The organism is Pseudomonas sp. RT4P38 (genome assembly GCF_054897765.1).
In genome coordinates this window covers 5,656,139-5,711,789 of the sequence record NZ_CM142703.1, presented here as the reverse complement: position 1 = coordinate 5,711,789, position 55,651 = coordinate 5,656,139, and the positions used below count along the sequence as shown (strand labels likewise).

Here is a 55,651-nt window from a genome sequence, read left to right as displayed (position 1 = left end):
GTTCTCGCCACCGCCCAACGCATTCAGCCATTGCTGCGCTTGCGGCGTTGTCACCGCAGCAGGTTGCGGCGCATCAACAGCAGCAGCGGGGGAGGACACGACTGCGCGGCCCAAAGCCGGCATCGCCAACCGAATCTCATCAGCAATGCTGTCCGCCATCGGCCCGACCACTACCTGCAAACTCCCTCCCTTGCCCGGCCGCACAACCGCCATCGCGCCCAGCGCTTTCAACGCCGCATCGTTTGCCTTGTTGCGATCCACCATGTCCAACCGCAGCCGAGTAGTGCAGGCGCCCACGGTGATCAAATTCTGCGCACCACCCAGCGCCTTGATGTAAGCCCCGGCCCGCTCATTCTCGGCGACCACAACCTTGTCGCCCGTCGACACCTCTTCGCGCCCCGGCGTCTTTAGATTGAACCGGCGGATACAGAAATCAAACACCACGTAGTAGATCACCGCATACGCCAGGCCGACCGGTACCATCAACCAGCCGTTGGTGGATTTTCCCCAGCCGAGAATCATGTCGATCAAACCACCGGAAAACGTAAACCCGAGATGGATATTTAACAGGTTGGTGATCGCCATCGACAGGCCAGTCAGCAACGCATGCACTAGATAAAGCAGCGGCGCGAGGAACATGAAGGCGAATTCGATCGGCTCAGTCACACCGGTCAAAAATGAAGTCAGCGCCATCGACAGGAAGATCCCGCCCATGACCTTGCGGCGTTCCGGCAGGGCGTTGCGGTACATCGCCAGGCACGCGGCGGGCAGGCCGAAGATCATCATCGGGAACATGCCGGTCATGAACTGGCCGCCCTTCGGGTCACCGGCGAAGTAACGCGACAGGTCGCCGGTGACGATGGCGCCCGTGGTCGGGTCGGTGAAGTTGCCGAAAACGAACCACGCCATGTTGTTGAGGATGTGATGCAGCCCGGTGACGATCAGCAGGCGGTTGAACACGCCGAAGACGAACGCGCCGAAGCTGCCGCTCTCCATCATCAATGCGCCGAAGCTGTTGATCCCGTGCTGGATCGGTGGCCAGATCAGGCCGAAGATTACGCCGAGGCCGACGGCGGCGAACCCGGTGACAATCGGCACGAAGCGCCGGCCACCAAAGAATGCCAGGTACTCCGGCAGCTTGATGTCCTTGAAGCGGTTGTACAGCGCGCCGGCCATCAGGCCGGTGACAATGCCGGCAAGCATGCCCATGTTGATGCTCGCGTCGAGCACCTTGAGGGTGGAGATCATCACCAGGTAGCCAATCACTCCGGCGAGGCCTGCCGTGCCGTTGTTGTCCTTGGCGAAACCGACCGCGATGCCGATGGCGAAGATCATCGCCAGGTTGGCGAAGATCACCTGGCCGGCGTCGTGGATGATCGCGATGTTCAGCAGGTCGGCGTCACCCAAACGCAGCAACAGACCGGCAATCGGCAGGATCGCGATCGGCAGCATCAGCGCGCGGCCGAGGCGCTGCAGGCCTTCGATGAAGTATTGGTACATGGCGGTTCTCCCTGTGTTCTTTTTGTTTTAGAGCTGTTGTAGTTGTTCAGCTCAGAGGCCATTGCTGGTGACAGGCGTGACGCACCGCGCTGGCGCTGCTCAGTTTGAGCAGGTCCTGGCTGATGCGGCGGCATTCGGTGGCGTCGAGGTGGCGCACGCGGTCCTTGATTTCACCGATCTGCACCGGGCTGACCGACAACTCGCTGACGCCCAAGCCAATCAGGACCGCCGTGGCCAGCGGATCAGAGGCGAGTGCGCCGCAGACGCCGACCCAGCGGTTATGCACCGCAGCACCGGCGCAGGTCTGGGCGATCAATCGCAGCAATGCCGGGTGCAGGGCGTCGACCCGCGAGGCGAGGCCGGCGTGGTCGCGGTCCATGGCCAGGGTGTATTGGGACAAATCGTTGGTGCCGATGGACAGGAAGTCCGCGTGTTCGGCCAGTTGCTCGGCCAGCAGCGCGGCGGCCGGAACTTCGATCATCACGCCCAGCTCCGGGCGCTCATTCACACCGAGTTCAGTGCACAACGCGTCGAGACGCTGGCGGATGTGCAGCAGCTCATCGACTTCGGTGACCATCGGCAACAGGATCCGACACCGGGAGAGCGGGCTGACGTGCAGCAGCGCGCGCAGTTGCTGATCGAGCAATTCCGGACGCACCTGAGCCAGACGAATGCCACGCAAGCCCAGCACCGGATTAGCCTCAACCGGCAGCGGCAGGTAGTCGAGTTGCTTGTCGCCGCCGACGTCGATGGTGCGGATTATCACCGACTTGTCGCCCATGGCGTCGAGCACGGCTTGATAGGCGACGCGCTGTTCCTGTTCGTCCGGCGCGGTGTTGCGGTCGACGAATAGAAACTCGGTGCGCAGCAGGCCGACGCCGTCGGCGCCATTGGCCAGGGCATCTGCCGCTTCAGCGCTGGAGGCCACGTTGGCGGCAACTTCAATCTGCAAACCGTCGAGCGTCAGCGCCGGCGTGTGAGCCTGAGTCTGTTGCGCGGCGCGGCGCTGTTGATGATCGAGTCGCGCCTGATGCACTTCGGCCAACCGTTCGGCACTTGGCATCAGTTCGAGACGACCGCCATCAGCATCCAGCACAACCGCTTGGCCTTGCGGCTGATCCAGCAGCGTCGAACCCAGTGCAACCATGCACGGCAAGCCTTTGCCTCGCGCGAGAATGGCGACATGAGACGTTGCGCCGCCCTCGGCCATGCACAACCCGGCGACACCTTGCTGGCTCAATTGCAGCAAGTCGGACGGCGTCAGTTCATGCGCGGCGACGATCGCGCCGGCCGGTACGTCGTAGTGCCAGGTTCCGCCGAGCAAGGCGCGCAGCACGCGTTGTTTGAGGTCGCGCAAATCGTTGGCACGTTCGGCCAACAACGGGCTGCCGAGCTGCTGGAGAACCTCGCACTGCACGTCGATCGATTGACTCCAGGCGTGGGTCGCGGCCATGCCTTGATCGATGGAGGTGTTCGCAGCGTCCAGCAGCGCCGGGTCTTGGAGCAAGGCGAGGTGCGCGGCGAAGATCGCCTCTTCGTCGGTGTTTTTATGTTTCCTGGCTTGAACCAGCGTGTGGTCGATTTCGCTGCGCACGGCGGCCAGTGCGGTATCGAGGGTTTGCAGTTGTTGCTCGGGATCATGGTGGCCGGCGTCCACCGGCAGGCTGATGGCGTTCAAGCGAAATAACGGCCCGGCAACCAAGCCGGGAGCGGCGCAGACGCCGTGCAGCACGCCTGCTTCGGCTGCCCGTTTACGCTGGGAAATGGGTGTCGGTGCCGCGGCGTGGCTGTCTTCGGCCAGCGCTGTGGACAAGGCGATCAGCAACGCTTGCAGTGCCGCTTCAGCATCCGGGCCCTGGCAGCTGACTTGCACCTCGTCCTGCTCGCCGACGGCCAAACTCATCAGCCCGATCAAGCTGTCACAGGTCGCCGATTTGCCGGCAAAATGCAGTTGCGATTTGCTCTTGAACCCTTGCGCTGTCTGACGAATCAGCGCCGCCGGCCGGGCATGCAGACCGCCACGATGGGCGATGCGAATGTGGCCGACAATTTCTTCCCCCGAAATCTCCGCTTCAGCCTGCGCGCCAGGCGCGTGCCGACGAATGATGTGCAGCAAGGGCTCGCCAACTTTCACCGACTTCAGCGTGATCGGCCGCGCCTGAAAGTCCTGGCTGTTGGTCAGGATCATCAAGCTGACGAGGCTTTTGCACTGCTGCGCGACCTTGTCCAGGTCATAGCGCAACAGCGGTTGGCCGTTGCTGACCCGCGCACCTTCCTTGACCAGCATCGAGAAGCCTTCGCCCTGCAACTCGACCGTGTCGAGGCCCAGGTGCAGCAGCAATTCGGCACCGTTGTCGGCACGCAAGGTGATAGCGTGGCTGGTGCGCGCGACGTGCACCACGATGCCAGCGCACGGGGCGTGGAGGGTGTCGTTCAGCGGATCGATGGCGATCCCGTCGCCCATGGCGCCGCTGGCGAACACCGGATCCGGGACTTTGGCGAGCGTGAGCACCGGGCCGCTGAGCGGGGCGCTGAGGGTCAGCTCTTTATTATTGTTGTGCATGGGCTCGGTCTCATCAGGAAAAAATGTACGGGTCAGACTCAGTGCGTGCGCGTGACTTTGCTCAAATGCCGCGGCTGGTCCGGGTCCATGCCACGGGCGACAGCCAGGCCTGCGGCCATGACGTAGAAACTCTGGATCGCCAGGATCGGATCAAACATCGGGTGTTCGGCGCGGCTCAGGGTGAGGTCGCGTTCGACGACGTCATCCGGCGCGGCCAGCAGGACGCGAGCACCACGCTGGCGCATGTCGGCGGCGAGGCTCAGCAAACCGGCCTGCTCGGCACCGCGTGGGGCGAAGATCAGCAGTGGATAATTTTCGTCGATCAATGCCATCGGGCCGTGACGGACCTCGGCGCTGCTGAAGGCTTCAGCCTGGATCGCCGAGGTTTCCTTGAATTTCAGTGCGGCTTCCTGGGCGATGGCGAAACCGGCGCCACGGCCAATCACCATCAGGTGCTGGCAATCACGCAGGGCGTCGATGGCCACGCTCCAGTCCTGTTTCGCCGCGTCGCGCAAACCTTCCGGCAGCGCGAGGCCGGCTTCCAGTAACTCCACATCCTCTTTCCAATGTGCGATCAGACGGGCGCTGGCGCTGAGGGTTGCGATAAAACTCTTGGTCGCCGCGATGCTGTTTTCGGTGCCGGCACACAGCGGCAGGCTGAACTCACACGCGGCCTCCAGCGGCGAACTCTCGGCGTTGACCATCGAAATGCTCAGGGCGCCACGCTTGCGCAGCAGGCGCATGCTGTTCACCAGATCGGGACTTTGCCCGGACTGCGAGAAGGCGAACGCCACTTGGCCGCTGACCTTCAACGGCGCTTGCTGCATCGTCACCACCGACATCGGCAATGACGCCACCGGAATGCCCAGTTGCTGCATGGTCAGGTAGGCGAAGTAACTGGCAGCATGGTCGGAGCTGCCGCGAGCGACGGTCATCGCCACTTGCGGTGGCTGACGGCGCAGGCGCCCGGCGATCTCGATCATTTGTGGGTCGAGTTGTTGCAATTGGGCTTGCACGGCCTCGCTCGAGGACAGCGCCTCTTCAAGCATTTTTGAAGTCAATGTCTTCTCCTTCGACCATGACGGCGGTCAGTTTCAGTGAGCGATCCAGCCGCACGCAGTCGGCCCAGGCGCCGGGTTGCAGGCGCCCGCGTTCGGTGATGCCGAGGTAGTCGGCGGGGAATTGCGAAAGACGTTGCGAGGCCTCGGCGATCGGCAAGCCGATCTTCACCAGATTGCGCAGGGCCTGATCCATGGTCAGCGTGCTGCCGGCCAGAGTGCCGTCGGGCAAGCGCACGCCACCCAGGCATTTGGTCACGGTGTGGCTGCCAAGCTTGTATTCGCCGTCGGGCATGCCGGCGGCGGCGGTGGAATCGGTGACGCAATACAGGCATGGGATCGAGCGCAAGGCCACACGGATGGCGCCGGGGTGTACGTGCAGTAAGTCCGGAATCAATTCGGCGTATGTGGCGTGAGCCAGTGCCGCGCCGACGATGCCTGGCTCGCGGTGATGCAGCGGGCTCATGGCGTTGTAGAGGTGGGTGAAACTGCTGGCGCCGGCCGCAAGCGCAGCCACGCCTTCCTCGTAACTGCCGAGCGTGTGGCCGATTTGCATGCGCACGCCGCGAGCGCTGAGGGCGCGGATCAACGCATCGTGGCCGGCGATTTCCGGGGCGATGGTGATCACCCGGATCGGCGCCAACGCCAGGTATTCTTCGACTTCGGCCATCAACGCGGTGTGGGTGAAGTTCGGTTGGGCGCCGAGTTTTCCGGGGTTGATGTACGGGCCTTCGAGGTGCACGCCCAACACCCGGGCGCTGCCTTTTGGGCGCTGCTCGCAATACTCGCCGACGGCTTTGAGCACGCTTGAAATTTCTGCTGGCGGTGCGGTCATGGTGGTGGCCAGCATCGACGTCGTGCCGAAACGCACGTGGGTTTTGGTGATGGTCTCGAAGGCGGTTGCGCCTTCCATGATGTCTTTGCCGCCACCGCCGTGAACGTGCAGGTCGATAAAACCCGGCAGCAGGTAAGGCAAATCGTTGTCGGCCGGATCGCACGGTTGGCCTTCGATCGACACGACCTTGCCGTGTTCATGAATCAGCCGGCCGCGAACCCAGCCGTGGGCGGTGAGGATGTTGTCTTCGGACATGATCGGTTCTCTCGTTTAGCGGCGTGGCTGATCAGCGGCGCAGCTCTGCAACAAAGTCGTAGTAGTCGTTGCGGCAATAGGTGTCGGTGACTTCGATCGGCGTGTTGTCTTCGAGGTAGCCGACACGGGTCATCAGCAGCATGGCGGTGCCGGGGGCGATGCCCACCAGGGCGGCGAATTCGTCCGAGGCGTTGATCGCCTGAATGTGCTGCAGGGCGCGGACAATCGGCTTGCCAATGCTGTCGAGGTATTCGTAGAGGGAGTCGCCCACCGCTTGTGGTTTGGGAATGATCGAGGCGGGCAGGGTGCTCATCTCGATCGCCATCACCGTGTCGTCGGCCTTACGCAGACGCTTGAGGCGCGCGACCTTGTCGTTCGGCGAGAGGCCAAGGCGGATCAGTTCTTCGTGGGTCGGCGGCGTGATTTCCCGTTCCAGCCATTGGGAGCCGGGGACGAAGCCCTTCAGCCGCAGCATTTCGCTGAAACCCGACAGGCGCGACAGCGGTTGTTCCAGGCGTGGGGTGATAAACGTGCCGGAACCTTGGTTGCGCCGGATCAGACCTTGTTCGAACAGCACTTCCAACGCCTTGCGCGCGGTGACGCGGGAGATACCCAGCATTTCGCTGAGGCTGCGCTCCGACGGCATGGCCTGTTCGGCTTTCCACTGGCCGGCATGGATCGCCGCTTCCAGGTTGCGTGCCAGTTGCAGGTACAACGGCGTGGGCTGGGTGTCGTCAGGGCGTAGGGCCTGGAGGTCATTCATGTAGGTTTGGTCCGATGCGGATGTAGGTTTGTTGTCGCTCGGTGGTGAGAAGAAACTAATACCACTTAAATACCATGTCAATGCCACCACTTTGCTTTGGTCGCGGGAAAGCCTGCCCAGTTGGATAGGCTGAAGGGTTGTTGGCTTGAAGTGGTATTAGAGGTGGGGATTTCGAAAGCAAAGATCGCAGCCTTCGGCAGCGCCTACGGGTGAAATTGGTATCTACCCGGTAGGCGCTGTCGCAGGCTGCGATCTTTTGATTTATTTTTCGATGAGCGACCGAAGGTAGCCGTTACGGACGGATTTCGATCATCGTGCCGTCCGGCACCAGATTCCAGACTTCGCGCATGTCCATGTTGCGCATGGCGATGCAGCCGTCGGTCCAGTCCAGCGTGTGGAACAGGTCTTCGGGGTTCTCTTCGGTGTCCGGGGTGCCGTGGATCATGATCATGCCACCGGGCTCGACGCCTTCGCGCCGCGCTCGGACGGAGTCACTGATGTTCGGGTAGGAGATGTGCATCGACAGGTTGAAACGGTCACTGGTCTTGCGCCAGTCCAGCCAATAAAAACCTTCAGGCGTGCGTTTGTCGCCTTCCATAAGTTTCGGGCCGACGGGTTTTTTTCCCAATGAGATGCGATAGGTCTTGAGCGGCTTGCCGTCATTGATCAATTGCAATTGGTGGGCGGATTTGAGAACCAGGATTTTTTCGATGACTTTGCCGTCCAGGGTTTCCGCAACGGAAGCCTGGGAGACAGCGACAAATGACAAGCAAAACAGGGCAAGCAGCCAGCGCATTGAAACGATATCCCTTAGAGGTGTCGCGACTATTAAGTTATAGGTGATTTTAGACCCAGGAGCGTTATGTGATGGCAGGCTGAGCAAGCGGCGGGATCGACTCGGACCGCACGGGGTAGACCTCGGTCCGCCGGTCAGCGAAGAAGCATTCTAAGGTACGGCCCACTGTGCGGAAAGCCAGCTCGGACCAAGGGATGTCGGCTTCTTCGAAAAGCTGCACTTCCAGGCTCTCGGGACCGGCGCAAAAGTCCAGGTCCGCCAGTTCGGCGCGGAAGAACACATGCACCTGGCTGATGTGCGGCACGTCGATCAACGTATAGATGCTCAGGTTGCGCACCCGCGCACAGGCTTCTTCGGCTGTCTCGCGAATGGCCGCCTGCTCGATGGTTTCACCGTTCTCCATGAAACCGGCGGGCAGGGTCCAATAACCGAGCCGAGGCTCGATGGCGCGTCGGCACAGCAAGACCTTGGAGCCCCAGGTCGCCACGCAACCGGCGACGATATTGGGGTTCTGGTAGTGAATCGCCTGACAGCTGTCACAGACAAAACGCAGGCGCGAATCGCCTTCTGGGATGCGCTGGGTCACCGGGTTGCCGCACTGACTGCAAAATTTCATGCTTGGGTTCCTGAATGCTGCGCCTATCTTGGCGTGCGGCGGTGTCTGTCGGCAAGTTGTCGTTTAGCGACATGCAGCGGTTATGGGGTTGGGCGCTCGGTTCGATTGGTGCATGATGCAAAGTAGAGAACAAATCGAGAAGACTCATGCTGGACGAGCTACTTCACCGGGTAAGCAACCACACGCCGCTAACCCTGGAAACCGACCGACGTTTCCCCGAAGCCGCGGTATTGGTGCCCATCACCCGCAGTGACGAACCTGAACTGGTTCTGACCTTGCGCGCCAGCGGGCTCTCGACCCATGGTGGTGAAGTGGCCTTTCCCGGTGGTCGACGTGACCCCGAAGACCCTGACCTTATTTTCACTGCGCTACGTGAGGCCCAGGAAGAAATTGGCCTGCCACCGGGGCTGGTCGAAGTGATCGGCCCGCTGAGCCCGTTGATCTCCCTGCATGGCATCAAGGTCACACCCTATGTCGGTGTGATTCCGGACTTTGTTGAGTACCAGGCCAACGACGCCGAGATTGCCGCAGTCTTCAGCGTACCGCTGGAGTTCTTCCGCAAGGATCCGCGCGAACATACTCATCGCATCGATTACCAGGGCCGCAGTTGGTACGTGCCGAGCTATCGCTATGGCGAGTACAAAATCTGGGGCCTCACGGCGATTATGATCGTCGAGTTGATCAACCTGCTCTATGACGCCCAAATCAGCCTGCATCACCCGCCCAAGACTTATATCAATACCTGATGCCATCGCTCGTATGGCTTGAACCCTGCTTTTTCCAAGTGAGCCTGCCTGGCCTTGAGGACAATAAGATGAAATATCGCCTGGGCGACGCCCGCGTCGAAACCCATCCGCAGAGCTGGGTCGCACCCAACGCCGTGCTGGTGGGCAAGGTCAAACTGGAAGAGGGTGCCAACGTCTGGTTCAACGCTGTGCTGCGGGGCGACAACGAGTTGATCCTGATCGGCAGGAACAGCAACGTCCAGGACGGCACGGTGATGCACACCGACATGGGTTACCCGCTGACCATCGGCACCGGCGTGACCATCGGCCATAACGCCATGCTTCATGGTTGTACGGTGGGCGATTACAGCTTGATCGGCATTAACGCGGTGATCCTCAACGGCGCGAAAATCGGCAAGAACTGCATCATTGGCGCCAACTCGCTGATCGGTGAGGGCAAGGAGATTCCAGACGGATCGCTGGTCATGGGCTCGCCGGGCAAAGTGGTGCGCGAGCTGACCGAGCCGCAGAAAAAAATGCTGGAGGCCAGCGCTGCTCACTATGTGTATAACTCGCAACGTTATGCCCGCGATCTGGTTGAGCAGGAAGAATGAACACACCCGAACGCCCGGTTCGATCGCCCTGCGTGAATATTTGCGCGCTGGACGAGGATGATGTTTGCACCGGGTGTCAGCGCACGGTGGAAGAGATTACTCGATGGAGCCGGATGGATAACGAGGAGCGGCGCAAGGTGTTGGGGTTGTGTCATGAGCGGGCTAAATCCAGTGGTCTTCTCTGGATGATCGAGCAGAAGCCAGGCATTTGAGTTGTGCCTTGAAAGTGCTGCGCACTTTATCGCGAGCAAGCTCGCTCCCACATATGATTGATGTTGCCCACACTAGTTGTGATCGACACGGAACCAATGTGGGAGCGAGCTTGCTCGCGAAGAGGCCATCGCGCCCGCCACTTCTCTTGGTCCTGGCATAGCTCTAACGTACCCTGTGCGCAAAATTGACAGGTATCCCGCCGCCTCATGCTCTTCCTGATCGCTTACATCAGCAGCGTCGTGCTGATCAACTACGCCTTTTCCACCGCTCCGCACCTGGACATCATCTGGTCGGCCTGGGGTGGTTTGGTGTTCGTTTTGCGCGACATGGTGCAAACCCGTTTCGGCCATGGCGCGATTGCGGCGATGCTGGCAGCGTTGGTGTTGTCCTACGTTACGTCCGATCCCTCCATCGCGCTGGCCAGCGCCACGGCCTTCGCGGTGTCCGAGTGCATCGACTGGCTGGTGTTCAGCATTACCAAGCGTCCCTTGCACGATCGGCTGTGGATAAGTTCAGCGCTGAGTATTCCCCTCGATACGTTCATCTTTTTCGGCATGATCGATGCGTTTACCCCGGGCGTGATCCTCACCGCCATGGGCTCCAAGTTTGCTGGCGTGACGGCCGTGTGGCTGATCATGGCCTGGCGCTTGCGCAAACAGGCCGTCGCCAGCTGAAGCCAAACCCCTCGGTTCATGTAAAATGCCGCGCTTTCTCCCCATGGGAAGCGCGCCAGGCGCGACCCTCGATGATCCGCTTCTGAGGACCTGAGATGACCCGTATCGGAACTCCATTGTCGCCAACCGCGACCCGCGTATTGCTGTGTGGCTGTGGCGAGTTGGGCAAGGAAGTGGTGATCGAGCTGCAACGCCTGGGCGTTGAAGTGATTGCCGTGGATCGCTACGCCAATGCGCCGGCCATGCAGGTCGCCCATCGCAGCCATGTGATCAACATGCTCGACGGCGCCGCCCTGCGTGCCGTGATCGAGGCCGAAAAGCCGCACTTCATCGTGCCGGAAATCGAAGCCATTGCCACCGCGACCCTCGTGGAGCTGGAAGCCGAAGGCTTCACCGTGATCCCGACAGCTCGCGCCGCGCAGCTGACCATGAACCGCGAAGGCATCCGTCGCCTGGCCGCTGAAGAACTGGACCTGCCGACCTCGCCGTACCACTTCGCCGACACCTTCGAGGATTACAGCAAGGCCGTCCAGGACCTGGGCTTCCCTTGCGTGGTCAAGCCAGTCATGAGCTCGTCGGGCAAAGGCCAGAGCCTGCTGCGCAGTGCCGATGACGTGAAAACCGCTTGGGATTACGCGCAAGAAGGTGGCCGCGCCGGTAAAGGCCGCGTGATCGTCGAAGGCTTTATCGATTTCGACTACGAAATCACCCTGTTGACCGTGCGTCACGTCGGCGGCACTACGTTCTGCGCGCCAGTCGGTCACCGTCAGGAGAAGGGCGACTATCAGGAATCCTGGCAGCCACAAGCCATGAGCCCGATTGCCCTGGCTGAATCCGAGCGCGTTGCCAAAGCCGTCACTGAAGCCCTGGGTGGCCGTGGTCTGTTTGGTGTTGAGCTGTTCATCAAAGGTGATCAAGTCTGGTTCAGCGAAGTCTCGCCGCGTCCACACGACACGGGTTTGGTGACGTTGATTTCCCAGGACTTGTCGCAGTTCGCGCTGCACGCGCGGGCGATTCTGGGCTTGCCGATTCCGTTGATCCGTCAGTTCGGGCCTTCGGCGTCGGCGGTCATTCTGGTGGAAGGGCAGTCGACTCAGACAGCGTTCGCCAATCTGGGGGCTGCGTTGAGCGAGCCGGACACGGCGTTGCGTCTGTTCGGCAAGCCTGAGGTGAATGGTCAGCGTCGGATGGGCGTGGCGTTGGCGCGGGATGAGTCGATCGACGCTGCTCGTGCTAAAGCGACCCGCGCCTCTCAGGCTGTTGTTGTAGAGCTGTAAACCGAGTCGCGCCCTTCGCGGGCAAGCCTCGCTCCTACAGGATTAGGTCAATCCATAAGCATGTATTCGACCTGGGACCGTAGGAGCGAGGCTTGCCCGCGAAGCTTTTTCTATCAGGCAACCCGATTCAGATCGTTATTACGCGTTTCCTTCAGGCACAGCACAGCAATCAAACTCAGCACCGCCGCCCCCGACACATACCCGCCGACATAGCTCAAACCGCCCATCGCCACCAGCTTCTGTGCGAAGAACGGCGCCGCCGAGGCCCCGACAATGCCGCCCAGATTGTAGGCCGCCGACGCACCGGTATAACGCACGTGGGTTGGAAACAGCTCCGGCAGCAGCGCGCCCATCGGCGCAAACGTCACGCCCATCAGAAACAGCTCGATGCACAGGAACAGTGCCACTCCCCAGGTTGAACCTTGGGTCAGCAGCGGCTCCATCAGGAAGCCGGACAGAATCGCCAGCACGCCACCGATGATCAGCACCGGTTTGCGCCCGTAACGATCACTGGCCCAGGCCGACAGCGGCGTAGCGGCGGCCATGAACAGCACGGCGAAGCACAGCAGCGCGAGGAAGGTTTCGCGGGTGTAGCCGAGCGTCGACACGCCATAGCTCAGCGAAAACACCGTCGAGATATAGAACAGTGCATAGCACACCACCATCGCCCCGGCCCCCAGCAGCATCGGCGCCCAGTATTGACTCAGCAGCTCGACCAGCGGGATCTTCACCCGCTCCTGGCGAGCCATTGCGTTGGCAAACACCGGCGTTTCGTGAAGCTTGAGGCGCACGTACAGACCCACCATCACCAGCGCGGCACTGAGCAGGAACGGAATCCGCCAGCCCCACGAGCGGAACTGCTCGTCGTTCAGGGTCATTGCCAGCGTCAGAAACAGGCCGTTGGCCGCGAGAAAGCCAATAGAAGGGCCGAGCTGCGGGAACATGCCGAACCAGGCGCGTTTGCCCTTCGGCGCATTCTCCGTCGCCAGCAACGCCGCGCCACCCCATTCACCGCCCAGTCCCAGGCCTTGGCCGAAGCGCAGTACGCAGAGCAAAATCGGCGCCCAGGCCCCGATGCTGTCGTAACCCGGCAGCACGCCGATCAGCGTGGTGCACACGCCCATCAGCAGCAGCGAGGCAACCAGTGTCGATTTTCGCCCGATGCGGTCACCGAAATGGCCGAACAGCGCCGAGCCCAGCGGTCGAGCAAGGAAGGCGATGCCGAAGGTGAGGAACGCCGACAGCATTTGGGCCGTGCCAGAGGTCTGCGGAAAGAATACCGGACCGATCACCAGCGCAGCGGCAGTGGCATAGACGTAGAAGTCGTAGAACTCGATGGCGGTGCCGATGAAGCTCGCGGTTGCCACGCGGGTGGCGGAGTTCGTCGGTTGCGCAGGTGCGGTGTCGTTATAAGTCGTGCTGGTCGTCATGCGGTAATCCCTGACAGTCATGTGCCCCAGTGGAGCGAATTATTATGGTCGAACACCCAGGGATGTGGGTTTAACGCAGAGTGCGGGTAGCACTTGGGTATGGCGGGGCTTGGGTAAGCGGCTCGCCACAGGGCACGTGTCGCGCTTTAGATAGCGGCGGGAATCGAACTGGTATGCCAGATCAAAACCCGGCTGACGCGGTTGTCTTCCGTCTCCAGAATCTCCAGGCGATAACGGCCGATCTTCAGGCATACCGCACTTTCCGGAATCGTTTCCAGCGCTTCGGTCACCAAACCGTTGAGGGTTTTCGGACCATCGCTGGGCAGATGCCAGCCAAGGCTTTTGTTCAGGTCGCGTATTGATGCGGCACCATCAATCACCAATCGCCCGTCGACTTGCGGATGGATGTGCGGGTTATCCAGGCTGTGCTGGCTTTCGAATTCGCCGACGATTTCTTCGAGAATGTCTTCCAATGTCACGATGCCGAGCACTTCTCCGTATTCGTCGACCACCATGCCGAGGCGTCGCTGTTGTTTGTGGAAATTCAACAGTTGCAGCTGCAATGGGGTGCTTTCCGGCACGAAATAAGGGTCGTGGCTGGCCGCCAGGAGCGCCTCCAGGGTCAGGCTGGAATCGTGCAACAAGTGACGGATCTGCCGGGTATTGAGCACCGCCTCGACCTGATTGATGTCGCTGTGGAACACCGGCAAGCGCGTGCGTTTATTGGCGCGAAGCTGCTCGATGATGTCTGAGAGGGAGTCGTCCAGGTTGATCCCGTCGACGTCACTGCGTGGCACCAGAATGTCGTTGACCGTGATGTTGTCCAGCGCATGGATGCCTGACAGTGGGTGCGGGCGGCAGACGGCGTGATCGTGATCGTTGTGCCGATCGTTCGGTGCCTCGTCTTCGCTCTGCTGCACCACGTTGACTTTGCGGGCGAACGGTCGCATCAGCAACTGGCTTATGCCATTGAGCAACCAGGCGGCGGGATAGACGATTTTCAGTGGCGCGCCAAGCAAGGTGTTGCCCAAGGCCAGAACGGCGTCCGGATAGCGAACGGCGAGGGTGCGCGGCAGGTAGTCGGCGAACACCAGAAGCACGGCGCCAGCCCCAAGGCAGGCCACCCATGGACCGTTTTCCGCCCAGGTGAAAATCGCCAGCAATGTGCTGATGACCACGACCAGTGCGCGGCACAGGGTGTTGCAGAGGATCAGGCTATTGAGCGCAAAACTCAGCTTTGCCACCGGCTTGTCGCTCGAACGCGAAGCGGTCCGCTGGGCGAGCAAGTGCTGTTGTGCAACTTCGATGGCGGTAAACAGCCCCGACCATAAAATCAGCAGGGCCACTACCGCGAGCATCGGCCCTATGGGCAAGTCGTCCATTAATGCCGCCCGTCAGATGTGCAGGATGTATTCACGAACCAGCTTACTGCCGAAATACGCCAGCATCAGCAGGCAGAAACCAGCGAGGGTCCAGCGAATGGCCTTGTGTCCGCGCCAGCCAAGGCGATTACGGCCCCAGAGCAGCACGCTGAAAACGATCCATGCTAGGCACGCCAACAAGGTTTTGTGCACCAGGTGCTGGGCGAACAAATTGTCGACGAACAGCCAGCCGGAGATCAGCGATAGCGAGAGCAGGGTCCAGCCGGCCCAGAGGAAGCCGAACAGCAGGCTTTCCATGGTTTGCAGCGGCGGGAAATTCTTGATCAGGCCGGACGGATGCTTGTGCTTGAGCTGATGGTCTTGAACCAGCAGCAGTAACGCCTGGAACACCGCGATGGTGAACATGCCGTAGGCGAGGATCGACAGCAGGATGTGGGCGAGGATGCCCGGTTCTTCGTCGATTATCTGCACCGTGCCGGCGGGGGCGAGTTGTGCGAGCAGCACGGTGGCGGCACCGAGCGGGAACAGCAATACAAGCAGGTTTTCCACCGGGATCCGCGAGCAGGCCAGCAGCGTCAGGGCGATGACAGCGGCGGCAATCAGGCTGGCGGCGCTGAAAAAATCCAGGCCCAGGCCGATCGGTGTCAGCAGGTGGGTGAACAGGCTGGCGCTGTGAGCCAGCACGGCAAGCACGCCGAGCGTGACCAGCAGGCGCTTGTTCGCCTTGGCGCCGGTGGCCAGACGAGTGCCCTGATAGAGGGTCGCAGCGGCGTATAAGCAGGCGGCGGCGAGGGTAGTTAGCAAACTGGGTGACAAGGGGAGCATAAATCCTGTTAGGCAAGCCCGAAAGGCGCTGAGTTTGGCATAGAACCCCCGCAGCACGAAAGACCATGCAACCTGACGACGAGGTGTCCGCCAGACGCAGTCTTCGCTATAATCCGCGACCTGCCCACGCCGCAGGCTCGCCGAGCACATATTTATTCCGGTCTGGGCCGCCATTATCCCGGTCTACACAGGGCCTGAAAGGATCGCGCAATGTTTGAAAACTTAACCGACCGTCTCTCGCAGACGCTGCGCCATGTCACCGGCAAGGCCAAGCTGACCGAGGACAACATCAAAGACACCCTGCGTGAAGTGCGCATGGCGTTGCTCGAAGCTGACGTCGCCTTGCCGGTGGTGAAAGACTTCGTCAATTCGGTCAAGGAACGCGCCGTCGGCACCGAGGTGTCGCGCAGCCTGACGCCGGGCCAGGCCTTCGTGAAAATCGTCCAGGCCGAACTCGAAAGCCTGATGGGCGCGGCCAACGAAGACCTGAACCTGAGCGCCGTTCCTCCTGCCGTCGTGCTGATGGCCGGTTTGCAGGGTGCGGGTAAAACCACCACCGCCGGCAAACTCGCGCGCTTCCTCAAAGAGCGCAAGAAGAAGTCGGTCATGGTTGTGTCTGCGGACGTTTACCGTCCGGCAGCGATCAAACAGCTGGAAATGCTCGCGGGTGAAGTCGGCGTTACCTTCTTCCCGTCCGACCTGAGCCAGAAGCCGGTCGACATCGCGCAAGCGGCTATTAAAGAAGCAAAACTGAAATTCATCGACGTGGTCATCGTCGATACCGCCGGTCGCCTGCACATCGATGAAGAGATGATGGGCGAGATCAAGGCGCTGCACGCTGCGATCAACCCGGTCGAAACACTGTTCGTGGTCGACGCCATGACCGGTCAGGACGCCGCCAATACGGCCAAGGCCTTCGGCGATGCGCTGCCGCTGACCGGTGTGATCCTGACCAAGGTCGACGGCGACGCCCGTGGCGGTGCTGCGCTGTCGGTCCGCGCCATCACCGGCAAGCCGATCAAGTTCATCGGTATGGGCGAGAAGAGCGAAGCGCTCGAACCGTTCCATCCAGAGCGTATTGCTTCGCGCATCCTCGGCATGGGCGACGTGCTCAGCCTGATCGAGCAGGCCGAACAGACCCTCGACAAGGACAAGGCCGACAAACTGGCCAAGAAGCTGAAGAAGGGCAAGGGCTTCGACCTCGAGGACTTCCGCGATCAGCTGCAACAGATGAAGAACATGGGCGGCCTCGGCGGACTCATGGACAAACTGCCGAACATCGGTGGTATGAACCTGGCGCAGATGGGCAACGCCCAGGGCGCGGCAGAGAAACAATTCAAGCAGATGGAAGCCATCATCAATTCCATGACCCCGGCCGAGCGCCGCGACCCTGAGCTGATCAGCGGTTCGCGCAAACGCCGGATCGCCATGGGTTCCGGCACCCAGGTGCAGGACATCGGTCGCTTGATCAAGCAGCACAAGCAGATGCAGAAGATGATGAAGAAATTCTCCGCGAAAGGCGGAATGGCCAAAATGATGCGCGGCGTGGGCGGTATGTTGCCCGGCGGCGGCATGCCCAAGATGTAAAGAATCCGCGCCGGCAGTCATGTCGGCGCAGTACCACAGAAATGTGGGAACTCCAGCAAACCCGCACTTGGCGGGAGCTGACTGGCCGTTTTCAACGACGGCTCTATAGCAAATCTTGATGGCGACCGATAGGCCGCCGGAAAAAGACATTTGCAAAAGTCCGGATATTCCTTAGAATATGCGGCCTTTCGGGCACCTATGCCCGCTGTGCCTTTAGATTTGCAGCACCGACTACAGGAACGATGTTCACATGCTAACAATCCGTCTTGCCCTTGGCGGCTCCAAAAAGCGCCCGTTTTACCACTTGACCGTAACCGACAGCCGCAACCCGCGCGACGGTTCGCACAAGGAACAGGTTGGTTTCTTCAACCCTGTTGCTCGTGGTCAAGAAGTTCGTCTGTCCGTGAACCAAGAGCGCGTAGCCTACTGGCTGAGCGTTGGTGCACAACCTTCTGAGCGCGTTGCTCAGTTGTTGAAGGACGCTGCTAAGGCTGCGGCCTGAGCAATATGAACGCGACGCCAGCCATTGCTGATGATTTGATCGTTATCGGCAAAATCTATTCGATTCACGGTGTTCGCGGCGAAGTGAAGGTCTTTTCCTTTACTGATCCAATTGGAAACCTGTTGGACTACAAAACCTGGACGCTCAAGCGCGAAGGCGTTGTACGGCAGGTAGAGCTGGTCAGCGGCCGTGTACATAACGGCAAGTTTCTGGTCACAAAGCTCAAGGGTCTCGATGATCGTGAAGAAGCTCGTCTTCTGGCCGGTTATGAGATCTGCGTGCCGCGTAACCTGTTTCCAGATCTGACCGACGGCGAGTACTACTGGTACCAGCTGGAAGGTCTCAAGGTCATCGACCAACTCGGGCAGCTGCTCGGGAAAATCGATCACCTGCTAGAGACTGGCTCGAACGATGTCATGGTGGTCAAGCCTTGCGCTGGCAGCCTGGACGATCGCGAACGCCTGTTGCCCTATACGGAGCAATGCGTGTTGGTAGTCGACCTCGCCGCGGGCGAGATGAAGGTGGAATGGGATGCGGACTTCTAAGCGTGGCTAATTTGCGCGTAGAAGTGATCAGTTTGTTTCCCGAGATGTTCTCCGCCATCAGCGAGTACGGCATCACCAGTCGTGCGGTGAAGCAGGGGCTCTTGCAACTCACCTGTTGGAATCCGCGAGACTACACGACGGATCGACATCACACTGTGGATGATCGCCCATTTGGCGGTGGTCCGGGCATGGTGATGAAGATCAAGCCCCTGGAAGATGCGTTGGTTCAGGCCAAGGCAGCAGCCGGGGAGGCGGCGAAGGTAATTTACCTGTCCCCCCAAGGCCGTCAACTGACTCAGTCGGCGGTACGCGAGTTGGCGAATTCGGATGCATTGATCCTGATTGCCGGCCGCTATGAAGGCATTGACGAGCGTTTTATTGAAGCTCATGTCGATGAAGAGTGGTCGATTGGCGACTATGTACTGTCTGGCGGCGAGCTGCCGGCGATGGTCCTGATCGATGCGGTTACACGACTGCTGCCTGGAGCTTTAGGGCATGCGGACTCCGCCGAGGAAGATTCCTTTACGGATGGTTTGCTGGATTGCCCGCACTACACCCGACCGGAGGTGTATGCGGATCAGCGTGTTCCCGACGTATTGCTAAGTGGCAATCACGCGCACATCCGGCGTTGGCGTTTACAGCAGTCCCTTGGTAGGACCTTTGAACGACGCGCCGATCTTCTGGAAAGCCGCTCGCTTTCTGGAGAAGAGAAGAAGCTGCTCGAGGAATACATCCGCGAGCGGGACGATAGTTAACAACGTATCGATGGTAGATCCGACGATCTACCTTAGGAGCACAGCATGACTAACAAAATCATCCTTGCACTCGAAGCAGAGCAGATGACCAAAGAGATCCCTACCTTTGCCCCGGGCGACACTGTTGTCGTTCAGGTGAAAGTGAAGGAAGGCGACCGTTCGCGTCTGCAGGCGTTCGAAGGTGTTGTTATCGCCAAGCGTAACCGCGGCGTAAACAGTGCATTCACCGTTCGTAAAATCTCCAACGGTGTTGGCGTAGAGCGTACTTTCCAGACCTACAGCCCGCAAATCGACAGCATGGCCGTTAAACGTCGCGGTGACGTACGTAAAGCCAAGCTGTACTACCTGCGCGACCTGTCCGGTAAAGCAGCTCGCATCAAGGAAAAACTGGCTTAAGTCCAGCTTCCGATGCAGAAAAAAGCAGCCTGCGGGCTGCTTTTTTGTTGCCCGCGATTTATCTTCCTTGGCCGTATTGCCGGTCTTGCCTGAGCCTTTATGCCCGCCATTGATCATCCACTGATAGACCAATTCCTCGATGCTCTTTGGTTGGAGAAAGGTCTTTCCGATAACACCCGTGATGCCTATCGCAGCGACCTGGCCCTGTTCCACGGCTGGCTGCAGGAAAAAGGGTTGGAGTTGATCAACGCCGGCCGCGAGTTGATCCTCGATCACTTGGCCTGGCGTCTGGAGCAAAACTACAAGCCCCGCTCGACGGCGCGATTTCTCTCCGGTGTGCGTGGCTTCTATCGCTATTTACTGCGGGAAAAGCTGATCGCCGTCGATCCGACGTTGCGGGTCGATATGCCGCAGCTCGGTAGGCCGTTGCCCAAATCCCTGTCGGAAGCGGATGTCGAGGCTTTGTTAAGCGCCCCGGACCTGAGCGAAGCCATCGGTCAGCGAGATCGCGCCATGCTCGAAGTGCTTTACGCCTGCGGCTTGCGGGTGACGGAGTTGATCAGCCTGACGCTGGAGCAGGTCAACCTGCGTCAGGGCGTGCTGCGAGTGATGGGCAAGGGCAGCAAGGAACGGCTGGTGCCGATGGGCGAGGAGGCGATTGTCTGGGTCGAGCGTTACCTGCGCGATGGCCGCCAGGAATTGCTCGGCGGGCGTCCCAGCGATGTCATGTTCCCCAGCCAGCGCGGCGAGCAGATGACTCGGCAGACCTTCTGGCATCGCATCAAGCACCAGGCCAAGGTCGCCGGGATCGGCAAGTCGCTATCGCCGCATACCCTGCGTCATGCCTTCGCCACGCACTTGCTCAACCATGGCGCGGACCTGCGGGTGGTGCAAATGCTACTCGGCCACAGCGATCTGTCGACCACGCAGATCTACACCCACGTCGCCCGCGCACGCTTGCAGGACCTGCACGCCAAACATCACCCCCGCGGATGACCGATTTGTGATCTGCTTTTCTGTGGGAGCGAGCTTGCTCGCGATAGCGGTGTGTCAGGCAACATTAATATTGGATGTACGGGCCTCATCGCGAGCAAGCTCGCTCCCACAGAAAGCTGACGGCATCCGCGATGTCCTGCGTCACCCGCATTCGGCCACAGGGGCCTTATGTGGTAGGCTTTGCCGGTTTGCAGGATGGGCGGTTATGACCCGGTGTTTCGGCACGGGCGTTCTGATCGTCCCATTTGTCCGCCTTCAGGAGTTCTCATGCGTCTGACCCAGATTTTCGCCGCCGCAGCCATTGCGTTGGTCAGCACCTTTGCCGTCGCCGATGACGCGGCCGACAAAGCCATTCGTAAAAGCCTGGAAAACCTTCAGCTCGAAGTTCCGGTAGAAAGCATCTCCGCCAGTCCTCTGCCAGGTCTGTACGAAGTCAAGCTTCAAGGCAGTCGCGTGCTCTACGCCAGCGCCGATGGCCAGTACGTGGTTCAGGGCTACCTGTTTCAGCTCAAGGACGGCAAACCGGTCAACCTGACCGAGAAGACCGAACGCCTGGGCGTTTCCAAACTGGTCAACGCAATCCCGGTCGCGGAAACCGTGGTTTACCCGGCGATCGGCGAAACCAAATCGCACATCACCGTGTTCACCGACACCACCTGCCCGTACTGCCACAAACTGCACGCCGAAGTGCCTGAGCTGAACAAGCGCGGCATCGAAGTGCGTTACGTCGCGTTCCCGCGCCAGGGCCTGGGCTCGCCGGGTGATGAACAGCTGCAAGCGGTCTGGTGCTCGAAAGACAAAAAAGCCGCCATGGACAAGATGGTCGACGGCAAGGAAATCAAGGCCGCCAAGTGCGATAACCCGGTTTCCAAACAGTTCGCCCTCGGTCAGTCGATCGGCGTGAACGGCACACCGGCCATCGTTTTGGCTGATGGCCAAGTCATTCCGGGCTACCAGCCTGCGCCACAAGTCGCCAAACTGGCGCTGGACGCGAAATAAATTTGCATCGTCACGGTCAGCCATTGACGATCATGGTCCGGCGGTAAAATTCACCGGGCCATCAATAGAGAACCGCGAGCATGCGGTTGTTTTCACGGCCGGCCTTGAGTCGGCCGTTTTATGGGGAGTTCACAGTGAAACCGGTCAAAGTAGGCATCTGTGGGTTAGGGACCGTCGGTGGCGGTACCTTCAACGTACTTCAGCGCAACGCCGAGGAAATTGCTCGTCGTGCCGGGCGTGGAATCGAAGTGGCACAAATTGCCATGCGCACGCCAAAGCCTCAGTTCCAGACGACCGGTATTGCGATTACCAACGATGTCTTCGAAGTGGCCACGAACCCTGAGATCGACATCGTCATAGAGCTGGTGGGCGGCTACACCGTTGCCCGTGAGCTGGTACTCAAAGCGATCGAGAACGGAAAACATGTGGTAACCGCGAACAAGGCGTTGATCGCCGTTCACGGTAACGAAATTTTCGCCAAGGCCCGCGAGAAGGGCGTGATCGTTGCGTTCGAAGCCGCCGTGGCCGGTGGTATTCCGGTGATCAAGGCGATCCGTGAAGGCCTGTCCGCCAACCGTATCAACTGGGTCGCCGGGATCATCAACGGCACCGGCAACTTCATCCTCACCGAAATGCGCGAAAAGGGCCGGACCTTCGAAGACGTACTCGCCGAGGCGCAAGCCCTGGGTTACGCCGAAGCCGATCCGACCTTCGACGTTGAAGGCATCGACGCGGCTCACAAGTTGACGATCCTGGCGTCCATCGCATTCGGTATCCCGCTGCAATTCGACAAGGCCTACACCGAAGGCATCACCAAGCTGACCACCGCTGACGTGAACTACGCCGAAGCGCTGGGCTATCGCATCAAGCACCTCGGTGTGGCTCGCAGCACGCCTGCCGGTATCGAGTTGCGTGTGCATCCTACGCTGATCCCTGCCGATCGCCTGCTCGCCAACGTCAACGGCGTGATGAACGCGGTGATGGTCAACGGTGATGCCGCCGGTTCGACTCTGTTCTACGGCGCTGGCGCTGGCATGGAGCCAACCGCTTCGTCGGTGATCGCCGACCTGGTGGACGTGGTTCGCGCCATGACGTCCGACCCGGAAAACCGCGTGCCGCACCTGGCCTTCCAGCCGGATTCGCTGTCGGCCCACCCGATCCTGCCGATCGAAGCCTGCGAAAGCGCCTACTACCTGCGCATCCAGGCCAAGGACCATCCGGGTGTGTTGGCCCAGGTCGCGAGCATCCTGTCGGAGCGCGGCATCAACATCGAATCGATCATGCAGAAGGAAGTCGAAGAACACGACGGCCTGGTGCCGATGATTCTTCTGACTCATCGCGTGCTGGAACAGCACATGAACGACGCAATCGCCGCCCTGGAAGCCCTGGCGGGCGTGGTCGGTCCGGTCGTACGGATCCGCGTCGAGCACCTGAACTAAGCCGTTATCGTTCACCGGGTCCGCGCGCGGGCCCGGGTTTGCGAACACTGTCTATTGGAGCCAGTCATGCGTTATATCAGTACCCGCGGCCAGGCACCGGCCCTGAATTTCGAAGACGTTCTGCTGGCCGGTCTGGCCACTGATGGCGGCCTGTACGTGCCAGAAAACCTGCCACGTTTCACCCAGGAAGAAATCGCTTCCTGGGCCGGCCTGCCGTATCACGAGCTGGCCTTTCGGGTCATGCGCCCATTCGTGGCCGGCAGCATCCCCGATGCCGATTTCAAAAAAATCCTCGAAGAAACCTACGCTGTGTTCTCGCACAACGCCGTCGCACCGCTGCGTCAACTGAACGGCAACGAATGGGTATTGGAGCTGTTCCACGGCCCGACCCTGGCGTTCAAGGACTTCGCCCTGCAACTGCTCGGTCGTTTGCTCGACTACGTGCTGGAAAAACGTGGTGAGCGCGTAGTGATTGTCGGCGCCACCTCCGGCGACACCGGTTCGGCCGCCATCGAAGGCTGCAAGCACTGCGAAAACGTCGACATCTTCATCCTGCACCCGCACAACCGCGTGTCTGAAGTGCAGCGTCGCCAGATGACCACGATTTTCGGCGAGAACATTCATAACATCGCCATCGAAGGCAACTTCGATGACTGCCAGGAAATGGTCAAGGCCAGCTTCGCCGACCAGAGTTTCCTCAAAGGCACGCGTCTGGTGGCGGTGAACTCGATCAACTGGGCGCGAATCATGGCCCAGATCGTTTACTACTTCCACGCTGCCCTGCAGCTGGGCGGTCCGGCACGTTCGGTATCGTTCTCGGTGCCCACCGGCAACTTCGGTGACATCTTCGCCGGTTACCTGGCACGCAACATGGGCTTGCCGATCAACCAATTGATCGTCGCCACCAACCGCAACGACATCCTGCACCGCTTCATGAGCGGCAATCAGTACGTCAAGGAAACGCTGCACGCCACGCTGTCGCCGTCGATGGACATCATGGTGTCGTCGAACTTCGAACGCCTGCTGTTCGATCTGCACGGTCGCAACGGCGCCGCAATTGCCGGTTTGATGGACACCTTCAAGCAGGGTGGCGGTTTCAGCGTCGAAGAGGAACGCTGGACCGAAGCTCGCAAACTGTTCGATTCGCTGGCCGTGGATGACGCTCAAACCTGCGAAACCATCGCCGAAGTCTTCGAGCAAACCGGCGAACTGCTGGATCCGCACACGGCCATCGGTGTGAAAGCTGCACGTGAGTGCCGTCGCAGCCTGGATATCCCAATGGTGATCCTGGGCACAGCGCATCCGGTCAAATTCCCGGATGCAGTGGAGAAAGCCGGCGTAGGAAAAGCGCTCGAACTACCTGCACATCTTTCTGATTTGTTTGAGCGAGATGAGCGCTGCACCGTGCTGCCAAATGACCTGAAAGCCGTCCAGGCCTTTGTCAGTCTGCATGGCAACCGCGGCAAGCCTCTGTAACCAATTAAAACTGTCACATTTTGAAGCCCGTCTCCTGACGGGCTTTCTCATTTCTGCATGCCACACTTGTCGTGATTCGTACATGAAGGCTCGCCCCACGAAGGACGGGCGAGTTGATCACCAAGGAAGTGACAATGCTGTTTTTCAGTAAATTGAAGCCAGTCGCGTGCTGGATGTTTTTTTTGGTCGGCACCCTGGGCTTTGCTCAATGGGGGAGCGCGTCGCAATTGGCGGCCTCCCAGTCCAAAGGATCGGTCGCCGGCCCAACGATAGAGCTGGACGCTCAGGAGTTGAAATGGATTGCCGAGCATTCGCAAGTCATTGTCGCCTCGGTGCAATATCCGCTGTACCTGTTCAAGGATGAGCACGGCCACTGGAGCGGTTTGAACAATGATCTGCTCAACCGCATCAGCGCGATGACGCGATTGCAGTTTGTTCATGAAGAGTCGTTTTCTACCGATCAGCTGCTTGGACGGCTGGAAAGCGGCGCCGCGGACATGAGCACGACGTTGGCGATGAATGACGAACGCAAGACGTTTCTGGATTTCAGTCATGCGTTCGGTGGCGCTGGCTGGGTGTTCGTCGGGCGGGCCGGGGCGCCAGTGGTGCAATCTTTGGAGCAGCTGTCGGGAAGGGTTCTGGTGTTGCCGACGCGGCATGCGCTGGAGGCTACGATTCGCCGCGACAATCCGGACATCGATCTGCGCTCGGTTAAAACCTATACGGAGGCCCGGGCGTTGGTCGAAAGCGGTGAGGCCTATGCCACCATCGAAAACGAAATCGGAGCACAACTCTATCCGTCCGGTCAGCTCAAGGTGGGGTATACGGTCGAGGGCAAATGGGAGGCGGACCACCTGGCCGTACGCAAAGGTCAGCCGCAATTGTCGAGCATTCTCAACAAGGCGCTTGAAGCGCTTGATCCTGCCGAATTGCGCGCCATTCGCCTGAAATGGCTCAATGGGATTGCGCCAGTTAAGGTGCCCGGCGTCTGGCACCGACTCGCCGAGTGGGGCTGCTGGGGAGTGTTTGTCGTCAGTCTATTCGGCCTGCTGTCGCTGCTCTGGAACCGCAGGCTCACGGTATTGATCCAGCAGCGCCTGGATGCCGAGAAAAATCTGAGTGATCAGCTCGCCTTCCAGCATGCGTTGATGGACGCCATGCCCGATCCGATGTTTGTTCGTGACCTGGAAGGGCGTTTGATCATGTGCAACAAAAGTTATGAAGAGGACTTGTCGACCCGTTTCGACCAGATCCAGGGACGACAGTTGATTGAACTGGACGTCTTGCCCAAAGAAACTGCCGAACTGCTGCATGCAGAGTTCATGGCCCAGCTCGGTACGCGCAAGACCCGCTTCAGTGAGCGTCAATTGATGTTCAACAATGGCGTCAGGCATATTTATCAGTGGACAGTGCCTTTTTTCAGTGCCGATGGACAATTGCGGGGCCTGCTGGGGGGATGGACCGATATTGGCAAGCGCAAGAAGCAGGCGTGACGCGGTTGTTTTTTCTCTGTCATCTTGGCCGTGCATGCTCTATCGACCAGAGGCGCCGGTTTTCCTGCAGTCGGTATCCAGAACTTTCTTCTCGGGCCAGAGGTCATTTACTGTACGCACGCCCCAGGCACTTTGTTTTCGGACTATTGAGTGGTGATCGAGATGGAAAGTATCAGTCTATTGCTCGGTGAGGCTCTGAGCCCGTATCAGGTGACGTTGACTCCGTCGGGGACCCATGGCGAATGCCTGGTGACTCTGAAGAGTGCGACCGGCGCTATCGTGGTCGAACGCGCGTTCAATCAGGCCCAGTTGACCAGCAAACGCCTGCTGACGGATGTGGTCGACGGGTTGCATCGTGACGTGCTGATCGCTGAAGGTCGCCTGGAGCCCTGCGTCATAGCGGCGTTGCGCAATGCGGCTCAGGACAAGATCCTGGCCAACCGAAATTGAATTGTTTTTTGTGGGAACCTTCCTGCGCCAATGTCAGTCAGACCATGTAACAGCAGGATCAAGCATTGTGCTCCGGTGCTTGTAGCTTGCTGTTACTGGTCTTTATGTAGGCCACGTTTAACCCCGAGTCGTCTCCCCACTTCTCGGGGTTTCTTTTTGTCTGCGATTTGTCATTGCTGCGCCTGATGCTCGAAAAACGCCTTGGTTTCTTTCAAGTAGTCGCTGCGGCGTTCCGGATCCAGCCAGTCGGCGTATAACTGATCCAGTCGCTGGCGCGGAAATGTGCGCAAGAGCTGGTTGATCTCGGTGATCGCCTGTCGGCCCTGGGGCGAATGGGAGCAGCCGATGTGCCCGGACAGGTATTTGCCCGTGCCCCTGGCCGGATAGAACTCCAGTTGGTCGTCGGCAATATGCTCCTGATTGGCCTGATAGCGGATTTCCGGCCAGTAACCCAATACAACCTGCAAACGGCCCAGGCGCTGCATCTGTAACAGACTGCCAAGCGCGTCGTTGCCGTAATGGGGTGTCAGCGCCTTGGGCGGTGCCTGTTTCAGCAGCGTGTCGAGGAACTGGCCATAACTGCGTTCGGCCACCACACCGACTTTCTTTCGACCACTGGCCAGCATCGCCGCCAGATCGACTTCACCGTCGACAAGAAAGGGTTCCAGCACCCGTCGATCTTCCTTGCGAACGACAAGGCCATTGCTCACGGCACGGAAGGCTGGAATCGAGAACGTAATCCATTGTTCTCGCTCCTCGGTCCAGACCAGCGAGGGATCGCACGTAAACGACTCTTCGTGAAGCATTTGCATGCCACGGGCGCGGTTGACCCGCATCAGGGTGTGTTCGTATTGCGGCATGCCGGCGATCAACAGCGGCAGCATTTGATCGATGATTCCCTGACCTTTTTTCGGGCCTTCGAGAATCATCGTTGGCGGCAAATCACGCAGTAACCAGATCAGCGTCTCTTTGGGGTACGCTGAAACGGATGAGCTCAGACCCGACAGAAATACGAACATCGCCAACGCCCACCCGCCGCGGGCGTAATCGAGTGCTGATGAGAGCAGGCGTTTCAGCTTATATCGCCCCGGCTTCACGCAGCTTTGCGATCTGTTCCTTGTCGTAACCAAGATCGTTGAGTACCTGCGCATTATGCTCACCCAACTGCGGCCCGACCCATTCTGAAGTGCCGGGTGTCTCAGAGAGTTTCGGCACTATTCCCGGCATCTTGAAATCTTTACCGTCCGGCAACTTGGCTTTCAGGAACATTTCCCGGGCCAGGTACTGTGGATCACTGAACATGTCTTCAGCGCTGAAGATCCGACTGACCGGTACGTCGGCCTGATTCAACTGCTCGATGATGGCGTCCAGCGGCAGTGAGTTGGCCCAGCGATCAATCACCCCATAAATCTCGTCGCGACGGCTATCACGTCCGTCGTTGCTCGCCAACGCAGGGTCGTTGGCCAGGTCATCGCGACCGATGATCAGCATGAAGCGTTTGAAGATCGCGTCACCATTGGCGCCGATCTGCACATGCTTGCCGTCGGCACTGGTGTGGATCGAGGAGGGCGTAATGCCCGGCATGATGTTGCCGCTGCGCTCGCGGATGAAACCGAACACGTCGAACTCGGGGACCATGCTTTCCATCATGGCGAAGATCGCTTCATACAGCGCCACATCCACCACTTGGCCGAGGCCGCCGTTGACTTCGCGATGACGCAGGGCCATCAGTGCGCCAATCACGCCCCAAAGTGCGGCAATGGAGTCGCCGATGGAGATTCCGGTGCGCACCGGTGGTCGGTCTTCGAAGCCGGTGATGTAGCGCAGGCCACCCATGGATTCACCGACGGCGCCAAAACCTGGCTGATCCTTCATCGGCCCGGTCTGACCGAAGCCCGAGAGACGCACCATCACCAGTTTCGGGTTCAGTGCGTGCAAGACTTCCCAGCCCAGACCGAGTTTTTCCAACACGCCCGGGCGAAAATTCTCTATCAGGATGTCCGCTTCGCTGAGCAGTTTTTTCAGAATTGCCAGGCCGTCGGGGTGTTTGAGGTTCAGGGTCAGGGATTTTTTGTTGCGCGCCTGGACGAACCACCATAGCGAGGTGCCTTCATACAGTTTTCGCCATTTGCGCAACGGATCGCCGCCATCGGGGGACTCGATTTTGATCACCTCGGCACCGAACTCTCCGCAAATGCGCGAGGCAAACGGCCCGGCGATCAGCGTGCCCAATTCAATGACTTTCAGACCTGAGAGCGGTTTTCCGGTGAGCGGCATACTGAATCCTGTAGGACAGAGGCTGAGCGAATACAGCGTTTTAACATAGCCGAACGTCAGACGACCAAGGTTGATCGCCTTCAATTCGTGGATTGCCTACCGCATCGGGTAGACTTGCCGCCTTTCCCCGTATCAAGAAGCCCGTTCATGGCCCAGCCGTCCACGACCTACAAGTTTGAACTGAACCTTACCGACCTCGACCGCAGCGTGTACGAGAGCGTGAAGCAGACCATCGCTCGTCACCCTTCGGAAACCGAAGAGCGCATGACCGTGCGGCTGCTGGCCTACGCCTTCTGGTACAACGAGCAGCTGTCGTTCGGCCGCGGTCTGTCAGACGTGGACGAACCTGCCCTGTGGGAAAAGAGCCTGGACGATCGAGTTCTGCACTGGATCGAAGTCGGCCAGCCAGACGCCGATCGCCTGACGTGGTGCTCGCGTCGCACCGAACGCACCAGCCTGCTGGCCTACGGCAGCCTGCGCGTCTGGGAAACCAAAGTGATCCCGGCGATCAAAAACCTGAAAAACGTGCACATCGCTGCTGTTCCGCAGGAAGTGCTGGAAACCCTGGCCAAGGACATGCCCCGCGTTATCAAGTGGGATGTGATGATCAGCGAAGGGACGATTTTCGTCACCGACGACCGTGGTCAGCATGAAGTCCAGTTGCAGTGGCTGAGCGGCGAGCGCGGCTGATTATTCGCCGTTAACTTGCGTCATCCGGTTTTATCCTACGTATTCAAGAGAAGCACCTGTCACCCCATGCGCATCGAACCTCGCCTGTTGCCCGACACTCTGCCATTCCTCGGTGATCTGCCGCCGCTGCTGACCCGTCTGTACGCGGCGCGAGGCGTACTGTCCGAGGCTGAACTGGACAAGAGCCTGGCGCGACTGATCCCGTTCCAGCGGCTCAAAGGTATCGATGCGGCGGTGGATTTGCTGGTGACGGCGCTGGAGCAGCGTCAGCGAATTCTGATCGTTGGCGACTTCGACGCCGATGGCGCGACGGCCAGTACAGTGGGCATGCTGGGCTTGCGTCTGCTGGGTGCGGCTCACGTCGACTATCTGGTGCCGAACCGTTTTGAGTACGGCTATGGCCTGACGCCGGAAATCGTTGAAGTGGCGCTGACCCGTACACCACAGTTGCTGATCACTGTGGACAACGGTATCTCCAGCGTTGAAGGCGTGGCGGCGGCGAAAAAAGCCGGGCTCCAGGTGCTGGTCACCGACCACCACTTGCCCGGTGACGAATTGCCGCTGGCCGATGCCATCGTTAACCCCAACCAACCAGGTTGCGAGTTTCCAAGCAAGGCGCTGGCCGGCGTCGGAGTGATTTTCTACGTGTTGATGGCCCTGCGCGCGCGCTTGCGCAGCCTCGGCTGGTACGAGAGCAAGCCGCAGCCAAACATCGGCGAGTTGCTGGACCTGGTGGCGCTGGGCAGCGTCGCCGACGTGGTGCCGCTGGATGCCAACAACCGGATTCTGGTGCACCAAGGCCTGGAACGGATTCGCGCCGGGCGTGCTCGGCCAGGCATCAAGGCAATCCTTGAGGTGGCCAAGCGGGACCCAGCGCGCATCACCTCCACTGATCTGGGTTTCATTGTCGGCCCACGCCTGAATGCGGCAGGAAGGCTGGATGACATGAGTCTGGGCATCGAATGCCTGCTCACTGAAGACGCCGGTCTGGCGCGTGAAATGGCGGTTCAGCTCGACGGCATGAACCAGGACCGCAAATCCATCGAGCAGGGCATGCAGCGTGAAGCGCTGGCTCAACTGAAAGATTTGCCGGTCGAGTCGATGCCGTTCGGCTTGTGCCTGTTCGATCCCGAGTGGCACCAGGGTGTCATCGGAATCCTCGCATCACGTATGAAAGATCGCTATTTCCGTCCGACTATCGCCTTTGCCGATGCAGGCGATGGCTTGCTCAAGGGCTCGGGGCGTTCGGTTCAGGGGTTTCATATTCGTGACGCGTTGAGCGTGGTGGCGGCGCAGCATCCGAATCTGATCAGCAAATACGGCGGCCATGCGATGGCAGCCGGCCTGACGTTGCCGGAAGCGAATTTTCCGTTGTTCGCCGAAGCCTTTGACGCTGAAGTGCGTAGGCAATTGCGTGAAGAAGACCTGACCGGGCGCCTGCTGACGGACGGCACCCTGGCGGTCGAGGAGTTTCACCTGGAACTGGCCCGCGCCCTGCGCCATGCCGGTCCGTGGGGGCAGCACTTCCCGGAGCCGCTGTTCCACGGCGTGTTCCAGTTGGTCGAGCAGCGGGTGGTCGGCGAACGGCACCTCAAAGTGGTGCTGAAGAGTGAATGTGGTTCGGTGAAACTGGATGGCATTGCCTTCGGAATCGACCGCGACATCTGGCCGAATCCGACCATCAAGTGGGTGGAATTGGCCTACAAACTCGACCTCAACGAGTTCCGTGGTAACGAGACGGTGCAGTTGATGATTGCCCACATCGAACCGCGTTGAACCCTTCGCGGACAAGCCTCGCTCCCACATTGGTTTTGTGAACAACGCAGATCCACTGTGGGAGCGAGCTTGCTCCGGGCGGCGTTCCGACGATAGCGATCTCCCTGACGCCAAATATCCCCGGAACCCTCCTTCCTCCCCCGATGTCGACTAGGCTCTAAGCACTGCTTGATTATCCTTGTGACGTCTTGTCGAATTTTTGCCCGCGGGGGCGGGTGCTGCACCTTTTTCCTGTCACTCGTCGACTTTTCAAACAGAACCCTGGAGCCTGCCCACTGATTCGAGAGGTGCCCCATGAGTCTGCTGCTTGAACCCTATACCCTTCGCCAATTGACCCTGCTCAACCGCATTGCGGTTTCGCCGATGTGCCAGTACTCCAGCGTTGATGGACTGGCCAATGACTGGCACCTGGTCCACCTCGGCAGCCGCGCTGTCGGCGGGGCCGGTCTGGTGTTTACCGAAGCCACGGCGGTGACCGCCGACGGACGCATCACCGCCGAGGACCTCGGCCTGTGGAGCGATGAACAGATCGAACCTTTGCAACGCATCACGCGCTTCATTGCGGCTCAAGGCGCAGTGGCCGGCATTCAGTTGGCCCACGCCGGGCGCAAGGCCAGCACCCATCGGCCGTGGATCGGCAAACATGGCAGCGTCAAACCCGAAGACGGTGGCTGGGTTCCGGTGGGCCCTTCGCCGATCGCCTTCGACCCGCAGCACACACACCCCACGCAGCTCGATGAAGGTGAGATCGCTGAGGTCATTCAGGCCTTTGTCGCTTCGGCCAAGCGAGCACTGACCGCCGGTTTCAAAGTGGTCGAAATACACGCCGCCCACGGTTACCTGTTGCATCAGTTTCTTTCGCCCCTGAGCAATCAGCGGCGCGATCAATATGGTGGTTCGTTCGAGAATCGCATCCGGCTGGTGCTGCAAGTCACCGAAGCGGTGCGTGCGGTGTGGCCTGAAGAGCTACCGCTGTTCGTGCGGGTATCGGCCACCGATTGGGTGGAAGACGGCTGGAACCCGGATGAAACCGTGGAGCTGGCGCGACGCCTCCACGCGTTGGGCGTAGACCTGATTGACGTCTCGTCGGGCGGTACTGCAGCCAACGCCGAAATTCCTACAGGTCCCGGGTATCAGACCCGCTTCGCTGAACGTGTACGCAAGGAATCAGGCATTGCTACAGGCACTGTAGGGATGATTACCGAACCGGCGCAGGCCGAGCACATTCTGCGAACCTGCCAGGCTGACATCATCTTCCTGGCCCGTGAGCTGCTGCGTGATCCGTACTGGCCACTGCATGCCGATGATGACTTGGGAGGGCGCAAGGCCATCTGGCCGGCGCAGTACCAGCGGGCAACCCATCGCGAACAGCCGATTCACGAGTCGGATTTGCGCGACTGATTGACGCTGTAAAACCAAAAAGCCCCGACCATCGTGATCGGGGCTTTTGTGTTTCTGTGCACTGAGGTTTGTTGTCGGTCAGGCCCTCATCGCGAGCAAGCTCGCTCCCACATTGGATCTCCATGAGACACAGGTTTTGTGTACACCTCAGATCACCTGTGGGAGCGAGCTTGCTCGCGATGGGGCCAGCCAAGACACCCAATTACCCTCAGGTGTACTTGCGCTTCTCAGGTGCAGGCGGGAAGTACTGGTACAACCAGGTTTCACTCAACGTGCGGTCATGGGTGCGAATGAACAGCCTCAGCTCCACCGGCGCCACGCTGTCATTGGTCGGGTACCAGTCAAAGGTAATTCGGTAACCCTTGATGTCATCCAGTACCAGCACATTGAAGTCCTTGACCTGCCCATTCGAGCAAGTGACCACCGGCTCGATTCCCGCGCCTTCAGGCAAGCGATCCAGGCCGCCGCCCGTGAAGTCCACGGCAAACCGTCGAGCCCAGACTTCCGGGTAATGCTCGCCAGGCGCCCAGCCTTCGATGAAGCCGCCCATGCCCGAACGAGTGGCATTGACCCGCGCCAACGGCGTGCCGACCGGTGGCAGTGCGCTCCAGTACAGCTTGTAGCCGTAGTTCAGGGAGTCGCCAGCCGCGACCGGTTTCTTCGGGGTCCAGAACGCGACGATGTTATCCAGGGTTTCGCCGGTCGTAGGAATTTCCATCAGATCAATAGAGCCTTCGCCCCACGCGGTCGTAGGTTCTACCCACAGGCTCGGACGCTTGCTGTACCAATCGACGGTGTCTTGATAGCTGTCGAACTCGTGATCGGTCTGCACAAGGCCGAAACCTTTCGGGTCGGTGTCGGCGAAGGCATTGAATTGCAGGGTGGCCGGGTTGTTCAGCGGGCGGCAGATCCACTCGCCGTTGCCACGCCACATGGCCAGGCGATCAGAGTCGTGGATTTGCGGGTGAATCGTGTCGCACATGCGTCGTTCATGGGTGCCGCAGCTGAACATGCTGGTCATCGGCGCGATGCCCAGTTGTTCGATGGCGGTGCGCGCGTTGATGTGGGCATCGATGCCCATGACGACCTGGCTGGCCTGACAGTCGATGTCGAAACGGTAAGCGCCAGTGGCGCTCGGTGAATCCAGCAGGGCGTAGACCACGAAGCGAGTGCTGTCTTTGTCCGGGGTCTCGAACCAGAACTTGGTGAAGTCCGGGAACTCTTCACGTTTCTTGGCATAAGTATCAATCGCCAGACCGCGAGCCGACAGACCGTACTGGCCCGAAGCGTCTACCGCGCGGAAATAGCTGGCGCCGAGGAAGGACAACACGTCGTGCTGGTCCAGCTCCGGGGCCTTGAACAACTTGAACCCGGAAAACCCCAGATCGCCCGTGAGCTGTTTGGTGTCGACCGTGGTTTTTTCATAGTTGAACAGGGACGGACGGAAATGCACTTCCCGCGCCTGACGAGTCTTGGGATCGACGCTGTACATGCGCACCGGTTGCTTGAAACCCATGCCAACGTGGAAGAACTGCACATCCAGCTGACCGTTGAGGTCATTCCACAGCGAGTGGTTGCCGTCGTAGCGGATCGCGTTGAAATTTTGCGGCGTCATGGTCGCCAGGGTCGGCGGCAGCACCTGCTTGGTGTCCTGATAGCGATTGCCGGCGAGCTGCTTGGCCTGGATCTTCAGCGCTTCGAAGTCGAACGCCTGAGCTTCGCCATCCGCCGTGCTGTTTCCTGCCCAGGCCCGGGCAGCCAGCAGGCCGGTGGCTGATAATCCGGTGTAGGCAGCGATGGCCATGGATGCTTTGAGCAAATTCCTGCGGTGCATAAGTTCAACCTGTCGTGAACAATCCCGCGCCGTTCCTGGCACGTGCTGGATCAAAAATAAAGGTTCGGACATGCCTTCGGCCAAACGCAACGGACATTTAACAGATAACAAATAGCTTAAACCGTTCGGTTGCGGAGAAAAAATGATTGGTAGCACTTTGGCTTCGTGGCAATGAAACAAGAAATGTCGGTTAAGTTTTCTGACAGTACTTTCTGATTTATAGGGCATTTCTGCTTTTTTTGACTAATTACTCTAAAAATCGCTTTTCACCGCCGCGATAGTTCCTATTCTGTGTTCATGACCGACCTCTGCCCTTCAGGCCGGCGACTACAAAAAGGAGAGGGCGATGCGGTTTTTGAAGTTTTCTCGGGCTTATAGAAGGACATCGTCCATGACGAAAGTACAAGGCATCACCCAGTTGCTGGGAATCCTTCCTTGCCTGACCACTGTGCGCCGAAGGCGTCGGGTCAGTTCGGACGAGATGAAGTTGTTGGAGCGCTATCGGGAACTGTCGGAAAGCGACCAGATTGCGATGCGGTATCTGGTGGATGCGATGAGGAGTGTTTCGCGGTTTTGACCGAGGATGGTTACCGTGAAGGCCATTTGGCTTTTACGGTGGCCACGCAGGTCAGCTTGCCAGCATCGGCGTCGATGATGCCTTCGTGGATTGCTTGGCGACGAGCCGCGATATTTTTTAGCTCGATGGTTTGTTGCAGATACTTTTCTGAAAAGGCGCTATCACTTGAAATCACTTCAGTGACGCTTTGGCTGGTGATGCGCGGTTTGCTCATGGCTGCGGATTGCTCTTGCGGGAGATTGAACAGGTGTATTCAAGCCAAAGGGGGCGGACTGTGAAGTCTGCCCCTTTTTCATTTTTTCACTCTACCTTCAACTGCAAGTGCCCACGATCGTGAACGGCCGCTGTGCCTGCATCAGATCAGGCATGTCCCGCCACTTGATCCAGGCCTGATGCTGCCAATGCAGCAGCGGCACCGAAATCCCGGCCCACTGTAACGAACTCAGACTTGGAATGTTATCCACAGGTGTCGCGTCTGCATCACGCAGCATTGGGATGACCACGTTGCTCAACCACTGGCGCAGGTTTCGGTTTTCAGGGACGAAGTGGTGCACCAGAAGGGCGTACATCCCTGATTCGCTGACCATCAGTGACTCGACTGTTTTCCCATTTTTGAGCAACCAGACGTATCGACGCTGGTCCGGATCGAGTTTTAGGGTGAGGCGTTGGTCCATCGGGCGGCCCATCAAGCGACCGAGATCCTGGACGCAGAACCAGGCTTGGTTGTCCTGCATGAAGGCGTGGAGGAAGCGGTTGTGGCGGGTGAAGATGGTAGGGGTGAAATGAGGATGGATTTCAGACGGATTTGGTGTGTGCGTAAGCATTTTTCGACTCCAAGTTGAAAAGGGAGCCGCCACTCAGAGGAGCGCGGATGCGCCATGTTGATAATGTTCCGGCTTCGACCCCGGGTCGCTGATTTGGCAGCGACGAGGTAAAGCCTATCGTTCAGGCGCTCGCGGCGCCAAGTCTACCTTGGCGCCGCATGCTGTAGGAATCGGTGTCTTTTCGGGAAGGGCTCGTCTGTAGGAGAGAACATGACCACGAACCCAGCCCGCATCGCTGCGGGCAGGGCAGGGCAAGTACCGTTATCGACTAACCTTCCAAGCATCCCCTGCAGGCGCAGTCCCATGGTCATACGGCTTGGCAAGCCACATATAAACCAGCCCCAACCCAATCACGATCGCAGTACTCAACACCATCGCGTAGTTGATGTACCACGCCGCATCCGGAGTGCGCGGCCAGGCCATGTTGATGATCGCGCCAACACCATAGACCAGCGCACCGATGTTCACGGCCCAGCCCCAGGCGCCGAGGGTGAATTTGCCGCTCGGTTTCCAGCCTTTCATCTCGAGCGTAGGAATAGAGCAGACGACTCGCCGCAGCTTGCAGGCTGATGACGCAGGAGATGAAGGAAATCATTACCACGCCCATCACCACTTTGAACCGACCGGGTCATGACGGCGCTGCCCGGATCGGTGGTTATTGTTTTGTGTTGCGGTGCGGCGATCCGACGATGCTTTTAGTGCTTGAACATCACGTGCCGAACAACGGTGTAGTCCTCCAGACCGTACAGGGACATGTCCTTGCCATAACCGGACAGTTTCTGACCGCCGTGAGGCATTTCGCTGACCAGCATGAAGTGCGTATTTACCCAAGTGCAGCCGTACTGCAAGCGTGCGGACAAGCGATGCGCACGACCGACGTCCGAGGTCCAGACCGACGACGCCAGGCCGTAGTTCGAATCGTTAGCCCAGCCCAGCACCTGTGCTTCATCGGTGAACTTGGTCACCGACACCACCGGCCCGAACACTTCACGACGGACGATTTCGTCGTCCTGTTGCGCGTCGGCCAACACCGTTGGTTCGAAGAAGAAGCCATTGCCTTCCACAGCTTTGCCACCGGTGATCAATCGGATATGCGGCTGCGCCACGGCACGCTCGACAAACCCGGCCACGCGGTCGCGATGTTGCGCGGTAATCAACGGGCCCAGCTCGGTCGACGGATCATCCTGCACGCCGTACTTGATGCTGCTGACCGCTTCGCCGAGCTTCTCGACGAACGTGTCGTAGATACCTTCCTGCGCGTAGATGCGGCAGGCGGCGGTGCAGTCCTGGCCTGCGTTGTAGAAGCCGAAGGTGCGAATGCCTTCCACGGCGGCGTCGATGTCGGCGTCGTCGAAGATGATCACCGGGGCTTTGCCGCCCAGTTCCATGTGCATGCGTTTGACGCTGTCGGCGGTGCTGGAAATGATGTTCGAGCCGGTGGCGATCGAACCGGTCAACGAGACCATGCGCACTTTCGGGTGTGTGACCAGTGGGCTGCCGACCGTAGGACCACGACCGAACACCAGGTTAAGCACACCGGCCGGGAAAATATCCGACGCCAGTTCCGCCAGACGCAGCGCGGTCAGCGGGGTTTGCTCCGACGGCTTGAGCACCACGGTATTACCCGCCGCGAGGGCTGGAGCGATTTTCCAGGCGACCATCATCAGTGGGTAGTTCCACGGCGCGATGGAGGCGATCACGCCGACCGGGTCGCGACGGATCATCGAGGTGTGGCCGTGCAGGTATTCACCGCCCGCCGAACCGCTCATGCAACGGCTGGCGCCGGCGAAGAAACGGAACACGTCGGCAATGGCCGGGATCTCGTCGTTCAGCGCAGCGCTGTAAGGCTTGCCGCAGTTGTCCGATTCCAGTTTGGCCAGCTCTTCGCCGTGGGCTTCGATGGCGTCGGCGAGTTTAAGCAGCAGCAGCGAGCGTTCTTTCGGGGTGGTTTGCGACCAGCTGTCGAAGGCGCTGTCGGCGGCCCGCACGGCGGTATCGACCTGAGCTTCGCTGGCTTCATTGATCTCCACCAATACACTGCCCAGTGCAGGGTTGAACACGGGTTGGGCGGGGCCTTCGCCGTCGATCAGTTGGCCATTGATCAAGAGTTTGGTTTGCATGGCGTTGTCCTCTTTCTACCGCAAATTCATTATTGGAATGGTCAGGAAATTCACTTGCCGCCACTGCCCGCAACGCTTTCACCGCCCCGGGTCAGGTAATAGGCGCCGAGGATCGGCAGCATGGTCACCATCATCACCAGCATCGCGACGACGTTGGTCACCGGCACGTCCCGTGGGCGGCTGAGCTGGTTGAGCAGCCACAGCGGCAGGGTGCGTTCATGGCCGGCGGTGAAGGTGGTGACGATGATTTCGTCGAACGACAGGGCAAACGCCAACATGCCGCCGGCCAGCAACGCCGAGCCGAGGTTCGGCAGGACGATGTAGCGGAAGGTCTGCCAGCCATCGGCGCCAAGGTCCATCGACGCTTCGATCAAACTGTGAGAAGTGCGACGCAAGCGGGCGATGACGTTGTTGTAGACAATCACCACACAGAAAGTCGCGTGACCGACGATGATGGTGAACATCCCAGGCTCGATCCCCAGCGTCTTGAAGGTCGCCAGCAACGCGATACCGGTGATGATCCCCGGCAAGGCAATCGGCAGGATCAGCATCAGCGAGATGCCTTGCTTGCCGAAGAAATCCCGGCGGTACAACGCCGCCGACGCGAGGGTGCCGAGGACTAATGCAATCAACGTTGCGACGGACGCAATCTGCAGCGACATCTTGATCGCTTCCAGTACGTCAGGACGCGAGAACGCCACGCCGATCCACTTCAGGGTGAAGCCCCTGGGCGGGAAGCTGAACGCTGCGTCTTCAGTGTTGAAGGCGTACAGGAAGATGATCAGGATCGGGAAGTGCAGAAACACCAACCCGCCCCAGGCTGCGATGCGCAGGCCCAAAGAAGCCTGCTCTTGAGATGAAGCGTCAGAGCGCATCGAAGGCCCCCAGTCGTTTGACGATGGACAGGTAAATGGCGATCAGCACGATCGGCACCAGCGTGAAAGCCGCGGCCATCGGCATGTTGCCGATCGCGCCTTGCTGGGCGTACACCATGCTGCCGACGAAGTAGCCCGGCGGACCCACCAGTTGCGGCACGATGAAGTCGCCCAGGGTCAGCGAAAAGGTGAAGATCGAACCGGCCGCGATGCCCGGAATCGACAGCGGCAACGTCACTTGCATGAAGGTCTGGCGCGGGTTGGCGCCAAGGTCGGCAGACGCTTGCAGCAAGGACGGCGGCAGACGTTCCAGCGAGGCCTGGATCGGCAGGATCATGAACGGCAGCCAGATGTAGACGAACACCATGAAACGGCCCAGGTGCGAGGTCGACAACGTGCTGCCGCCCACCCCCGGAATACCCAGCACGAACTGCAACACAGGCTCCAGACCCAGGTGTTGAACGAACCATTGCGCCACACCGCCCTTGGCCAGCAGCAGTGTCCAGGCATACGCCTTGACGATGTAACTGGCCCACATCGGCATCATCACCGCGATATAGAAAAACGCCTTGGTCTTGCCGGTGGTGTAGCGCGCCATGTAGTAGGCAATCGGGAACGCGACCACGGCACTGGCGATCGACACGACGACGGCCATGCTCAAGGTGCGCAGGATGATGTCGAAGTTCGAGGGCTGGAACAGGGCAGCGAAGTTCGCCAGGGTCAGGTCGGGTGTGACCGCCATGGTGAAGTCATCGAAGGTGTAGAAGCCTTGCCACAGCAGCACCAGCAGTGAGCCGAGGTAGATTGCGCCGAACCAGAGCAGCGGCGGTATCAGCAGCATCGACAGGTACAGGTTCGGTCGGCGATACAGCAGGTTGGAAAACCTGCGCAACGGCGAGCCGCCGGCCGGGGTTTGAGTCATCGCCACGCTGTTCATCTCACACCCCGCCGACAACGGTGTCGTGCAGCGGGATCATCGCTTCCCGTGCCCAGCGCGCGCTGATGCGTTGCCCGGTCTGGTGCTGGGTGCTGACGTCCAGCCACTGGACGTTGGCCTGGCTGATGTTCAAGGTCTGGCCGTTTTCCAGTTTCACTTCATAGCGGGTGGCGCTGCCTTGGTACTGGATGTCATGGAGCAAGCCGCTGACTTCTATTTCATGGCTGGCCAGTGGCCCTTCGGCGAAACGCACGTGTTCCGGGCGAATCGAAAACGGCTGTGGATTGCCGCTTAACTGCTTCGCCAGATCGCCGCGAATCACGTTGGAGGTGCCGACAAATTCGGCGACGAAGGTTGTCGCCGGTTTCATGTACAGGTTGCGCGGTGTGTCGACCTGCTCGATGCGCCCCTTGTTGAACACCGCCACGCGATCTGACATCGACAGCGCTTCGGTCTGGTCGTGGGTGACGAAGATGAAGGTGATGCCGAGCTGGCGTTGCAGCTTCTTCAGTTCACCCTGCATTTGCTCGCGCAGCTTTAAGTCGAGAGCGCCCAACGGCTCATCGAGCAGCAGCACTCGCGGACGATTGACCAAGGCGCGGGCCAGGGCCACACGCTGACGCTGACCGCCGGACAGTTGCACCGGTTTGCGCGCGCCGTAACCGCCGAGGGCTACCATGTCGAGGGCTTCTTCGGCGCGTTTCTGGCGTTCGGATTTGCCGACGCCTTTGACCTTCAAACCGTAGGCGACGTTGTCGAGTACGTTCATGTGCGGGAACAGCGCGTAATCCTGGAACACGGTGTTCACGTCACGCTGATACGGCGGCAGCCCGGCGGCTTCCGCGCCATGAATACGGATAGAGCCTGCACTCGGTTGTTCGAAACCGGCGATCAGGCGCAGACAGGTAGTTTTGCCCGAACCGGAAGGGCCCAGCATGGAAAAGAACTCGCCGTCCTGGATATCGATGGAAACCCGGTCAACGGCCTTCACTTCGCCGAACTGACGGGAAACGTTGGTGAACTGGACTGCAAGCGTCATGGTGCGCAACTCCAAAAATCTGAATCTTTAAAAGCATCGTCGGATCGCCGCCCGGAGCAAGCTCGCTCCCACATTGGAATGCGATCAAATGTGGGAGCGACGGTGCGGCGATCCGACTTGCTCGCGAAGAGGGCTTAACGGCCGCCCATGATCGCGATGTAATCCTGGGTCCAGCGGCTGTACGGCACGAACTTGCCACCTTCAGCCTGCGGGGTTTTCCAGAAGGCGATTTTCTCGAACTGGTCGAAACCATTGGTCTTGCAGCCTTCGGCACCCAGCAATTCGCTCTCCTTGCACCCCGCCGGAACCGCCGGCAGCGAACCGAACCATGCCGCCAGGTCACCCTGGACTTTCGGCTGCAGCGACCAGTCCATCCACTTGTAGGCACAGTTGGGGTGCTTGGCTTCGGCGTGGAGCATGGTGGTGTCGGCCCAACCCGTTGCACCTTCTTTTGGAATGACCGAGGCAACCGGCTGCTTGTCCGCTACCAGGCCGTTGACCATGTAGCCCCAGGTGCTGGACGCCGCCACGCCTTCGTTTTTGACGTCACTCATCTGGACCGTTGCGTCATGCCAATAGCGGTGGATCAAGGGCTGTTGCTTGCGAAGCAGGTCGAGCGCCGCTTTGTATTGCGCTTCGTTGAGCTGGTACGGGTCCTTGATGCCCAGTTCCGGCTGTTTCGATTTGAGATAAAGCGCCGCATCGGCGATATAGATCGGGCCGTCGTAGGCCTGGACCCGACCCTTGTTGGACTTGCCGTCCGGCAGGGTCTGTTCTTCGAACACCACACTCCAGCTGTCCGGCGCTGTTTTGAAGATATTGGTGTTGTACATCAACACGTTCGGGCCCCATTGGTATGGGGTGCCGTAGGTTTGCTGATTGACGACGTACCAAGGCCCGTCCTTGAGACGAGGGTCAATGGTCTTCCAGTTCGGGATCAACGCCGTGTTGATCGGCTGCACACGCTTGCCGGCGATCAGTCGCAGGGACGCATCGCCAGACGCGGTCACCAGGTCGTAACCACCCTTGGTCATCAGGCTGACCATTTCATCGGAAGTGGCGGCGGTTTTCACATTGATCTTGCAGCCGGTTTCCTTCTCGAATCCGGTCACCCAGTCGTAGGCCTTGTCGCTTTCGCCACGTTCGATGTAGCCGGGCCAGGCCACGATATCCAGCTGACCTTCGCCGGCACCGACGGCTTTCAGCGGGTCGGCGGCCTGGACAATGAAGCCGCTGGCCAACAGTAAAGGGGTGATGGCACTGAGCAATGCGGTCTTGTGCACGAACATGGGAATTCCCTCTTATTTAATTATGGTCGGGGCAGTTGTGAACGTGGTGAAGCATGCCGTTAGCGGCTTGTTATTAGCGTAGTCAGAGATGCTGTCCGTGGCGCGCCATGATGTGCCGCACCACGCTGTAGTCCTGGAGCGAATCGCTGGATAAGTCTTTGCCGTAGCCCGAACGCTTCAGGCCGCCGTGGGGCATTTCGCTGACCAGCATGAAATGGCTATTGATCCAGGTGCAGCCGTACTGCAACCGCGCCGCGACCTGCATCGCCTTGTCCAGGTTCTGGGTCCAGACCGAGGAGGCGAGGCCGTATTCCGAGTCGTTGGCCCAGTCCACGGCTTGTTCGAGCTGATCGAAACGGGTCACGGTGACCACCGGCCCGAACACTTCGCGCTGGACGATCTCATCGGTCTGCTTGCAACCGGCCAGTAGCGTCGGCTGGTAATAGAAGCCGGCACCGGAATGCACCGCCGCGCCGGTCACTCGCTCTATGTGCGGCTGGCCGAGGGCACGCTCGACGAAACTGGCCACGCGGTCGCGCTGGCGGGTGCTGATCAGCGGGCCGATCTCGTTGTCGGCGTCACGTTTGCCGGCGAAACGCAGGCTGCTGACCGCCGCGCCAAGTTCGGCCACCAAGCGGTCATGAATCCCGGCCTGTGCATAAATTCGACACGCTGCGGTGCAATCCTGACCGGCGTTGTAATAGCCGTAAGTGCGCACGCCTTCGACCACGGCTTGAATGTCCGCATCGTTACAAACGATCACCGGCGCTTTGCCGCCGAGCTCAAGATGGGTGCGCTTCAGGGTTTTCGCGGCGGCTTGCAGGATTTTTTGCCCGGTGACGATATCGCCGGTCAGCGAGACCATGCGCACTTTAGGATGGCTGACCAAATGGCTGCCAACGCCTTCACCACCGCCGCAAACGATGTTGATCACGCCGCGCGGCAGGATCTCGGCCAGCGCTGGTGCCAGTGCCAGAATTGACAGCGGCGTGTGTTCCGAAGGCTTGAACACCAGCGTGTTGCCAGCGGCCAGGGCCGGAGCGATTTTCCACGCGGCCATCATGATCGGGTAGTTCCACGGCGCAATCGACGCGACCACACCAATCGGATCGCGACGGACCATGCTGGTGTAGCCCGGCAGGTATTCGCCGCTGAGCTGACCGGTCTGGCAGCGCACGGCGCCGGCGAAGAAGCGGAACACATCGACTGTGGCGCTCAAATCGTCCTGACGGGCCAGGTGCAATGGCTTGCCACAGTTCAGGGATTCGAGGCGGGCGAGCAGGTCGGCCTGTTTTTCGATGGCGTTGGCGATTTCCAGCAGCAGGTTCGAACGTTGTTGCGGGGTGGTCCTCGACCAACCGGCGAAGGCCCGGTGAGCGGCGAGGATCGCGGCTTCGACCTGCTCGGTGCTGGCTTCGGCAATGTGCGTCAGCACTTCACCGGTGGCCGGGTTGAGAATCGGTTCGACAAACCCCTGGCCCGCGACCAATTCGCCATCGATCAACAACGCGGTCAACAACGGGGTCTGCGCGCCAGCCATTTTTCGGGTTCTCTTTTCTTGTGTGGCCATGGTGCTCCCTGTGACTGGGGCCCGGCCGTCTTATAGATGTAGCAAGACTAGTGCGCAGGCCCGAGGTCGACAAATTCTAAATACTGAAGGTGGCATTCGATTAAATAGATGGCTTGCGCCCGCCGTGGGGTTGCTCGCGGGCGACGGTCAGGAACGGGTCTACCAGCGCCGGGCGCGCGGTGCCGCGACGCCAGGCCAGGCCGACGTCGAGGGTTTGGCTCAAGTCGGCAATCGGTCGCGCTTCGATGATGTCGCCCTCCAGTGACCACGGGCGGTAAGTCATGTCAGGCTGGATCGATACGCCTAATCCTGCGGCGACCAGGCTTCGCACGGCTTCCGTTGAGGCGGTTCTTAATGTGATGCGCGGTTGCAGCGAGGCCGCCGACCACATGCGTTGCGCATTGTGATCCATTTCATCGACGTTCAGCTGAATCAACGGTTCGCGGGCCACATCGGCGAGGTTGATGCTGTCGTGTTCCAGCAGCGGATGCTGGGCCGGCAGCCATAACCGATGGGGTGAGTGGGTCAACACTTCCGTCTGCAAGGCGTGGCGGTCTTCGAGGTTGGAGAGGATCAGCACGCCAACATCGATTTCACCGCTGACCAGCAAATGCTCGATATAAGGGCGCTCGTCCTCCATCACGCGGATCTCGACGTTGGGGTAAGCGCGCTGGAAACGGGTGAGCAAATCTGCCAGGTAGTAACCGGCCACCAGGCTGGTCACGCCAATGATCAACTGCCCGGCAACCTGATCGGTGCTCTGTTGCAAGCTGCGTTTGGCGTTGTCCACCGTCGCCAGAATCAGGTGCGCCTGGCGCAGGAATTGGTGGCCCTGGTGGGTCAGCGTCATGCCCTTGGCGTGACGATTGAACAGTCCAACGCCGATTTCCTGCTCCAGTTGCTGGATCGCCAGGGTCAGGGTGGACTGGGAAATGAACGCGGTTTGCGCGGCGGCGGAGATTGAGCCGGTCTCGGCCACGGCGATGAAATGACGGATTTGACGCAAGGTCATCATGGGGAAGTACCCAGTGGGCGGTTTTTATAGATTTTTCTGAGTGTATATCTTTTTTTCTGAATGGCTGCTGTCAGCTGAAGAACGCTGCGCAACATCTCGAAGCACTCTCGCTCCCGGACACTGGGCACTTTCGATCTAGGCTGATGGCCTTAAAGATCCGGTTAACCCGAATTCGTGGAGGCAGCAAATGAACACCCGTGGATTGCTCGATCAGCTACTCAAGTCCGGTCAGGACATGTTGCAGAACAAGGCCGGTGGCTCACAAAACAAGACCGCTGGCGGTGGCCTGGGCGGATTGCTCGGCGGCAGCGGTGGTTCGGGCGGCCTCGGCAGTTTGCTCTCAGGCGCGGGCGGCGGAGCGTTGGCGGCGGGTGCCATGGGTTTGCTGCTGGGCAGCAAGAAAGGGCGCAATGTCGGCGGTAAGGTCCTGACTTACGGTGGCCTCGCCGCATTGGGCGTGATTGCCTACAAGGCGTATGGCAACTGGCAGGCCCAGCAGGGCACTGCGCCGAAGACTGAACCGCAAACCATCGACCGCTTACCGGCGGCGCAAGTTGAACAGCATAGCCAGGCGATTCTCCAAGCGTTAGTGGCTGCGGCTAAAGCTGATGGTCATGTCGACGATCGCGAGCGTGCGCTGATTGAAGGTGAATTCACCAAGCTCGATAACGATCAGGAATTGCAGCACTGGCTGCACGCCGAACTCAACAAACCGCTGGACCCGGCCGACGTTGCCCGTGCTGCCAGTACGCCGGAAATGGCCGCTGAGATGTACATCGCCAGTGTGATGCTGGTGGATGAGGAGAGCTTCATGGAGAAGTCCTACCTCGATGAACTGGCGCGGCAACTGAAGCTTGAGCCGGGGTTGAAGGCTGAGTTGGAGAAGCAGGTGCGTCAGGCTTCTATTTAAGCGTTGTCCTAAAAAAATCGCAGGTTTCGCCAATGCCTACATTGACCGTAGGCACTGGCGGAGCCTGCGATTTTTATTGCATCACAACAGCGCGCTCCGAAACGACACAAGCCCATCGCCGCGCAGGTATTTCAGCGATTTGCACCGAGATGAGACGTGGTGCGCACCCGTCTTACAAATGAAACACCGCCCTCAGCTATACTCCGCAACATTTCAACTGCACCCCGAGGACTGACTGTGAAGAACTGGACGTTGCGCCAACGCATTTTGGCGAGCTTTGCGGTGATTATCGCCATCATGTTGCTAATGGTCGTCGTCTCGTATTCGCGGCTGTTGAAGATCGAGGTCAGCGAAGACAGCGTACGTGAAGACGCGCTTCCCGGGGTCTATTACAGTTCGATGATTCGTGGCGCTTGGGTCGACAGCTTCCTCCACATCGAGGAGATGCTGGGTCTGAAGGAAGGGCAGGGTATCAGTACCGAAGATGTCGCCGACCTCAAGAACTATGAGGCGCAAGTGCAGGAAGCGATCAACAACTATCGCGGCACTGTGACTACCGAAGAAGACAGAGTTGAGTTCGCGGTTTTCCAAAAAATCCATCAGGATTACGGCAAGATGCTGGCCGCGGTGTTCGACTTGCATCAGCGCAACCAGCGAGCCGACGCCATCAAGTTGTTCAACGAACAGCTGACCCCGACGTGGACCGCGGGGCGTCTGAAACTAAATGACATTCTTGCGTACAACAAAGCCAGGGCAGATCAGGCCATGGCGGACATCCATGACGCCGTGCTCACCGCTCAAGTCATCATGGGCATTTCCCTGCTGGTGGCGGTTTTGGCCGCTGGCCTCTGCGGCCTGTTGCTGATGCGCGCGATCATGGCGCCCATGAACCGTATCGTGCAGATCCTCGAAATCATGCGCACGGGTGATTTGAGCGGCCGCTTGAACCTTGCGCGCAAGGACGAATTTGGCGCCGTGGAAACCGGCTTCAACGACATGATGGCCGAGCTCACCTCGCTGGTGTCCCAGGCCCAACGCTCCTCGGTGCAGGTCACCACCTCGGTAACCGAGATCGCTGCCACTTCCAAGCAACAGCAGGCGACCGCCACCGAAACCGCCGCCACCACCACCGAAATCGGCGCGACGTCCCGTGAGATTGCCGCCACTTCGCGAGACCTCGTGCGCACGATGACTGAAGTGTCCACCGCTGCCGATCAGGCCTCGGTGCTCGCCGGCTCCGGGCAGCAAGGCTTGGCGCGTATGGAAGAGACCATGCATTCGGTGATGGGCGCGGCCGATCTGGTCAACGCCAAACTGGCGATCCTCAATGAGAAGGCCGGCAACATCAACCAGGTGGTGGTGACCATCGTCAAGGTCGCCGACCAGACCAATCTCCTGTCCCTCAATGCTGCCATCGAGGCCGAAAAAGCCGGTGAATACGGCCGCGGGTTTGCCGTGGTCGCCACCGAAGTGCGGCGTCTGGCAGACCAGACCGCCGTCGCCACTTACGACATCGAGCAGATGGTGCGCGAGATCCAGTCGGCGGTATCGGCCGGGGTCATGGGCATGGACAAGTTCTCCGAAGAGGTGCGCCGCGGCATGTCCGAGGTGCAGCAGGTCGGCGAGCAGTTGTCGCAGATCATTCATCAGGTTCAGGCGCTGGCGCCACGGGTGTTGATGGTCAACGAAGGCATGCAGGCCCAGGCCACGGGCGCCGAACAGATCAACCATGCGTTGGTGCAGTTGGGCGATGCCAGCAGCCAGACCGTCGAGTCTCTGCGCCAGGCCAGTTTCGCCATCGACGAGCTGAGCCAGGTGGCCGTAGGGCTGCGCAGCGGCGTTTCGCGATTCAAAGTCTGATGAGCGAACTCACGGCCAAACGCATCGCCGTGAAGCCGGCGCTGCAATCATTGTTTCTGGTGTTCCGCATCGGCAACGAGCGCTATGCCTTGCAGGCCATCGAGGTGGCGGAAGTGCTGCCGCGCCTGCCGTTGAAGCCGATTCCCCGCGCGCCGGACTGGGTCGTCGGGGTGTTCGCCTATCGCGGCGCGGTGGTGCCGGTGATCGACCTCAGTGCGCTGACCTTCGGCCAACCGGCCCAGGCCCGCACCAGCACACGCTTGGTGCTGGTCAATTACCGCCCGGATGAAACCGCTGAGGCGCAATTGCTTGGGCTGATTCTGGAACAGGCCACCGATACCTTGCGTTGCAACCCGGCGGATTTTCAGCCTTATGGCCTGGACAATCGCCAGGCGCCGTACCTCGGGCCGGTGCGCGAAGATGCTCAGGGTTTGCTGCAATGGGTGCGGGTCGCCGACTTGCTCGATGAGCAGGTTCGCGCGCTGCTGTTTCCGTCGACGCCACTGGACGTGGCGCTGTTTGAGGAGCGGCCATGAGCAGCGATCAGCGGTTTTTCGATTTCCTCAAAGAGCGCATCGGTCTCGACGTGACCTCGGTGGGACCGGCGATCATCGAGCGTGCGGTGCGTCAGCGCAGCACGGCGTCCAACGCGCTGACGGCCGATGAGTATTGGCACACCTTGCAGGGTTCGTGGGACGAGCAGCAGGCGCTGATCGAAGCGGTGATCGTTCCCGAGACTTGGTTTTTCCGTTACCCGGAATCTTTCGCCACCTTGGCGAAACTGGCTGCCAGGCGTCTGAGCGACATCAACAACATGCGCGCGCTGCGGATTCTCAGCCTGCCCTGTTCCACGGGTGAAGAACCGTATTCCATCGCCATGGCGTTGCTTGATGCCGGGTTGCAGCCGCACCAGTTCAAGGTCGAAGGCATGGACGTCAGCCCGTTGTCGGTGGAAAAAGCCCGGTGCGCACTGTACGGCAAGAATTCGTTCCGTGGTCAGGACATCGCGTTTCGCGAGCGGCATTTCACCGCCGAAGACGAGGGCTATCGCCTCTGCGGGCGAGTGCTTGAACAAGTGCGTTTGCAGGTCGGCAATCTGCTGGATCCGACGTTGCTGGCCAACGAGCCGCCTTATGACTTTGTGTTTTGCCGCAACCTGCTGATCTATTTCGATCAACCGACCCAGCAGCAAGTGTTCGAAGTGCTCAAGCGTCTGACCCATGTCGACGGCGTGCTGTTTATCGGCCCGGCCGAGGGCAGTTTGCTCGGCCGTTTCGGCATGCGTTCGATCGGCATCCCGCAGTCCTTTGCGTTCAGTCGTCAGAGCGCACCTGAGCCTGCGCCCCTTCCGACTTTCGTTCCGACGCCTCTGCCCGTGCGCCAACCGGTGCGCAGCGTGACGCCGCCGCCCGTTCGCAGTCGGCCCTTCGCAACGGTGACACCGTTACCTGCCGCGACGAAAACCGCCAACCCGGACGCCGCCGCGCTGCTGGCGAACATTGCCGCGCTGGCCAACGAAGGCAAAAGCGCCGAAGCCCGCGTCGCGTGCGAGAGCTATTTGCGCAGTCACGAGCCAGTAGCCCAGGTCTTTTACTGGCTGGGCTTGCTCAGCGATGTCGCCGGCAGAGTGCTGGAGGCCCAGGGTTTTTATCGCAAGGCGTTGTACCTCGAACCGCAACATCCCGACGCGTTGATGCACCTGGCGGCGTTGCTGCAATCGTTGGGCGACACGACGGGTGCCAGACGATTGCAGGACCGCGCCGCCCGCAGTGAACGCGCCGCTGACAGTGAGCGTAAACGATGAACGTCGCCGACACCTTTAGCCTCACCCATGTAGATGCCCAGGCCATCGACGACTGCTGGAACCGCATCGGTATCCATGGCGACAAGTCCTGCCCACTGCTGAGCGATCACATTCACTGCCGCAATTGCTCGGTGTATTCAGCCGCCGCGACGCGCTTGCTCGACCGCTACGCGTTGCAGCAGGAAGACCGCGGGCAAGTCTCCAGCGCGGTCAAGAGCGAGGTGAAAACCCGTTCGTTGTTGATGTTCCGTCTCGGCGAAGAATGGCTGGGCCTGGCCACCCGCAGCCTGGTGGAAGTGGCGCCGCTGCAAGCGATTCACTCCTTGCCGCACCAGCGCTCCCGGGCCTTGCTCGGCGTGGCGAATGTGCGCGGCGCTCTGGTGGCGTGCCTGTCGCTGGTGGAGCTGCTGGGGCTCGACGGCGCCAGCAGCGTGGCGTCTGGCGCGCGGGTCATGCCGCGGATGCTGATCATCGCCGCCCACGGCGGGCCGGTGGTGGTGCCGGTGGATGAAGTGGACGGGATTCACGCCATCGACGAACACCTCCTCGAGGCGGCGTCCCGCTCCGGCACTCAGGCCAGCGCCAAATACACCCGTGGCGTGTTGCAATTCAAAGGTCGCAGCCTGCGTTGGCTGGATGAAGAACAGCTGCTGTCCGCCGTGACCCGGAGCCTTACATGACCCCCGAGCAAATGCGCGACGCCTCTTTGCTGGAACTGTTCAGTCTGGAAGCCGAGGCCCAGACGCTGGTGCTGAGCGCAGGTCTTCTAGCGCTGGAGCGCGACCCGACCCAGGCCGATCACCTCGAATCGTGCATGCGCGCGGCGCATTCGCTCAAGGGCGCGGCGCGCATCGTCGGCGTCGATGCCGGGGTCAGCGTTGCGCATGTGATGGAAGATTGCCTGGTCAGTGCCCAGGAGGGGCGCCTGTACCTGCGACCCGAGCACATCGATGCCTTGTTGCAAGGCACCGATTTGTTGATGCGCATTGCGACGCCGGACAACAACCCTGAACTGGCGGAAATCGAGGCCTATGTGGCCTTGATGGCGCTGTTGCTTGATCCAATGGCGGCGCCTGCACCTGTCGCCCCAGTGATGGCGGAACTTCAGCTCGAACCACCGACGCTCAAGGTCGAGACGCCCATCCCGGTCGCCGAACTGCAATCCGCAGCGCCGCCGCGCAAGGCCAAACGCACCACCGAAAACGGCGAGCGGGTGCTGCGAGTCACGGCCGAACGCCTGAACAGCCTGCTCGATCTGTCGAGCAAATCCCTGGTGGAAACCCTGCGGCTCAAACCGCACCTGGCCACCATGCAGCGCCTCAAGCGCATGCAGAACAACGGCCTGCGGGCGCTGGAAAACCTCAATGTCCACCTCAAGGAACATGCCTTGAGCCTGGAGGCCCGGGAAGCCCTCGACGATGCCCGCCGATTGCTGGCTGAATCCCAGCAATTGTTGGTAGAGAAAAACGCCGAGCTGGATGAGTTCGCCTGGCAGGCCAGCCAACGGGCGCAAGTGTTGTACGACACCGCGCTGGCCTGCCGCATGCGGCCGTTTGCCGATGTGTTGACCGGGCAAGAGCGCATGGTCCGCGACCTCGGTCGCAGCCTCGGCAAACAGGTGAGACTGGAGATCGAGGGCGAGAAAACCCAGGTCGATCGCGACGTGCTGGAGAAGCTTGAAGCGCCGCTGACCCACCTGCTGCGCAATGCCGTGGATCACGGCATTGAATCGCCGGAGCTACGGCTATTGGCGGGCAAACCCGCTGAAGGCCTGATCCGTTTACGCGCATCCCATCAGGCCGGTCTGTTGGTGCTGGAGTTGAGCGATGACGGCAATGGCGTCGATTTGGAAAAGGTCCGCCGCAGCATCATCGAACGCCAATTGTCCCCGGCCGAAACCGCCGCGCAGTTGAGTGAAGAAGAGCTGCTGACCTTCCTCTTTCTACCGGGCTTCAGCTTGCGTGACACGGTCACCGAGGTCTCCGGGCGCGGCGTCGGTCTGGATGCGGTTCAGCACATGGTCCGCCAGTTGCACGGCGCGGTCGTGCTGGAGCAGGCGGCGGGCGAGGGCAGTCGTTTCCATCTCGAAGTGCCGCTGACCCTGTCGGTGGTGCGCAGTCTGGTGGTGGAAGTCGGTGACGAGGCGTATGCCTTCCCGCTGGCCCACATCGAACGGATGTGCGATCTGCAGCCGGCGGACATCGTCCAGGTCGAAGGCCGTCAGCATTTCTGGCACGAAGGCCGGCATGTCGGGCTGGTCGCGGCCAGTCAGCTGTTGCAGCGTCCGGCGAGCCAGAACAGTCAGCAAACCCTCAAAGTGGTAGTGATTCGCGAGCGCGAAGCGATTTACGGCGTGGCGGTCGAGCGTTTTATCGGCGAGCGGACGTTGGTCGTATTACCGCTGGACGAGCGTCTGGGTAAGGTGCAGGACATTTCCGCCGGGGCCTTGCTCGACGACGGTTCGGTGGTGTTGATCGTCGACGTCGAAGACATGCTGCGTTCGGTGGACAAACTGCTCAATACCGGGCGTCTTGAGCGCATTGCCCGTCAGGGTAGCCAGGCGGTTGAAGCCGCTCGCAAGCGGATTTTGGTGGTCGACGATTCGCTGACCGTGCGCGAGCTGCAACGCAAGTTGTTACTCAATCGCGGCTACGACGTGGCGGTGGCGGTGGACGGTATGGATGGCTGGAACGCCTTGCGTTCCGAGGATTTCGATCTGCTGATCACCGACATTGATATGCCTCGCATGGATGGCATCGAACTGGTGTCTTTATTGCGCCGGGACAATCGCCTGCAATCCCTTCCGGTTATGGTGGTGTCTTATAAGGATCGTGAAGAGGACCGTCGTCGTGGACTGGACGCTGGAGCCGATTATTATCTAGCCAAAGCCAGTTTTCATGACGACGCCCTGCTTGACGCGGTGGTTGAGCTCATTGGAGGAGCGCGGGCATGAAAATCGCAATCGTCAACGACATGCCCATGGCGGTGGAGGCCCTGCGCCGCGCCCTGACATTCGAGCCGGCGCACGAGGTGGTTTGGGTCGCCAGCAATGGGGCTGAGGCGGTGCAACGTTGTGCCGACAACACGCCAGACCTGATCCTGATGGACCTGATCATGCCGGTGATGGATGGCGTGGAGGCGACCCGGCGGATCATGGCCGAGACGCCGTGCGCGATCGTCATCGTCACGGTTGACCGTCAGCAGAACGTGCATCGGGTGTTCGAGGCCATGGGCCACGGCGCGCTGGATGTGGTGGATACGCCGGCTCTCGGCGCCGGCAATGCCCAAGAGGCAGCGGCGCCCCTGCTGCGAAAGATCCTGAACATTGGCTGGTTGATTGGTGGCAAGGGCAATCGGGAGCGATCGGCTCCGAGCCCGCTGCGCAGTTCGGCCTCGCGCCAGCGTCTGGTAGCGATCGGCTCATCGGCAGGTGGCCCGGCCGCGCTGGAAATATTGCTCAAGGGGCTGCCGCGAGATTTTTCGGCGGCCATCGTGCTGGTCCAGCATGTTGACCAGGTGTTCGCCGCCGGCATGGCCGAATGGCTCGGCAGCGCCAGCGGCCTGAACGTGCGCCTGGCCCAGGAAGGCGAGCCGCCGCAAAGCGGCACGGTGCTGCTGGCGGGTACCAACCACCATATTCGCTTGTTGAAAAACGGTTCGCTGGCCTACACCGCCGAACCGGTCAACGAGATCTACCGGCCCTCGATCGATGTGTTTTTCGAGAGCGTGGCCAATTACTGGAACGGCGATGCCGTGGGTGTTTTGCTCACCGGCATGGGACGCGATGGCGCGCAGGGGCTTAAACTCATGCGCCAACAGGGCTACCTGACCATCGCTCAGGATCAAAACAGCAGTGCGGTGTACGGAATGCCGAAGGCGGCAGCGGCCATCGATGCCGCGATGGAAATTCGCCCACTGGAAAAGATAGCGCCACGATTGCTGGAGATTTTCCCAAAATGAAGGTTTTTCACAGCAATCTGGCCCAAGTAGTACTTAGGTGACTGCCCATGAATGATTTACAGCTCGACGACTTCAAAACCGATGAAAACGCCGCCATGGTGTTGTTGGTGGACGATCAGGCGATGATCGGCGAGGCGGTGCGCCGCGGGTTGTCGAACGAACAAAATATCGACTTCCACTTCTGCGCCGACCCGCACCAGGCCATCGCCCAGGCGATCCGCATCAAGCCGACGGTGATCCTTCAGGATCTGGTAATGCCGGGTCTTGACGGCTTGAGCCTGGTGCGCGAGTACCGCAACCATCCGGCGACCAAGGACATCCCGATCATTGTCCTGTCGACCAAGGAAGACCCGCTGATCAAGAGCGCGGCGTTTGCGGCCGGGGCTAATGATTATCTGGTCAAACTGCCGGACAACATCGAACTGGTGGCGCGCATTCGCTACCACTCGCGCTCCTACATGACCTTGCTGCAGCGTGACGCGGCGTACCGCGCGTTGCGGGTCAGCCAGCAGCAGTTGCTCGACACCAATCTGGTGCTGCAACGCTTGATGAACTCCGACGGCCTGACCGGGCTGTCGAACCGCCGGCATTTCGACGAATACCTGGAGCTGGAGTGGCGCCGCTCGCTGCGTGACCAGACCCAACTGTCGCTGCTGATGATCGATGTCGACTACTTCAAGTCCTTCAACGACAGCTTCGGCCACCTTGAAGGCGATGAAGCCTTGCGCAAAGTGGCCACGGCGATTCGTGATGCCGGTGCGCGGCCTTCTGACCTGCCGGCCCGTTACGGCGGCGAAGAGTTTGTTCTGGTGCTGCCCAATACTTCGCCGGGCGGCGCGCGACTGGTCGCGGAAAAGCTCCGCCAGACCGTTGCGGCGCTGAAGATTCCGCACATTTTCCCGGCCGAAGGTTCGAGTTTGACCATCAGCATCGGCCTGTCGACCATGACCCCGCAACCGGGCGGCGATTGTCGTCAATTGATCTCGGCGGCGGACAAGGGGCTGTATCTGGCGAAGAACAATGGGCGTAATCAGGTGGGGATCGAATAACCCACAAACCCACCTCGCTCCGTAGCAGCTGTCGAGCCCCGCGAGGCAGCGTTCGGTGCGGGCCGCGTTCGGACGAAGCCGTCGTAAAACCATACAGCGCGGTCTTCCAGACAAACCGCGTGCGCAGGACTGGCGAGAACTTCGGTCGAGCGCGACCCCGGCTCGAACGCAGCCTCGCGGGCTTGGCAGCTGCAACAAGTGTTCCGCTTGATTGATAGCCGTCTCTTCCAACCGTCAATTCCGAAACGCCGTAATTCGCGGTTTTGCCACGCACAGCATTCACGTTGGAAATCGTGCTTCCTTAAACATTGAGGGCGGCAACCGTGGGTCTTTCATTCTTTCAATGCTGTAGTGCTCGCCTGTAGTAATTCACCGTAGAGTTTTCGCCGGCCTGATGACGAAATGTCCGATGTTCGATGGTCGCTAGCTGCTCCTTTCGCGCCTCGATAGCCTTGTGTTTCGCCTGTTCCTCACCGAACTTTTCCACGTTGAAGGACCGGGCAAGTTTTTTGCCATCACGGGTCGTCGTTTGCGCGATCCAGTAGGTATTCTTGCCGTTTGTCTGGCGTGAAATTCCCGCCAGGCCACTGGTGTTATTGGCGCGCAGCTTTTTACGGATAATGCAGCTCAGTGGTGGTGGGAAACGGAGCATCTGTTCATTGCGAAACTGCTCGGCAGCGGCACGCGCTGGATGCTCACCTCCATGGCTAATGAACGTAAATTCTTTGTGTACCTTGATGACGCCTTCCCGGTACAACGATACCCGCCAAGCCATTGCTCCCGACTTTTTGTGACGAACTCGGATGATTGCGTAGTCGTTAGCGCTTGCTGGCGCATCCGGGTTATCAGTGAACATCTGTGCCCCGTTCTCGGGTGGTGACTGATTAATCGACATACGTCACATATCTGGCCATCAAGTTCGGCCGTTCAAACGTGTCGATGCTGTCGACGCGTTGATGCATTTCATTTATGACCTGCTTGAACGTCGCATCGTCCATGTCGATCCAGTACCGCGGGTTGCGACCGGTGAGGCGGTCGTGTTCGGCGGTTGTCGGGTCGAGGTGGCGGTATTCCTCGTACTGGGGCAGGTCCGGTAAGGGGCGGCTGACGTCCATGTAGTTCTGGATGAAATCCCACAGGGCACACGCCTCTTGCGTGCCGGGGCCGGGGCAGAGCAGCGCGCCGAAGTTGATCATGATGTTGCGATAGCGATGGGCGAGGTAGAGCACGTTTATCGGCATGCCCTGACTGTCCGGGGAGGTGGCAATGTAGGCGTCGAACTCATAGAACTGCGCGGTGAGTTCGCCGATGGTGCCGTTCTTTTTGTATTCGCCGTTGTTTTTGTAGTCGAAGACCGTGACCAGGCCGGTACGGCGGTTGAGTTCCCAGATGGGGCCGCGGGAAGGTTTTATCCAGAGGCTGGGGAAGTGTTTGATGACTAATGAACCGATTGCCCAGCATAAAAGTGGTAGGCCGAGAAGCCAAGAGTAATACTCGATTGCTGAGCGTTTTGTTAGTTCCCAGAATGGCTCTGTTGTTGCTGAAGTCATCACGAAGTGACTTGGAATGCTAAATATGAAAAGTATGTAAAAGAACCACTTACCAAAAAACTTCATATATAGCCAGAAGTGGGAGCTTGCGGGGAGAAGTGCATACCTAAAGCGTTCGTGGTCATCCATT

General features: G+C 59.9%; 52 protein-coding genes and 1 pseudogene (2 of these 53 cut by a window edge). 28 read left to right on the top strand and 25 right to left on the bottom strand.

What is annotated here, in order from left to right; genetic code table 11:
- The 7 genes from nagE to ACYZT7_RS26500 form a co-directional block, all read right to left on the bottom strand.
- Positions 1-1,500: the 5' portion of an N-acetylglucosamine-specific PTS transporter subunit IIBC gene (gene nagE / locus ACYZT7_RS26530; protein WP_462038839.1), read on the bottom strand. The gene continues 216 nt to the left of window position 1, outside the view; the window shows 1,500 of its 1,716 coding nt (coding positions 1-1,500); it begins with the start codon at positions 1,498-1,500; its stop codon lies beyond the left edge, outside the window.
- A 46-nt stretch (positions 1,501-1,546) separates the two neighbouring features.
- On the bottom strand, positions 1,547-4,063 hold the full coding sequence (gene ptsP / locus ACYZT7_RS26525) for a phosphoenolpyruvate--protein phosphotransferase (protein ID WP_462038838.1): 2,517 nt from the start codon (positions 4,061-4,063) through the stop codon (positions 1,547-1,549).
- Positions 4,064-4,101: 38 nt separating this feature from the next.
- Positions 4,102-5,112, bottom strand: coding sequence for an SIS domain-containing protein (locus ACYZT7_RS26520; protein ID WP_462041867.1), 1,011 nt, complete (start codon positions 5,110-5,112; stop codon positions 4,102-4,104).
- On the bottom strand, positions 5,105-6,211 hold the full coding sequence (gene nagA, locus ACYZT7_RS26515; protein WP_462038837.1) for an N-acetylglucosamine-6-phosphate deacetylase: 1,107 nt from the start codon (positions 6,209-6,211) through the stop codon (positions 5,105-5,107). The genes ACYZT7_RS26520 and nagA overlap by 8 nt, the downstream gene beginning before the upstream one ends.
- A gap of 31 nt (positions 6,212-6,242) precedes the next feature.
- Complete coding sequence (locus ACYZT7_RS26510; RefSeq protein WP_462038836.1) at positions 6,243-6,974, bottom strand: GntR family transcriptional regulator; 732 nt, start codon at positions 6,972-6,974, stop codon at positions 6,243-6,245.
- Positions 6,975-7,266: 292 nt separating this feature from the next.
- Positions 7,267-7,770 (bottom strand): L,D-transpeptidase family protein, encoded by a 504-nt coding sequence (locus tag ACYZT7_RS26505; protein ID WP_462038835.1) that lies wholly within the window; start codon positions 7,768-7,770, stop codon positions 7,267-7,269.
- A 64-nt stretch (positions 7,771-7,834) separates the two neighbouring features.
- Positions 7,835-8,386: an NUDIX hydrolase gene (locus tag ACYZT7_RS26500; protein WP_462038834.1), complete on the bottom strand. Its 552-nt coding sequence runs from the start codon at positions 8,384-8,386 to the stop codon at positions 7,835-7,837.
- 146 nt (positions 8,387-8,532) lie between these two features.
- Between ACYZT7_RS26500 and ACYZT7_RS26495 the strand changes: the two genes are divergently transcribed.
- The 5 genes from ACYZT7_RS26495 (at position 8,533) to purT (ending at position 11,889) form a co-directional block, all read left to right on the top strand.
- Complete coding sequence (locus ACYZT7_RS26495) at positions 8,533-9,132, top strand: CoA pyrophosphatase (RefSeq protein ID WP_462038833.1); 600 nt, start codon at positions 8,533-8,535, stop codon at positions 9,130-9,132.
- Between the two features lie 68 nt (positions 9,133-9,200).
- Positions 9,201-9,725, top strand: coding sequence for a gamma carbonic anhydrase family protein (locus ACYZT7_RS26490; RefSeq protein ID WP_462038832.1), 525 nt, complete (start codon positions 9,201-9,203; stop codon positions 9,723-9,725).
- Complete coding sequence (locus tag ACYZT7_RS26485; protein ID WP_462038831.1) at positions 9,722-9,937, top strand: DUF1289 domain-containing protein; 216 nt, start codon at positions 9,722-9,724, stop codon at positions 9,935-9,937. Before ACYZT7_RS26490 ends, ACYZT7_RS26485 begins: the two co-directional genes overlap by 4 nt.
- Before the next feature lie 207 nt (positions 9,938-10,144).
- Positions 10,145-10,612, top strand: a complete 468-nt coding sequence (locus tag ACYZT7_RS26480) for a preQ0 transporter (RefSeq protein WP_449646424.1) — start codon at positions 10,145-10,147, stop codon at positions 10,610-10,612.
- A gap of 95 nt (positions 10,613-10,707) precedes the next feature.
- Positions 10,708-11,889, top strand: a complete 1,182-nt coding sequence (gene purT, locus ACYZT7_RS26475) for a formate-dependent phosphoribosylglycinamide formyltransferase (RefSeq protein ID WP_462038830.1) — start codon at positions 10,708-10,710, stop codon at positions 11,887-11,889.
- 113 nt (positions 11,890-12,002) lie between these two features.
- Here the strand turns inward: purT and ACYZT7_RS26470 are convergent, their stop codons facing one another.
- The 3 genes from ACYZT7_RS26470 to ACYZT7_RS26460 all read right to left on the bottom strand — a co-directional run bounded on the left by ACYZT7_RS26470 (position 12,003) and on the right by ACYZT7_RS26460 (position 15,526).
- Positions 12,003-13,319 (bottom strand): MFS transporter, encoded by a 1,317-nt coding sequence (locus ACYZT7_RS26470; protein WP_056743381.1) that lies wholly within the window; start codon positions 13,317-13,319, stop codon positions 12,003-12,005.
- Between the two features lie 146 nt (positions 13,320-13,465).
- Positions 13,466-14,701 (bottom strand): transporter associated domain-containing protein, encoded by a 1,236-nt coding sequence (locus ACYZT7_RS26465; protein WP_462038829.1) that lies wholly within the window; start codon positions 14,699-14,701, stop codon positions 13,466-13,468.
- Positions 14,702-14,713: 12 nt separating this feature from the next.
- Positions 14,714-15,526 (bottom strand): cytochrome C assembly family protein, encoded by an 813-nt coding sequence (locus ACYZT7_RS26460; RefSeq protein WP_462038828.1) that lies wholly within the window; start codon positions 15,524-15,526, stop codon positions 14,714-14,716.
- Positions 15,527-15,736: 210 nt separating this feature from the next.
- Between ACYZT7_RS26460 and ffh the strand changes: the two genes are divergently transcribed.
- The 11 genes from ffh (at position 15,737) to ACYZT7_RS26405 (ending at position 26,164) form a co-directional block, all read left to right on the top strand.
- Positions 15,737-17,113, top strand: coding sequence for a signal recognition particle protein (gene ffh / locus ACYZT7_RS26455; protein WP_462038827.1), 1,377 nt, complete (start codon positions 15,737-15,739; stop codon positions 17,111-17,113).
- 250 nt (positions 17,114-17,363) lie between these two features.
- On the top strand, positions 17,364-17,615 hold the full coding sequence (gene rpsP / locus ACYZT7_RS26450) for a 30S ribosomal protein S16 (protein ID WP_007944872.1): 252 nt from the start codon (positions 17,364-17,366) through the stop codon (positions 17,613-17,615).
- Positions 17,616-17,620: 5 nt separating this feature from the next.
- Complete coding sequence (rimM, locus tag ACYZT7_RS26445) at positions 17,621-18,160, top strand: ribosome maturation factor RimM (RefSeq protein WP_282377052.1); 540 nt, start codon at positions 17,621-17,623, stop codon at positions 18,158-18,160.
- Positions 18,142-18,915, top strand: a complete 774-nt coding sequence (trmD, locus tag ACYZT7_RS26440) for a tRNA (guanosine(37)-N1)-methyltransferase TrmD (RefSeq protein ID WP_282377051.1) — start codon at positions 18,142-18,144, stop codon at positions 18,913-18,915. Before rimM ends, trmD begins: the two co-directional genes overlap by 19 nt.
- A 45-nt stretch (positions 18,916-18,960) precedes the next feature.
- On the top strand, positions 18,961-19,311 hold the full coding sequence (rplS, locus tag ACYZT7_RS26435) for a 50S ribosomal protein L19 (RefSeq protein WP_063322826.1): 351 nt from the start codon (positions 18,961-18,963) through the stop codon (positions 19,309-19,311).
- A 99-nt stretch (positions 19,312-19,410) separates the two neighbouring features.
- Complete coding sequence (gene xerD, locus ACYZT7_RS26430) at positions 19,411-20,307, top strand: site-specific tyrosine recombinase XerD (RefSeq protein ID WP_462038826.1); 897 nt, start codon at positions 19,411-19,413, stop codon at positions 20,305-20,307.
- A 267-nt stretch (positions 20,308-20,574) separates the two neighbouring features.
- Positions 20,575-21,306: a bifunctional protein-disulfide isomerase/oxidoreductase DsbC gene (dsbC, locus tag ACYZT7_RS26425; protein WP_462038824.1), complete on the top strand. Its 732-nt coding sequence runs from the start codon at positions 20,575-20,577 to the stop codon at positions 21,304-21,306.
- 134 nt (positions 21,307-21,440) lie between these two features.
- Positions 21,441-22,745, top strand: coding sequence for a homoserine dehydrogenase (locus ACYZT7_RS26420; RefSeq protein ID WP_462038823.1), 1,305 nt, complete (start codon positions 21,441-21,443; stop codon positions 22,743-22,745).
- 66 nt (positions 22,746-22,811) lie between these two features.
- The gene (gene thrC, locus ACYZT7_RS26415) at positions 22,812-24,221 is read left to right on the top strand and encodes a threonine synthase (protein ID WP_462038822.1); all 1,410 of its coding nucleotides are present in this window, start codon (positions 22,812-22,814) and stop codon (positions 24,219-24,221) included.
- Positions 24,222-24,355: 134 nt separating this feature from the next.
- Positions 24,356-25,714: a transporter substrate-binding domain-containing protein gene (locus ACYZT7_RS26410; protein WP_462038821.1), complete on the top strand. Its 1,359-nt coding sequence runs from the start codon at positions 24,356-24,358 to the stop codon at positions 25,712-25,714.
- 162 nt (positions 25,715-25,876) lie between these two features.
- A complete protein-coding gene (locus ACYZT7_RS26405; protein WP_462038820.1) occupies positions 25,877-26,164 on the top strand; it encodes a DUF3509 domain-containing protein in 288 nt (95 codons plus the stop codon).
- Positions 26,165-26,334: 170 nt separating this feature from the next.
- On the opposite strand, the gene ACYZT7_RS26400 is transcribed toward ACYZT7_RS26405, so the two are convergent.
- On the bottom strand, positions 26,335-27,261 hold the full coding sequence (locus ACYZT7_RS26400; protein WP_462038819.1) for a TIGR02285 family protein: 927 nt from the start codon (positions 27,259-27,261) through the stop codon (positions 26,335-26,337).
- Positions 27,242-28,441 (bottom strand): CaiB/BaiF CoA transferase family protein, encoded by a 1,200-nt coding sequence (locus ACYZT7_RS26395; protein ID WP_462038818.1) that lies wholly within the window; start codon positions 28,439-28,441, stop codon positions 27,242-27,244. The genes ACYZT7_RS26400 and ACYZT7_RS26395 overlap by 20 nt, the downstream gene beginning before the upstream one ends.
- 147 nt (positions 28,442-28,588) lie before the next feature.
- Between ACYZT7_RS26395 and ACYZT7_RS26390 the strand changes: the two genes are divergently transcribed.
- The 3 genes from ACYZT7_RS26390 (at position 28,589) to ACYZT7_RS26380 (ending at position 32,308) form a co-directional block, all read left to right on the top strand.
- Entirely contained in the window at positions 28,589-29,131 is a 543-nt protein-coding gene (locus ACYZT7_RS26390; protein ID WP_007897614.1) for a YaeQ family protein, read from the top strand.
- Positions 29,132-29,197: 66 nt separating this feature from the next.
- The gene (gene recJ, locus ACYZT7_RS26385) at positions 29,198-30,907 is read left to right on the top strand and encodes a single-stranded-DNA-specific exonuclease RecJ (RefSeq protein WP_462038817.1); all 1,710 of its coding nucleotides are present in this window, start codon (positions 29,198-29,200) and stop codon (positions 30,905-30,907) included.
- A 294-nt stretch (positions 30,908-31,201) separates the two neighbouring features.
- Positions 31,202-32,308, top strand: coding sequence for an NADH:flavin oxidoreductase/NADH oxidase (locus tag ACYZT7_RS26380; RefSeq protein WP_462038816.1), 1,107 nt, complete (start codon positions 31,202-31,204; stop codon positions 32,306-32,308).
- 208 nt (positions 32,309-32,516) lie between these two features.
- Here the strand turns inward: ACYZT7_RS26380 and ACYZT7_RS26375 are convergent, their stop codons facing one another.
- On the bottom strand, positions 32,517-34,142 hold the full coding sequence (locus ACYZT7_RS26375; protein ID WP_462038815.1) for a glucan biosynthesis protein D: 1,626 nt from the start codon (positions 34,140-34,142) through the stop codon (positions 32,517-32,519).
- 391 nt (positions 34,143-34,533) lie between these two features.
- Between ACYZT7_RS26375 and ACYZT7_RS26370 the strand changes: the two genes are divergently transcribed.
- On the top strand, positions 34,534-34,719 hold the full coding sequence (locus ACYZT7_RS26370; protein WP_008151642.1) for a hypothetical protein: 186 nt from the start codon (positions 34,534-34,536) through the stop codon (positions 34,717-34,719).
- A gap of 10 nt (positions 34,720-34,729) precedes the next feature.
- On the opposite strand, the gene ACYZT7_RS26365 is transcribed toward ACYZT7_RS26370, so the two are convergent.
- From ACYZT7_RS26365 to ACYZT7_RS26320, 10 genes and pseudogenes are all read right to left on the bottom strand, one after another.
- Positions 34,730-34,933, bottom strand: coding sequence for a hypothetical protein (locus ACYZT7_RS26365; protein WP_462038814.1), 204 nt, complete (start codon positions 34,931-34,933; stop codon positions 34,730-34,732).
- A 97-nt stretch (positions 34,934-35,030) separates the two neighbouring features.
- Positions 35,031-35,543 carry a BRO-N domain-containing protein gene (locus ACYZT7_RS26360; protein WP_462038813.1) on the bottom strand — a complete coding sequence of 171 codons (513 nt, stop codon included), beginning with the start codon at positions 35,541-35,543 and terminating at the stop codon, positions 35,031-35,033.
- A 261-nt stretch (positions 35,544-35,804) separates the two neighbouring features.
- A pseudogene (locus ACYZT7_RS26355) lies at positions 35,805-36,254 on the bottom strand (hypothetical protein); the annotation flags it as partial.
- Positions 36,239-37,663, bottom strand: coding sequence for a gamma-aminobutyraldehyde dehydrogenase (locus ACYZT7_RS26350; RefSeq protein WP_462038812.1), 1,425 nt, complete (start codon positions 37,661-37,663; stop codon positions 36,239-36,241). The gene ACYZT7_RS26350 and the pseudogene ACYZT7_RS26355, both read right to left, overlap by 16 nt.
- Positions 37,664-37,713: 50 nt before the next feature.
- Positions 37,714-38,538 (bottom strand): ABC transporter permease, encoded by an 825-nt coding sequence (locus tag ACYZT7_RS26345; protein WP_462038811.1) that lies wholly within the window; start codon positions 38,536-38,538, stop codon positions 37,714-37,716.
- Positions 38,528-39,475, bottom strand: coding sequence for an ABC transporter permease (locus ACYZT7_RS26340; protein WP_462038810.1), 948 nt, complete (start codon positions 39,473-39,475; stop codon positions 38,528-38,530). The genes ACYZT7_RS26345 and ACYZT7_RS26340 overlap by 11 nt, the downstream gene beginning before the upstream one ends.
- A 1-nt stretch (position 39,476) precedes the next feature.
- Complete coding sequence (locus ACYZT7_RS26335) at positions 39,477-40,514, bottom strand: ABC transporter ATP-binding protein (protein ID WP_462038809.1); 1,038 nt, start codon at positions 40,512-40,514, stop codon at positions 39,477-39,479.
- Between the two features lie 134 nt (positions 40,515-40,648).
- Complete coding sequence (ydcS, locus tag ACYZT7_RS26330) at positions 40,649-41,803, bottom strand: putative ABC transporter substrate-binding protein YdcS (protein ID WP_462038808.1); 1,155 nt, start codon at positions 41,801-41,803, stop codon at positions 40,649-40,651.
- A gap of 82 nt (positions 41,804-41,885) precedes the next feature.
- Entirely contained in the window at positions 41,886-43,373 is a 1,488-nt protein-coding gene (locus ACYZT7_RS26325; RefSeq protein ID WP_462038807.1) for a gamma-aminobutyraldehyde dehydrogenase, read from the bottom strand.
- 100 nt (positions 43,374-43,473) lie between these two features.
- Positions 43,474-44,388: a LysR family transcriptional regulator gene (locus ACYZT7_RS26320; RefSeq protein ID WP_462038806.1), complete on the bottom strand. Its 915-nt coding sequence runs from the start codon at positions 44,386-44,388 to the stop codon at positions 43,474-43,476.
- A gap of 187 nt (positions 44,389-44,575) precedes the next feature.
- Here ACYZT7_RS26320 and ACYZT7_RS26315 point away from each other — a divergent pair, with 187 nt between their 5' ends.
- From ACYZT7_RS26315 to ACYZT7_RS26280, 8 genes are all read left to right on the top strand, one after another.
- Positions 44,576-45,298, top strand: a complete 723-nt coding sequence (locus tag ACYZT7_RS26315) for a tellurite resistance TerB family protein (protein ID WP_461974008.1) — start codon at positions 44,576-44,578, stop codon at positions 45,296-45,298.
- Between the two features lie 237 nt (positions 45,299-45,535).
- Positions 45,536-47,158, top strand: coding sequence for a methyl-accepting chemotaxis protein (locus ACYZT7_RS26310; protein ID WP_462038805.1), 1,623 nt, complete (start codon positions 45,536-45,538; stop codon positions 47,156-47,158).
- Positions 47,158-47,694, top strand: coding sequence for a chemotaxis protein CheW (locus tag ACYZT7_RS26305; protein WP_462038804.1), 537 nt, complete (start codon positions 47,158-47,160; stop codon positions 47,692-47,694). Before ACYZT7_RS26310 ends, ACYZT7_RS26305 begins: the two co-directional genes overlap by 1 nt.
- A complete protein-coding gene (locus ACYZT7_RS26300) occupies positions 47,691-48,962 on the top strand; it encodes a CheR family methyltransferase (RefSeq protein WP_462038803.1) in 1,272 nt (423 codons plus the stop codon). Before ACYZT7_RS26305 ends, ACYZT7_RS26300 begins: the two co-directional genes overlap by 4 nt.
- Positions 48,959-49,642, top strand: a complete 684-nt coding sequence (locus ACYZT7_RS26295) for a chemotaxis protein CheW (RefSeq protein ID WP_462038802.1) — start codon at positions 48,959-48,961, stop codon at positions 49,640-49,642. The genes ACYZT7_RS26300 and ACYZT7_RS26295 overlap by 4 nt, the downstream gene beginning before the upstream one ends.
- Positions 49,639-51,915: a response regulator gene (locus tag ACYZT7_RS26290; protein WP_462038801.1), complete on the top strand. Its 2,277-nt coding sequence runs from the start codon at positions 49,639-49,641 to the stop codon at positions 51,913-51,915. The genes ACYZT7_RS26295 and ACYZT7_RS26290 overlap by 4 nt, the downstream gene beginning before the upstream one ends.
- Positions 51,912-52,922, top strand: a complete 1,011-nt coding sequence (gene cheB / locus ACYZT7_RS26285) for a chemotaxis-specific protein-glutamate methyltransferase CheB (protein WP_462038800.1) — start codon at positions 51,912-51,914, stop codon at positions 52,920-52,922. Before ACYZT7_RS26290 ends, cheB begins: the two co-directional genes overlap by 4 nt.
- A 47-nt stretch (positions 52,923-52,969) precedes the next feature.
- Positions 52,970-53,971 (top strand): diguanylate cyclase domain-containing protein, encoded by a 1,002-nt coding sequence (locus ACYZT7_RS26280; RefSeq protein WP_462038799.1) that lies wholly within the window; start codon positions 52,970-52,972, stop codon positions 53,969-53,971.
- 340 nt (positions 53,972-54,311) lie between these two features.
- Here the strand turns inward: ACYZT7_RS26280 and ACYZT7_RS26275 are convergent, their stop codons facing one another.
- Together ACYZT7_RS26275 and ACYZT7_RS26270 are read right to left on the bottom strand one after the other, a co-directional pair.
- Complete coding sequence (locus ACYZT7_RS26275) at positions 54,312-54,827, bottom strand: AP2/ERF family transcription factor (protein ID WP_462038798.1); 516 nt, start codon at positions 54,825-54,827, stop codon at positions 54,312-54,314.
- A gap of 28 nt (positions 54,828-54,855) precedes the next feature.
- On the bottom strand, positions 54,856-55,651 hold the 3' portion of the coding sequence (locus ACYZT7_RS26270) for a hypothetical protein (protein ID WP_462038797.1). Its footprint extends 269 nt past the window's final position; only the last 796 of its 1,065 coding nucleotides appear in the window; its start codon lies off the right edge, out of view; it ends in the stop codon at positions 54,856-54,858.

Excerpts from the sequence above, each read along its gene's own strand:
- ACYZT7_RS26520 (WP_462041867.1), bottom strand. The coding sequence starts at position 5,112 with ATGCTTGAAGAGGCGCTGTCCTCGAGCGAGGCCGTGCAAGCCCAATTG.
- ACYZT7_RS26500 (WP_462038834.1), bottom strand. The coding sequence starts at position 8,386 with ATGAAATTTTGCAGTCAGTGCGGCAACCCGGTGACCCAGCGCATCCCA.
- ACYZT7_RS26410 (WP_462038821.1), top strand. The coding sequence starts at position 24,356 with ATGCTGTTTTTCAGTAAATTGAAGCCAGTCGCGTGCTGGATGTTTTTT.
- ACYZT7_RS26460 (WP_462038828.1), bottom strand. The coding sequence starts at position 15,526 with ATGCTCCCCTTGTCACCCAGTTTGCTAACTACCCTCGCCGCCGCCTGC.
- ACYZT7_RS26490 (WP_462038832.1), top strand. The coding sequence starts at position 9,201 with ATGAAATATCGCCTGGGCGACGCCCGCGTCGAAACCCATCCGCAGAGC.
- ACYZT7_RS26290 (WP_462038801.1), top strand. The coding sequence starts at position 49,639 with ATGACCCCCGAGCAAATGCGCGACGCCTCTTTGCTGGAACTGTTCAGT.
- ACYZT7_RS26280 (WP_462038799.1), top strand. The coding sequence starts at position 52,970 with ATGAATGATTTACAGCTCGACGACTTCAAAACCGATGAAAACGCCGCC.
- ACYZT7_RS26375 (WP_462038815.1), bottom strand. The coding sequence starts at position 34,142 with ATGCACCGCAGGAATTTGCTCAAAGCATCCATGGCCATCGCTGCCTAC.
- ACYZT7_RS26370 (WP_008151642.1), top strand. The coding sequence starts at position 34,534 with ATGACGAAAGTACAAGGCATCACCCAGTTGCTGGGAATCCTTCCTTGC.
- ACYZT7_RS26495 (WP_462038833.1), top strand. The coding sequence starts at position 8,533 with ATGCTGGACGAGCTACTTCACCGGGTAAGCAACCACACGCCGCTAACC.
- ACYZT7_RS26480 (WP_449646424.1), top strand. The coding sequence starts at position 10,145 with ATGCTCTTCCTGATCGCTTACATCAGCAGCGTCGTGCTGATCAACTAC.
- rpsP (WP_007944872.1), top strand. The coding sequence starts at position 17,364 with ATGCTAACAATCCGTCTTGCCCTTGGCGGCTCCAAAAAGCGCCCGTTT.
- ACYZT7_RS26405 (WP_462038820.1), top strand. The coding sequence starts at position 25,877 with ATGGAAAGTATCAGTCTATTGCTCGGTGAGGCTCTGAGCCCGTATCAG.
- ACYZT7_RS26335 (WP_462038809.1), bottom strand. The coding sequence starts at position 40,514 with ATGACGCTTGCAGTCCAGTTCACCAACGTTTCCCGTCAGTTCGGCGAA.
- ACYZT7_RS26350 (WP_462038812.1), bottom strand. The coding sequence starts at position 37,663 with ATGCAAACCAAACTCTTGATCAATGGCCAACTGATCGACGGCGAAGGC.
- ydcS (WP_462038808.1), bottom strand. The coding sequence starts at position 41,803 with ATGTTCGTGCACAAGACCGCATTGCTCAGTGCCATCACCCCTTTACTG.
- rplS (WP_063322826.1), top strand. The coding sequence starts at position 18,961 with ATGACTAACAAAATCATCCTTGCACTCGAAGCAGAGCAGATGACCAAA.
- ACYZT7_RS26325 (WP_462038807.1), bottom strand. The coding sequence starts at position 43,373 with ATGGCCACACAAGAAAAGAGAACCCGAAAAATGGCTGGCGCGCAGACC.
- ffh (WP_462038827.1), top strand. The coding sequence starts at position 15,737 with ATGTTTGAAAACTTAACCGACCGTCTCTCGCAGACGCTGCGCCATGTC.
- ACYZT7_RS26510 (WP_462038836.1), bottom strand. The coding sequence starts at position 6,974 with ATGAATGACCTCCAGGCCCTACGCCCTGACGACACCCAGCCCACGCCG.
- ACYZT7_RS26320 (WP_462038806.1), bottom strand. The coding sequence starts at position 44,388 with ATGATGACCTTGCGTCAAATCCGTCATTTCATCGCCGTGGCCGAGACC.
- ACYZT7_RS26485 (WP_462038831.1), top strand. The coding sequence starts at position 9,722 with ATGAACACACCCGAACGCCCGGTTCGATCGCCCTGCGTGAATATTTGC.
- recJ (WP_462038817.1), top strand. The coding sequence starts at position 29,198 with ATGCGCATCGAACCTCGCCTGTTGCCCGACACTCTGCCATTCCTCGGT.
- dsbC (WP_462038824.1), top strand. The coding sequence starts at position 20,575 with ATGCGTCTGACCCAGATTTTCGCCGCCGCAGCCATTGCGTTGGTCAGC.
- nagA (WP_462038837.1), bottom strand. The coding sequence starts at position 6,211 with ATGTCCGAAGACAACATCCTCACCGCCCACGGCTGGGTTCGCGGCCGG.
- ACYZT7_RS26275 (WP_462038798.1), bottom strand. The coding sequence starts at position 54,827 with ATGTTCACTGATAACCCGGATGCGCCAGCAAGCGCTAACGACTACGCA.
- cheB (WP_462038800.1), top strand. The coding sequence starts at position 51,912 with ATGAAAATCGCAATCGTCAACGACATGCCCATGGCGGTGGAGGCCCTG.
- ACYZT7_RS26465 (WP_462038829.1), bottom strand. The coding sequence starts at position 14,701 with ATGGACGACTTGCCCATAGGGCCGATGCTCGCGGTAGTGGCCCTGCTG.
- ACYZT7_RS26305 (WP_462038804.1), top strand. The coding sequence starts at position 47,158 with ATGAGCGAACTCACGGCCAAACGCATCGCCGTGAAGCCGGCGCTGCAA.
- ACYZT7_RS26380 (WP_462038816.1), top strand. The coding sequence starts at position 31,202 with ATGAGTCTGCTGCTTGAACCCTATACCCTTCGCCAATTGACCCTGCTC.
- xerD (WP_462038826.1), top strand. The coding sequence starts at position 19,411 with ATGCCCGCCATTGATCATCCACTGATAGACCAATTCCTCGATGCTCTT.
- ACYZT7_RS26360 (WP_462038813.1), bottom strand. The coding sequence starts at position 35,543 with ATGCTTACGCACACACCAAATCCGTCTGAAATCCATCCTCATTTCACC.
- ACYZT7_RS26505 (WP_462038835.1), bottom strand. The coding sequence starts at position 7,770 with ATGCGCTGGCTGCTTGCCCTGTTTTGCTTGTCATTTGTCGCTGTCTCC.
- rimM (WP_282377052.1), top strand. The coding sequence starts at position 17,621 with ATGAACGCGACGCCAGCCATTGCTGATGATTTGATCGTTATCGGCAAA.
- ACYZT7_RS26300 (WP_462038803.1), top strand. The coding sequence starts at position 47,691 with ATGAGCAGCGATCAGCGGTTTTTCGATTTCCTCAAAGAGCGCATCGGT.
- trmD (WP_282377051.1), top strand. The coding sequence starts at position 18,142 with ATGGGATGCGGACTTCTAAGCGTGGCTAATTTGCGCGTAGAAGTGATC.
- ACYZT7_RS26315 (WP_461974008.1), top strand. The coding sequence starts at position 44,576 with ATGAACACCCGTGGATTGCTCGATCAGCTACTCAAGTCCGGTCAGGAC.
- ACYZT7_RS26395 (WP_462038818.1), bottom strand. The coding sequence starts at position 28,441 with ATGCCGCTCACCGGAAAACCGCTCTCAGGTCTGAAAGTCATTGAATTG.
- ptsP (WP_462038838.1), bottom strand. The coding sequence starts at position 4,063 with ATGCACAACAATAATAAAGAGCTGACCCTCAGCGCCCCGCTCAGCGGC.
- ACYZT7_RS26295 (WP_462038802.1), top strand. The coding sequence starts at position 48,959 with ATGAACGTCGCCGACACCTTTAGCCTCACCCATGTAGATGCCCAGGCC.
- purT (WP_462038830.1), top strand. The coding sequence starts at position 10,708 with ATGACCCGTATCGGAACTCCATTGTCGCCAACCGCGACCCGCGTATTG.
- ACYZT7_RS26340 (WP_462038810.1), bottom strand. The coding sequence starts at position 39,475 with ATGAACAGCGTGGCGATGACTCAAACCCCGGCCGGCGGCTCGCCGTTG.
- ACYZT7_RS26365 (WP_462038814.1), bottom strand. The coding sequence starts at position 34,933 with ATGAGCAAACCGCGCATCACCAGCCAAAGCGTCACTGAAGTGATTTCA.
- ACYZT7_RS26390 (WP_007897614.1), top strand. The coding sequence starts at position 28,589 with ATGGCCCAGCCGTCCACGACCTACAAGTTTGAACTGAACCTTACCGAC.
- ACYZT7_RS26345 (WP_462038811.1), bottom strand. The coding sequence starts at position 38,538 with ATGCGCTCTGACGCTTCATCTCAAGAGCAGGCTTCTTTGGGCCTGCGC.
- ACYZT7_RS26470 (WP_056743381.1), bottom strand. The coding sequence starts at position 13,319 with ATGACGACCAGCACGACTTATAACGACACCGCACCTGCGCAACCGACG.
- thrC (WP_462038822.1), top strand. The coding sequence starts at position 22,812 with ATGCGTTATATCAGTACCCGCGGCCAGGCACCGGCCCTGAATTTCGAA.